The sequence below is a fragment of the Acinetobacter sp. WCHAc060042 genome (assembly GCF_003231195.1).
Classification (GTDB): domain Bacteria; phylum Pseudomonadota; class Gammaproteobacteria; order Pseudomonadales; family Moraxellaceae; genus Acinetobacter.
The window spans coordinates 57,672-106,880 of the sequence record NZ_QKVN01000008.1 but is presented as its reverse complement, the minus strand read 5'-3'; the positions used below and the strand labels follow the sequence as shown (position 1 = coordinate 106,880).

Below are 49,209 nucleotides of genomic sequence, written 5' to 3'. Positions count from 1 at the left end.
CCTAAAGGCTTCTTTTTACAGAAAAAAGATCAAATAAGCAACATCTTACAGCGCTGCAATCTGATCCATATTCGCTTTAATCTTCACTAACTGGTCAGCAAACTCAGCCAGCTTAACTTTCTCACCTTCAACCACAGCCGCAGGTGCTTTAGCAACGAAACCTTCATTGCCCAGTTTAGTAGCAATTTGGTCATGCTGCTTTTGCACTTTGTCTAAGTCTTTCTGCAAACGCCCCAATTCTGCTTTCGGGTCAATTAAACCTTTCATTGGAACAAAGACAGACGCATGGCCTACAACACTCGATGAAGACAATGGCGGTTGCTCACCCTCAGCCAAGAAGGTAATGCTTTCTACTTTAGCCAACGCTTTAAACAACGCTTCAATACGTGTGATCTGTGCTTTCTCAGCTTCCGTCGTGTTTTGTAGAAGCACTGGTAATAAACGTGCATTACCTAAGCCCATTTCACCACGGATGTTACGTACCGCACCAATCAAACCTTGAAGCCATTGCATATCGGCTTCAGCTTGTTCATTTACACGCTCAGGGTTAGCAACAGGGTATTGCGCCAGCATAATAGTTTCAGCAGAAATACCAAGTTTCGGTGCAAGTGTCTGCCAAATTTCTTCAGTCAAATACGGCATGATTGGGTGTGCAAGACGTAAAGATGCTTCCATCACCGCAAGAAGTACACGACGAACTTCAGCTTTACGCTCAACCGACACATTTTCATCATTCAGAACAGGTTTGGTCAGCTCAACATACCAGTCACAGTATTCATTCCAAATGAACTCATAAATGGCTTGTGCAGCCAAGTCTAAACGGTAAGTTGCAAACGCTTGTTGAACCGCAGCTTCGGCTTTTTGCAGACGGCTCACGATCCACTGTTCAGGCAATTCCCAAAGGTCTTGACGAACTTCAGTGCCAATCACTTGCTCTTCACAGTTCATCATCACGAAACGGGTTGCGTTCCAGATTTTGTTGGCAAAATTACGGTAACCTTCAACACGTTTCATATCGAACTTAATGTCGCGACCTGTGTTCGCAAGTGCACAGAAAGTGAAACGAACCGCATCCGTACCATAGGCTTGAATGCCTTCTGGAAATTCTTTACGGGTTGATTTTTCAATCTTCGCTGCTTGTTTCGGGTTCATCAGACCTGTAGTACGTTTTTGTACCAAAGTCTCAAGGTCTACACCGTCAATCAAGTCAAGAGGGTCAAGCACGTTGCCCTTAGATTTCGACATTTTTTGACCTTCGCCATCACGAACTAAACCGTGAACATAGACCGTTTTAAACGGCACTTGTGGCGTACCATCTTCATTCTTCATGAAGTGCATCGTAAACATAATCATACGAGCAACCCAGAAGAAGATGATGTCAAAACCAGTCACTAACACATCAGTTGGGTGGAAAGTATTGAGGAAATAGTTTTCCGCATCTTTCTTGGCATCGCCAGTCCAACCAAGGGTTGAGAACGTCCAAATCGCAGAAGAGAACCAAGTGTCGAGTACGTCTTCATCTTGGCTAAGCGCAACATCAGCAGGGATGTTATTTTTGGCACGGACTTCCGCTTCGTCACGACCCACATAGATGTTGCCTTCAGCATCGTACCAAGCGGGAATACGGTGTCCCCACCAAAGTTGACGAGAGATACACCAGTCTTGGATATTGTTCATCCACGCCATGTACATATTGCTGTACTGTTCAGGAACAAACTTGATACGACCATCTTGAACCGCTTCAATGGCAGGTTGCGCCAATGGTGCAATTTTTACATACCATTGGTCTGTCAATAATGGCTCAACGATTACACCTGAACGGTCACCGCGAGGTGGTTTAAGCGTATAAGGTTGGATTTGATCTAACCAGCCTTCAGCTTCGGCTTGTTCAACCAGTTTTTTACGTGCTGCAAAACGTTCTAAACCAATATAGTCCGCAGGCGCAGCGATGGTTTTCGAGATTTGCTCACCCGCTTTCGCGATGTATTCAAACTCAGCCAATACTTCTGCATTTTTGTTGAAGATATTGATGATTGGTAATTCACAACGCTTACCGACTTCATAGTCGTTAAAGTCATGAGCAGGCGTGATTTTCACACAGCCAGTACCGAATTCTTTATCGACATATTCATCTTTCACGATTGGAACAGCACGACCTGTAATTGGCAGGATAATGTTCTGACCCACAAGGTGCGTATAGCGTTCATCATCCAGTGCCACAGCAACCGCAGTATCTCCGAGCAATGTTTCAGGGCGTGTGGTCGCTACAACGATGTGGTCTTTACCATCATGGGTACGTAGGTTTTTATCTTCAAAAAAATATTTGAAGTGCCACAATGAACCTGCTTCTTCTTTATCTGATTCAACTTCGAGGTCAGAAAGCGCCGTTTGTAATTTTGGATCCCAGTTCACCAAACGTTTGCCACGGTAAATCAAACCGTCTTCGTGCAGTTTAACGAACACTTCTTTGACCGCATTCGATAGACCTTCATCCATGGTAAAGCGTTCACGCGACCAGTCCACTGAAGAACCTAAACGACGGATTTGACGAGTAATCGTGCCGCCTGATTGTTCTTTCCATTCCCAAACTTTTTCAATGAATTTTTCACGACCGAGGTCATGACGGCTGACACCCTGAGCGCCCAATTGACGCTCAACCACCATTTGCGTTGCAATACCCGCATGGTCTGTACCTGGCTGCCATAAGGTATTTTTACCTGACATGCGGTTGTAGCGAGTTAACGCATCCATAATGGCATTGTTAAAACCATGACCCATGTGCAAGCTACCGGTGACGTTTGGTGGCGGAATCATGATACAAAATGACTCACCTTTTTCAGAGGGCTTAAAATAGCCACGCTCTTCCCAAGTTTGGTACCATTTTTTCTCGATCTCGGTCGGATCGTAAGTTGTAGCGATATTTTGCGCTGAATCAGTCATAGTTCAAACAGTTCAAAAGTAGATAAAAAATTGCATCTATTGTAGCAAAGAAATCGTAAATGGGGGCATGTAAAGCAAATGCGTTGATCTAGCAATTGCGACATGAAGCAGAGCGCTTTATGATGTGCTTACACCTAGAGTGCGCATTGTTCGCAGTAAAAATCAAAAAAAAGGGGGGATCACGATGACTTATCAAATTTCTTTAAAATTAAAACCCGAAACTCACCAGCGCTTTACCCATATTCATCAACAGCTCAATGCTGGCGAAAGCCAAAATTTAGCAAAACCACTCGGTGAAGTTCTAGCAGATATTTCGTGTGAAGTAATTGATCAGGTCTTTGGGGATTTAGCCCGACTCTCAACTTCGGGCGATGGAGAGTCGGAAAAAGTCATCAAGCAGATTGTGGATACGATGCGTAAGTACATGCCGTGGTCGGTCTCCTTTTTTTCTAATGATCGCCTAACGCCTATGGTGAATTATTTAGATCGTATGATGTACGATGCTGAAGGAACCCATTTTCTAAGTTATCCTGTCGAAAAGACTTTAGTGAATGAGCTTTTGGGTTGTGCGGAGCAGATGGATAAAGGCAATAATCAATATGTATCACCTGCTTTAAAAGCATTTACTCAAATTGTGGATCAGGGGGTGACCAGTTTGATCCGTGAACCGAAGAAAATGTTGAAATTTAATGTAGTGGTGGATAAAACACTTAATGGGGTGATTAGCTTTACCACTCAATTGGGTTATAAACGCTTTGACAAATTAGGTCGTATTTATGATGCGCAGATGATGAGTCAATATTTTGATCATTTTCTAACTTTTTTAAATGATCAACCTACAAATAAAACTTCGGTATGAGGCAATAAGGACATGGCACAGTTAAACAGTTTAGATGCGAAAGTGGTGTGGATTACAGGAGCATCTTCAGGGTTAGGAGAAGCACTGGCTAAAGAATGTGCCTTACAGGGGGCTGAGGTCGTACTCACGGCACGACGTTTGGATGAACTCGAAAAAGTCCGCGTAGGGCTGCTTAATCCAGATCAACACATTTCTATTTGTGCGGATATTACCGATGAGACGCAGGTCCGTCACGCCTATGAGCAAGTGCTCCAGAAAAAAGGTCGGATTGATTGGCTGATTAATAATGCCGGTTTAAGTCAACGTGCCTTGATTGCCGACACGACCATGCAAACTGAACGCGCGATTATGGAAGTCGATTATTTTTCGCAAGTGTTTTTAACCAAAACAGTTCTGCCGACATTCTTAGCACAAAAATCAGGTCGTATTGCCTTTGTGTCAAGTGTGGCGGGTTTATTGGGGACCCAGTATCGTGCCAGTTATTCAGCGGCCAAGGCTGCTATTCACATGTGGGCAAATAGCCTACGTGCCGAAGTGGCCAATGAAGGTGTAGATGTTTCGGTGATTTTCCCTGGTTTTGTTAAAACCAATGTCTCGTTTAATGCTTTAAATGGCGCAGGTAAACCGCAAGGTCATCAAGATGAAGCGATTGAAAATGGTTTAGAACCAGATATTTTTGCGCAAACCGTAGTAAGTGCTTTGCTTAAAGGTGAAGAATATATCGTAGTCGGTGGACGTAAGGAGAAAATGGGTGTTCTGGTGTCTCGTTTATCACCTAAAACATTGTATAAAATGATTCGTAAGATGAAAGTGAAGTAAAGTGAAACGGGCAGGGAGAAATATGTTCCCTGCCCGTTGAATTGATGTTTTCTTATAGATATAGTTTGGGATCGGACTTTTACTTACTGATTTTATTTAAATAATTTAAAAATAATTCCGCATTTTTCCCACGCACTTGCCAAGACATACAACGCACGCCACCGCCCATATGACAGACATTCGCAGACTGTACTGGAATCACGGTACGTTTGGTTACGCTACGAATTTGCTTTAAAGCGACAGCATCTTCTTTAATCCCAAACTGTGGGAAGTAAATTCGCTCAGGTGTGACCAGCATGTTGGTGTATAAGCCACATGCAGAACCAAACTTTTCATCATAAATCTCACTGCCATCATAAGGAGTGATGATTTCACGAATTTTTACATTGGGAATGCCGCGTTTTAGATCTGCTTTAAGCTGCTTGGCATAGTCGGGATCTTCAGGGTAGGAGTTAATCACCAAGGTGTTTTGGTCGACAAAACTGACCACACCGTCCGCATGTTCCAAGCCACCTTGTTCGTCGGCTTCAATGAATGCAATTTGTTTGGCTCCTGTCAGTGCCATGAGTTTCTTACGCGCTTCGTTTTCGGTTAGCTTGTTATCTGCTAGAAACTTGGTGCTGAGGACGACATTGCCATACCCATCTTCCACCCAATTACCACCATCATTCAACAGTTTGGTCTGAGTAAACTGTAAGCCTGCTTTTTGACTGTAGTATTTAAATTCATCCTGCACTTCATCTGAAATAGCCTGACCTTTTTTAGCCCCACCTTGTCCTGCGGCCGTGTAGCGGAACATGACGGGTTGAGCTGGATTGGCGCTGGTGAAGTCACGCATCCAAATGTCATGCATCGGTGCGATTGCTACATGCTTTTTTCCCAAAGCTTTGACATAGTCGGGGTAGAGCTGTTTGTCTGTCAGAACAACGACATTGTCTCCGTTTTTAATAATTTTTTTTGCATAATCGACGTGGAAATCGAAAATATCATCAATCATTTTTGCATAGTAAGCATCATTACTTTGAGGGGATGCCAGTACAATTAATTCAGCTTTGGCTACAAGTGGGATCATGCTGAGTGCAGCCATACTTATTTTTAGTGCTAAAGATTTCATTATCTGTGACCTATTTACAGTGTAGGTGAAGTCCATTTTTATTTTGTTCAGTGTAGAGAATTATGCTCTAGCTGTACGATAGAAGGTGATCGAGCATGAGCGATTTTGCGCACTCATGCTGTTGAGTTTAGTGAATGGAGGATTAGTTCATAGTCGCTGTTTAAGGAATTTGAATGGCGGTCCCATAAGCAAAGACTTCGACCATACCGCCTTGCATCCCCATTTCTGTAGTCGCCAGTCGAATACAAGCGATGTGTGTTGCGCCGTGTTTTTCTGCTTCAAGCTTAAGTCGGACAATAGCTTCACGACGGGCACGATCTACCACACTTTCATAACTGGTCAGCCGACCGCCCAAAAAGTTTTGCACAGTGGCTAGTACGTATTTGAAGTAATCATGTGAAATCACCACATTGCTACTGATCATGTGTCCAGACTGTGCAAAATTCACTTTGCGCAGATTACCCACAGTGATGTAGGCAAGTCGCTTTTCATTCTGTTCAAGTTCCGCCAAATGTTTGCGTTCGTTATAACGACCAAAGCCAAAACCGACGCTAAAGAGCACCGCAAAGATCAGCAGTTGGAAAACTAAACTTTCCATTGCTTAGGCCTGTGTTGGAAATGGATCGGGGAGATGGTTGTCTAACGGTGTGACACGGACTGCAGTGCCATAAACAAATAACTCAGATGCACCTTGGGCAATATTTGAGGTTGAAAAACGAATACCTACAATGGCATTGGCACCTAAGCCTTGTGCTTTTGCAATCATACGATTCATGGCTTCTTGGCGTGATTCTTCTAAAAGCTCGGTATAGGCAGTGAGTTCACCACCGACAATATTTTTTAACCCTGCCAAAAAGTCGCGCCCGACATGTTTACTTCGAACCGTACTGCCATAGACCACATCCAGTTGTTGAGAAATGGTATGTCCAGGAACAGACTCAAGGTTACTTAAAAGCATAATGTTCAATATTCAAATGATTTGATTATCTTTGAAGATAGGAAAAAGCCCAGCAAAAAGCAATAAAAAAGCCCACCGAAGTGAGCTTTTGATGTTGCAAACCTTAGTTTGCTGTTTTGTTGTATTTCACATCTGAAGAAGAAGGCTGTTTCACCACTTGATCAGCAGTGTTGGCTTTAACGCCGCCACCGAGGGTTTTATACACTTCAACTTGGTTGTTTAAGTTTGCTTGTTCAAGCAATAACAACCCTTGTTCCGCCGAGTACGATGTACGCTGTGCATCAAGTACAGTCAGGTAGTTATCGATACCTGCACGGAAGCGGGCCGTTGAAAGCTTATAGGTGGTGTTGGTTGCATCTACCAGACGACGTTGCGCCGCCAAACGGTCACCAATATTTTCACGTACTGCCAAGGCATCATTCACTTCGCGGAAAGCGGTTTGAATGGTTTTTTCATAATCTGACAACGCAATTTTTTGGTCAGTTTCTGAAATCTTCACATTGGCACGACGTGTACCCCAGTCAAAGATTGGAATATCCAAGCTTGGGCCAAGTGACCAGACAAAGGCACCTGATTTAAACAAATCGCTTAAATCTGTCGATGCATAGCCGGCTGTACCCGTTAAACTGATAGTTGGGTACAACTGTGCTTTTGCCGCACCAATGTTGGCACCCGCAGCAGACAATTGATATTCCGCAGCGCGGACATCAGGACGGTTATTTAACAAGTCGCTTGGCAAGCCCGCTGTCAACGCCGTACTTTGGGTAATGCGTTTCACAGGTTGAGGAGACAATAAGTTTGCAGGAACAGGCTGACCCACCAACAGGTTGAGTAAGTTCTGTGCTTGTGCAAGTTGAGTCTTGTAGTTCGCAACGTCATTACGTGCGGTTTCAACCGAAATTTGCGCTTGACGTACAGGGACTTCGCTATCGATACCGACATCAAAACGTTTTTTGTTCAGATTGTATGATTCAAGCTGTGCTTTTAAGGTTTGGTCTGCCAGTTTTAAGTTGGCATTGGCAAACGAATAGCTCAGCCATGCTTGCGCAACCTGACCAATCAACGAAATTTGTGTTGCATCACGTGCACTTTGAGTTGCCAAATAGCTGTCTAAAGCATTGTCTTTTAAGCTACGAACACGACCCCAAAAGTCTAACTCATAAGCAGTGACACCAAGACCAACATTATAGGTTGTGACTGGCTTGGTCGTACTTAGCGTATCTTGACGAAGCACACTACCACTTGCCCCAATAGTGGGTAGTTGGTTGTTTTCAGTAATTTGATACGCTTGCTGAGCACGTTGAATATTTAAAGTCGCCGTACGGAGGTCACGGTTATTGGCTAATGCTAACTCGATGACTTGGACTAAACGCTGATCAGCAAAAAAGTCTTTATAGCCTTGTTCTGCAACAGATGGACCTGTCGTTGAACCAATATATCCTGTTGGGATATCCGCTTGAGCGACGGGTTCTGGACCACGCATGCTTTGACATGCAGTCAAAGCAAGCGCAAGTGCAGATACCGCAATGCTACGACCTGAAATAGACCATACTTTTTGCATCACGATGTTTGCTCCTGATTGTTTTGTTTCTTAGGTTTGTATTTGAAAATACTACGAATCCAAACAAAGAATACTGGAATGAAGAAAATACCCAACAGTGTAGAACTAATTACACCACCAAGGACACCAAAGCCTACCGAGTGTTGGCTACCTGCACCTGCACCTGTTGAAAGGGCAAGCGGAAGGACACCAAAACCGAAAGCAAGGGTGGTCATGATAATTGGGCGTAAACGCATTTTTGCAGCATGAAGGGTTGCATCAAACAAGTCTTCACCTTGTTCTTGCAACTCTTTTGCAAACTCTACGATCAAGATTGCATTTTTCGCAGAAAGACCAATCACGGCAACAATTGCGACTTGGAAGTAGATGTTAAATGACAGATTTGGATCGCCTTTGATGATCATACCTAACCACGTTAAAGTAAATGCACCAATAATACCAAGTGGTACAACCAGCAATACTGAAACAGGGATAGACCAACTTTCATACAATGCGGCAAGACATAAGAAGACGATAAGCATTGAAAGAACAAGCAGCGGAGCTGTTTGATTGCCCGAATCACGTTCTTCTAAAGATAAACCCGTCCATTCATAGTCGAAACCATCTAAGCCCATAGATGGTAACTTGCCAATGATTTCTTCCATCGCGAGCATTGCATCACCCGAACTAACGCCTGGTGCTGGAGTACCTTGGATGTTAGCCGAAGCAATACCGTTATAGCGCTCTAGACGAGGTGAACCATAAGTCCATTCGCCTGTTGCAAATGCTGAGAAAGGAACCATCGTACCTACGTTGTTACGTACATACCATTTGTTTAGGTCTTCCGGCATCATACGTGTATTTGAGTCGCCTTGAACATAAACTTTTTTCACACGACCACGGTCAACGAAGTCATTGATATAAGAACCGCCCCACGCCATGTTCATGGTTGAATTAATATCGGCAATACTTACACCCATTGCTCCTGCTTGCGCTTGATCAATGTTGATTTGATATTGAGGCGTATCTTCTTGACCATTTGGACGAACACCAGCAAGACGTTTGTCTTGTGCAGCCATGCCTAACACAGCATTACGTGCTGCAATCAGTTTATCGTGACCTTGACCACTCGCATCTTTTAACTGGATGTCAAAACCTGAAGAAACACCTAATTCTGGCATTGCAGGTAATTGCAATGGCATGATGTAAGAGGCGTCTTTCACAATCATATTCAATGCCATACCACGTTGGATGATGGCACCAATTTGCGACTCAGGTGTCGTACGCTCACTCCAGTCTTTTAATTTAATAAAGGCAAGACCCGCGTTTTGACCCACCCCTGTGAATGAGAAACCAGCAACTGTAAAGATTGACTCTACATTTTCTTTTTCCTTATTCAAGAAATAGCCTGTCATGGTATCGATGACTTTGTCGGTTCGTTCCAAGCTCGCGCTCGGTGGTAACTGAACCAGTGTCATCACCACACCTTGGTCTTCTTCTGGTAAGAATGAAGATGGCAAAACTTTATAAATGCCAACCAAAGCGGCAATCACAACAATATAAAGTACCCCAGAGAATAACTTGTGGTGGGTCATACGATTGACACCGCCTTGGTATTTCTCCGAAAGTCTTTCAAAGCTACGGTTAAACCAACGGAAGAAACGCGCGAAAATATTGTTGCTTTCCTGCTTGTTTGGATCGTGCTGTTTTAACAAGGTTGCACATAGGGCAGGGGTAAAGGTAAGTGCTACGATCAATGACAAGATCATCGCAGTAACCAGCGTGATCGAGAATTGACGATAAATTACCCCAGTGGTTCCACTAAAGAACGCCATCGGTACGAATACCGCTGTTAACACACTGGTAATACCGACTAAGGCACCAGAAATCTGTTTCATGGACTTTTCAGTTGCCGCTACAGGGTCAAGATGTTCTTCGACCATGACACGTTCTACGTTTTCCACCACGACAATTGCGTCATCAACCAATAAACCAATCGCTAAGACCATCGCAAACATGGTGAGCGTGTTGATTGAGAAACCGAAGATGTTAATGACAGCAAATGTGCCCAATACAACCACTGGAACAGCCAATGTTGGAATAATTGTGGCACGCCAATTCTGTAAGAACAGGAACATCACAATAAAGACCAAAATGATCGCTTCAATTAAGGTTTTAACAACACTCTTAATCGAAAGTTCAATAAACGGTGTGGTGTCATAAGCCAGTTGATCTTTTAAACCATTTGGGTAGTTTTTACGAAGTTCACTGAGGCGCTTTTCTACAGCCGCTGCTGTATCTAGTGCATTTGCACCAGTTGCCAGTTTAATCGCAACACCGCCAGCAGCCTTACCATTAAATTTAGAGTCGAACTGATAGTTATCTGACCCGAGTTCAACACGCGCAACATCACTCAAACGGACTTGAGCACCAGAAGATGTATTTTTTAGAAATATATTCTTAAATTGTTCAGGTGTTTGCAACATACTTTGCGCATTGACAGTCGCATTCAGCACTTGACCTTGTACAGAAGGTGCACCGCCTAACTGACCTACAGCCACTTGAGCGTTTTGAGCACGAATTGCAGCAGCAATGTCACTTGGTGTCACTTGCAAACTGTTCATTTTCGCTGGATCTAGCCAAATACGCATCGCATATTGACCACCAAAGACTTGAAGTTCACCAACACCTGCAACACGGCTCAGCGGTTCAGAGATGTTTGAGTTTACATAGTCATTAATGTCCGCCCCAGAAAGACTTCCATCTGGAGAGTAAAATGCAAGTACTTGCATAAAACTTGCGCCAGACTTGGTGACTTTTACACCTTGACGTTGTACATCTTCAGGTAAAAGTGCCGTTGCCGATTGTAGTTTGTTCTGTACTTGAACTTGAGCAATATCAGGATCGATGCCTTGTTCAAAGTTTAAGTTAATAGATGCTTGACCGTTACCCGCACTGTTTGAAGAGATATAACGTAGACCATCCAGACCATTCATTTGTTGTTCAATGATCTGAGTGACTGTGTTTTCAACAGTCTGTGCAGAAGCACCTGGATAAGTTGCAGCAATTGTCACCACTGGTGGTGCAATTGTTGGATATTGAGCAACAGGCATTGTAGTTAGCGAAAGAACCCCCGCCAACATAACCACCAGTGCAATCACCCAAGCAAAAATAGGGCGATGAATGAAAAATTGAGCCATATTCGTCTACCCCTTATGTATTTGAAGTAGCTTTTTGTTCAGTTTTTGCACCAGCTTCTGTCTTTTTAGCATCCGTTGTTGGAGCTTGAGGTGCTGCTGCTTTAGGTTGATACGGTTTCGCAACAACTTTCTGTTCAGCTTTAACTTTTGCTATTCCGTCAACAATAACTTTTTCACCTGTTTTAAGGCCTTCAGTCACAATCCAGTCTTGGCCTTGAATACCAACTGTGGTGATTTGACGAGGCTCTACTACGCCTTTGTCATTCACAATCATTGCCATCGCTTGACCTGTTGGTGTGCGAGTCACCGCAATTTGCGGCACTAACATCGCATTCGGGATTACGCCTTGAACGATTTGTGCATTGGCAAACATACCTGGAAGCAGCAAGTGATTCGGGTTCGGGAACACCGCACGAATCGTCACAGTCCCTGTATCTGGATTGACACTGGCATCAGAGAACGCTAAGCGGCCTTCGATTGGATAGTCACTGCCATCTTCAAGTTTCAGCTTCACACGCGTGTTGTTACTGCTGTCTAAGCTACCTTTACTCAATTGTTGACGTAAACGAAGAAGTTCAGAGCTTGATTGGTTGATATCAACATAGATCGGGTCTAAACGTTGAATCGTCACCAATGGCTCTGTTTGGTTTGCAGTCACCAAAGCACCCGCAGTAACTGTAGAGCGGTTGGTTTGACCTGAAATTGGAGAGCGGATGGTTGAGTAACCTAAGTCCACTTCAGCATTTTTAACTTGAGCACGTGCTGCTGCCACTTGTGCTTCAGCGACATTTACTTGACCCACTAAGTCGTCATAGTCTTGCTTCGCAACAGCGTTGCTTGAAACCAGTTGCTGATAACGATTCAATTTGGTTCTGAGTGTGCTTAAATTCGCTTCTTGTTGTAATAATGCTGCTTTGGCATTATCAAATGTTGCGCGGTTAGTACGAGAGTCAAGTTCATAAAGTGCCTGGCCTTCACGTACATAACTGCCTTCCGCAAACAAACGTTTTAGAATGATTCCACTCGTTTGTGGGCGAACTTCAGAGATTTCAAATGCCGTGGTTCTGCCAGATAACTCTACAGATTGTTCTACATTTTGCGGTTGTGCAACAATGACACCGACTTCAGTAGGTGGCATTTGTTGAGAAGCGCCAGCTTGCTGCGCATCCTTTGGGTCTTTGCTACAACCAACAAGTGCAATACTCGTTGCTAATGCGCAAGCGGTAAGGGCTGGGGCCCAAAGCTTTGCCGATATCATTGTTCCACCTCGATTAGATTCTTATCTAAAAATAATGTGTATTTAATTGGGTATATCTGCCACACAAGATGTAAAGCAGTGAAATCCAGATAATACTAATGCTCCAACCTGCGAGAACGTCGGATGGGAAGTGTACTCCAAGATAGACTCTTGAAATTCCCATCATCAGCATCCATAAAATAGCAATGCATACAACATAACGATGTGCAGGAAATGGTCGACTTAAGAAAATGGCAAGACACGCCAAAGTGGCAGCATACATACTGTGCGCACTCGGAAAGGAAGCACCATAGCTCGTCACTAGGTGAAACATTTCTGGTGGGCGTGGTCTTGAAATTAGAAATTTAAGTAGCCAAGCAGAAGCAATACTTCCAACAACGCCTAAACCAATAAAAACAACATCTCTATACTTTTTATACCATGCACGATGGAAACACCATAGAGTGGTTAGAAATAATACAAACGGCATGCCACCGAGTGCCGATAAAAGTATTGCAAGTTTATCTATAGGCTCAGTTCTTAATGTGCTGAAACATTCGACCATCGCCAGATCTAAAGCGGTGAGTGGTTGAATGCTTAGAGCTAATACACTGATTATAAATAAAATAATACCGATAAAAAGCAACAAGTAAGGCATGCTGGAACTCGTGTCATTTCAACCGATTTAAGCGCGGTTATTTACTGGGTTAAAGTGTACTCATCAGTACACTTTAATTCAAGTGTTGATTAATCATGTATAAAATTTTGTTTACAGTGTAACAAGAGCTCAAAATGGGTACAAAATCATTTTGTATGGTGTTTTGTATTGTTCGAACTTTCATCAACTTCAAGAGGTACTTTGGGTGGCCAAAAGAAGTCACTTGGTCGCGTTAGAAAATGGGTTAAAACCAATTTTGCTAACGGTTTCCACTGTTCAAAACGGACCCGACGTGCACGTAAAGCCACAATAATCGTGAGAGTAAAACTAACAAATAAGTTCGTCAGACCAATAGCGAGTACTCCGAGGAAAGATACAATAATCAAGCCAATCTCAGGACTACCATTAATATTCATTAGCCCTTGAATGAAGTTTGCTGAAGCAAAGGCAATATGGCGAATATCTAGGGGTAAACCCAAAATATAACCAATGGTTCCCATACTTCCTAACATAATCCCGAACAGAAAATTACCCGCCAACGCACCTAAGTTACGTTCTATATAACCTGCAAATTTATCGAGCCGTTCTTGTCCCATGATGGTTTTGAGACGAGGGTGTGCTTTTAAACGAGGGCCAACTTTGCGGTAGACGGCCATATTATCGAAATAGCCCGCCAGCAGACCTGACAAAAATAAACACACGCCAGCAATAGCAGCATGGGGAATGGCTAAAGAGGTAAATGGATTCAGGTCGTGTAGTGCTTTGCTGGCTTTTGCATGTGTCATCAGCGGTTCGTGTAGCCCCGTTGCCCAAGCCCATGCAATAAAGGCTGCAACGGGTATGGCAATCGAGATATTACCCAAAATAGCAATGAACTGGGTACGGATAATATTGATAATCAATGCTGCTAATTCAGCAATTTGCGCGGTTTTAGAACCTTTGCGGTGTTGTACTGTTGCTGCAAGGGCTGCAGCAGTCATCGCGGGTTGTTTAGTCGCTACAGTAAAGTGCAAGACATGAATCAGCATAAAACCTAGTGAGTAATTCATACTGTAAATAAAGGCTTGCATGAGTGGTGCCATGACCATACGTGCCGACAAGGTTTTGAGTGTTGCCATGATGGCAATAATAACCCCTGCACCTGCTGCCGATTTGTACATGGCCAAAAAGCCTTGCTTGTCTGTACTTACATAGTGTTCACCTGTTTTACTGGCATTTTCAGTTACCTGTAACGCAATGAGTTCACTGTTGGTAGTGAGTAGAGAACGAACACTGCGTTCGCTATAAATTGCAGCGGTAATATCGACCAGAAGGTTGCTAATGGCTTTATAGTGCGCTTCGCCTTCTTCTACAATCAAATTGAGCAACAGTTCAACGCGGTCTAAGCACTGTTCTAATAAGGATATGAGATAAGTTAGGCTCACACTTACCCCAATGCGTTTGGTTGAGCGACGAATTTTTAGAACTACATCACGACACTGCTCAATCATAACCAATGCCTGAGATGCATCGGGTGGTGCAACCACACTGGAAACATCGGCGTCGTGATGAGCTTTTTTATACTGTTGAATGAATTCGATCATTTCGCGATTCTGAACTAAGAAAGGCGATTCATATTCAGTCAGTTCAGGATGTGCATTAATAAATTCAGGATATAAACCAATACCACTAATCCGATAAGACAGCACCGTGATGGCTTTAATCACTTCACTGCGAATTTTGACTTTTTCTTTTTGATTGGCATGGCCATGATTGAGCAGGTTCAGCAGTTGTAGCCAGTCACTGTCTTTGATGTTATCAAGCCAATATTTATCACTTCGGTTGGGGAAAACACGACGGACTAAATCTTGCAACTGCGTCTCGTCGTTAATCAGCGGTAAAAAATGTGCGCCTAAACGCTGCGACAATTGATTCCAAAAACCATCTAAAGACAAAATGCCAGTATCGGCATACAGACTGGTTTGTTTGTATTGGGAAATCAGGCCTAAGATGAAGCTTTGCAATGTTGAGCCTGCATCAGGCGTAATCAACAAAGCATGAATTAATGCTTGTATTTTTTGATGAATTTCATCAGTTTGATATGAGTCAGTAGGGCGAATACGTTCCACCAACTCAATTAAAAGTTGGTCATTTAAAGCAACTTGAGGATGCTCAAGTTGCTGCTGCATGTGAGAGAAAAGATCATTAAATTGTATATGCATAAGTAAGTTAAAAACGTTCTAAAGCATGATTTGTTATTGAATTCGATGTAAAGCCAGTTGGGTTAGATTAACCAAAGCTTGACGATATTGGCTGTCAGGTAAAGCCTGTAAAGCGTCTAAAGCAGCTTCGGTTTCTTCGTGCGCACGCTGACGACAATAGTCCAGTGCACCAGAATTGTTCACAATTGCAATGACTTGTTCAAGATCTGCCGTTCCACCTGTGGCAATACTTCTACGAACGACATCATGCTCTGCGCCCGTTGTGTTTTTCAATGCTGAGATTAAAGGTAAAGTTGGTTTACCTTCCATCAAATCATCACCAATATTTTTACCTAATGTTTCAGCATCTGAGGTGTAATCTAAAATATCATCAATAATTTGGAAGGCATTGCCGAAGTGACCTGCGAATAAACGCAGTGCTTCTCGATACTGTGGCGTACCTGAAAGAATAGCAGCACCTTCAGTTGCCAGTTCAAATAAACGTGACGTTTTACCGTGAATAATATCTAAATAAGTTTGTTCTGTGGTTTCAGGCTGATGCTGGGCTTGAAGTTGTAGTACTTCACCTTCCGCAATTTCACAGGTTCCTGTAGAAAAATCTTTGAGTAAAGTCATGTCGCCCAAATCGACCAACAGATCAAAGGCACGTGAAATGAGAAAGTCACCAACCAGAACTGCAGTCTGATTGTTCCAAGTCGCGTTCGCTGTTGGTCGACCACGACGTAAACCAGACTCGTCCACCACATCGTCATGAACTAGAGTTGCGGTATGAAGCATTTCAATGATTGCAGCAAGTTTACGTTGACGTTCTAAATCTTCTGCACCACAGGCTTTTGCTGCTAATAAACACATAATTGGACGCATGCGTTTACCACCTGCTTCAACCACATGTTTACTCACTGCCATGACTAGAGCCACTTTAGAGGTAATTCCTTCATTAATAAATGTGTCCATCATGGCAAAGTCTTGAGCTACTGGGGCGAGAATATCTTGCTTAAAATCGACGGTCATTTGAAGAGAAGCCTCATCTATATAAAGTGATAAAAATCAGCAATACAATTATGGTTTAAAATAAGGACACATGTCTAAATCATTCATTTCAATCATAAATAAGGCTAGCATTGTGCGAGGCTATATTTTAGAAAGACAGTTCCTTATTTCCCCGATGTATAAGCGTACCGTATTTGTACGTCTATTTATACCTTCGAATCAATTCCTTCATACTATAGCGAATTGATTTTAAAAATCTATTTCATTGTAAGCAAACTCTAGCCAGAGTTGAACTGTAATTTGTTGATTGAGTTTTTCCCGATTATTAAATAATCGTTAATTTAGTCGAATAAGTTTGGCAAATCTCTTGTTGTTTGATCAAATATCACTTAAAATCCTTGCCCTTGATTAACCCCAGTGGCGTTCGTATTAAGATCGGTATATTCCTTTATCGGCACGACGACACGGGCATGTTTGGAGTACATTATGTACGCAGTAATCCAAAGCGGTGGTAAACAGCACCGTGTTGTAGAGGGTGAAACCCTTAAAGTTGAATTGTTGAAAGCTGAAACTGGCGCAACTATTACGTTTGATGACGTACTAATGCTAGTAAATGGCGACAGCATTCAAATCGGTGCTCCAGTTGTTGCTGGTGCGACTGTAACTGCTGAAGTAGTTAGCCATGGTCGTCACGACAAAATCCGTATTGTAAAAATGCGTCGTCGTAAACACTACCGTAAACAACAAGGTCACCGTCAATGGTTCACTGAGTTGAAAATTACAGCTATTTCAGGCTAATCACGAGGAGTAATGAGACATGGCAACTAAAAAAGCCGGTGGTTCGACTAAGAACGGTCGTGATTCGAACCCTAAAATGCTTGGTGTTAAAGTTTACGGTGGTCAAACTGTAACTGCTGGTAACATCATCGTTCGTCAACGTGGTACAGAATTCCACGCTGGTACAAACGTAGGTATGGGCCGTGACCATACTTTGTTTGCTACTGCTGATGGCGTAGTTAAATTCGAAGTGAAAGGTCAATTTGGCCGTCGCTACGTAACTGTTGAAGCGTAAGTTTTAATAGTAAAAAAGCCCACAATTTAGTGGGCTTTTTTTTGTCTTTTAATAACAAGGATCTGTTTTTTACTTCTGCTTGCCTATAATTTAAGTCTCAAAATCACAGTAAATAGTGATGTGTATCACATAAAATAAGCGTGTAATAGAACTGTAAAACTAGAAGAAAAGGCAGATAGATATGGACAGAATAGATAAAAATGTCTGGCCTGATTCAGGCAGCCATATGGCAGAAACCCTTGGGCATAAGTTCAAACAAGAGCAAAGCCATATCAGTGCCGCAGTAAAAGACATTATTCAGCGACGTTGTTTTTTATTTCATCATGATTTTCATCGAGAAAAATTCACTTTAAAAGCAGTTTTGTTGGGTGCGATGCTCATTACAGCACATGGTGTGTGGGCCGGTGGGAGTGAAAATAATTGCTATTTTAAGAATGACTATTGTGGTGGTCAGGTTGGACCTGCTGGGCCTGCGGGTGCAGATGGTCAAGATGGAGATAGTGCCTATCAAATTGCTTTAAATAATGGATTTGTAGGAACTGAGCAAGAATGGTTATTAAGCTTGCAAGGAGCGGATGGTATAGATGGTCTTAATGGTAAAGATGGTATCAATGGGGCTGACGGTCTTGATGGACAAAATGGTGCAAGCGCTTATCAAGTTGCTGTCAATAATGGATTTGAAGGTAGTGAAACACAATGGCTTGAAAGTCTACAGGGTGATACTGGAGCTACAGGCGCACAAGGTATCCAAGGTGTGAAAGGTGATACTGGGGCAACAGGCGCAACTGGAGCGCAAGGTGAACAGGGTCTCCAAGGCTTACAGGGCGAACAAGGCATCCAAGGTGTGAAAGGTGATACTGGAGCGACAGGTGCAACTGGGATGCAAGGTGAACAAGGCCTCCAAGGCTTACAGGGTGAACAAGGCATCCAAGGTGTGAAAGGTGACACTGGTGCAACAGGTGCGACTGGGATGCAAGGTGAACAGGGTCTTCAGGGCTTACAGGGCGAACAAGGTATCCAAGGTGTGAAAGGTGATACTGGGGCAACAGGCGCGACTGGGATGCAAGGTGAACAGGGTCTTCAAGGCTTACAGGGTGAACAAGGCATCCAAGGTGTGAAAGGTGATACTGGAACGACAGGTGCAACTGGGATGCAAGGTGAACAGGGTCTCCAAGGCTTACAGGGTGAACAAGGCATCCAAGGTGTGAAAGGTGACACTGGTGCAACAGGTGCGACTGGGATGCAAGGTGTGAAAGGAGATACTGGTACAACAGGCGCAATGGGTTACAGTGCTTACCAAGTTGCGCAAGTAAATGGTTTTGATGGCACAATTACCGAGTGGCTTGCCAGCTTAAAAGGTGATACAGGTAACACGGGTATGACTGGTGCTTCGGGGTTTAGTGCCTATCAAGTTGCTGTTGGGGATGGTTTTGATGGAACTGTAACCCAATGGTTGGCTAGCCTTAAAGGTGTAGATGGCACAAATGGCATAACAAAAGAGGTGATGGATGCAGCGGATACCTACATCCTTAATGAAGCAAAAACCTACGTGAACCAAGTAGGGGAGCAAACTCTCAATCAAGCGAATGCATATACTGATAGTCGTGTAAATGCTTTGAATCGAGACATGCGAAAACTTGAGGATCGAACCTATGCAGCAGTTGCATCAAGTATTGCGATAGCATCTTTACCGCAACCGACAGATGCAGGTTACAATATGTTGAGTGCTGGTGTGGGGACTTGGGAAGGTGAACAAGGCTATGCTTTCGGTCTTAGTGGTGTGACCGAAAACAATAAATATGTGTACAAAGTCGCAGTGACAACCAATAGTGAAGGTGACTTCGGCGCAGGTGCTGCAATTGGTTGGCAATGGAAATAACAATGATTGATCTTGATTTAAGCTAAAAAGCCTCTGCTTATTCAGAGGCTTTTTAATGTCTAAAATACAACTAAGTTCTCCATCATGATGGATATTTCACAACACTAAGCACCAATAAATATACAAATCTTCTTATATTCTCAATTATTAGCCATAAAATTTGATTTAAGATAGCTCATCTAACAAATTGCGGCTGCGCAAATTATAAAAGGTGAAATTATGAAAATGCTTCGTAAGACTTTATGTGCGATGACAGTAGGCGTGGTAGCGCTGGGCCCTGTTATGAGCAGTACAGTATTTGCAGCTTCGGTTGCAGCATCGGAGCAACAAGCGACGACGAGTTTAGTCAAGCAGTTGAGTGGTATTCAAAGTATCAGCTCTAATTTTGAGCAAACCACTAAAGTGACGAATGCATCTAAGGCGCCGAAGAAACAAGGTTTATCTGCTCAGCACATGAATCAGACCTTTAAAGGGGTGATGAAAGTTGAGCGTCCTGGGAGATTCTATTGGGAAACCACCAGTCCTGCGAAACAAACGATTGTAACCTCGGGTAAAACGGTTTGGATTTATGATCCAGATTTACAGCAAGCAGTTCGTCAGACTTTAGATGAACAGGTGGCGAATACACCTGCACTATTATTGTCAGGGAATACCGAGCAAATCCGTAAGTCGTATCGTATTACTCAACCAAATAAGAGCAAAACCTACTATACCTTATATCCAAAGAGTGATGATGGTGCATTTCAAAGCTTGACGATCAGTTTTGGTGCAAAAAGCGCACCAACGCTAATGATCTTGGAAGACTCTTTGGGGCAAACGACTTATGTGCGGTTTAATAACACCAAAGTCAATGCCAGCATTCCAGCTTCAACCTTTAATTTTACACCGCCTAAAGGCACCGACATTATTGATCAATAATGTTGAACAGTCCGTGAAAACCACCTTTGGGTGGTTTTTTTATGGGATGTAGTCCAGTTACATAACGTGGTGGGAATTTTTTCCTGTGCTTTGTATAGTCTTTGATAAATGAATATATGACTGAGGAAAAGTAATGACATCACTTCATAACAATAAAATGCGATCAGTCTTTGCTGTGGTGCTATGTGTGGGTTTACTCAGTGCTTGTCAGCCACAAAATGACAGTGCTGCGGCAAAAAGTGAAGAGACCGCTAAGCCAGCTAAAGTTGCACAGAGCTTACCGCTGATTGAGGCAAAAGTTAGACCATTACCATTGGCGCATTCTATTGCTTGTGATGAAGAAGGTTGTACCCAATACCAGTTGTACAGTTTGGAAACCAATGTTCCGTGGATCAATGAGTATTTTGATGAACGGATGAAAAAAGCCAATCCTGTGGCATTTGAAAAAACCAAGCAGTCAGTAAAGCAGCCAGACGAAAGTATGCTTAGTGAAACTTTGTCGGATGTCCGTTATGTGGCACAGCGTGGCAAATATGCAGATTTTGTTTTGATGGATTATTACTATCCAGCACGTGCAGCGCACGGTATGTATCATAACGAATACATTACTTTAGATTTAGCAACTCGAAAACGGGTTGCACTGAGTGATATTGTGGTGGAGAAGACCGAGTCTAAACTATTAGATGCATTGTATAGTGCCAACAGCATGTGGTTGTCCGAGCATAATATTTCACGCGAGCAATTGAAGCTAACGGACAATTATTATATGAGTGCTAAGGGTATTGTCTTTGTTTATCCCTTATATGAATTAGCCTCTTATGCAGAAGGGATGTCTGAATTGGTTTTACCGTATCCACAAGCCAGCGGCTTAATTAAGTCGGAATATTTACCAAGTTTTGTCGATTATGCCGCTGAGCGAGAAAAAGCGGGTAAAGAAAAGCCATGAAAATTGCTGTAATAAGCCACAGCTAGTGATCGCGTGACTGTATTTTTTGGCTTGAAGCGCTTACACTATAGCCAGTTTTTTTCTTTGCAAAAGATTGGCTATGATCGACCCGAAATTACTCAGAAATAATATTGAGGCTGTAAATTTAGCCTTAGCAAAACGTGGTGTACAACTGAATGTTGAAGAATGGGCATCACTAGAAGCTCGCCGTAAAGAGATTCAATCCAAAACTGAATCTCTTCAGGCAGAACGTAATTCGGGTGCAAAACAAGTTGGCCAAATTAAGAAAGCTGGTGGCGATGCATCTGAAATTATGGCGCGCATGTCAGCAATTGGTGATGAAATCAAAGCGGCGGAAGTGGCTTTGTCTGAATTACAAGCTGAACTTGAAGCGAAATCACTTAGCATTCCAAACTTGCCAGATGAGTCTGTTCCAGAAGGAAAAGACGAAAGTGATAACGTGGAAATCCTCACATGGGGTACGCCACGTACGTTTGACTTCGAAATTAAAGATCACACTGACTTAGGTGAGTGGATGGGCGGTCTTGAGTTTGAAACAGCGACCAAATTGACAGGTTCTCGTTTCAGTGTGCTTAAAGGGCCACTTGCACGTCTACAACGTGCGATTACCCAGTTTATGTTGAATACGCATACCTTGGAAAATGGTTATACCGAAGCGTATGTGCCGTATTTAGTCAATGCTGACTCACTCCGTGGTACAGGCCAATTGCCTAAATTTGAAGAAGATTTGTTCAAATTACAAGGTGAAAAAGAGTATTACCTCATTCCAACTGCGGAAGTGCCTGTAACTAACTTCGTGCGTGATGAAATCATTGATGCAGATCGTTTACCACTGAAATATGCAGCACATACCCCATGTTTCCGTAGTGAAGCGGGTTCGTATGGGCGTGATACACGTGGTTTGATTCGTCAGCACCAATTCGACAAAGTAGAAATGGTGCAAATTGTTAAACCTGAAGACTCAATGCAAGCACTTGAAGAGCTTACAGGTCATGCTGAAGGGATCTTGAAAGCACTAGGTTTGCCATACCGTAAGATCATTCTTTGTGGTGGTGATATGGGCTTTGGTGCAACTAAAACTTACGATCTTGAAGTTTGGGTGCCAAGCCAAAATACGTATCGCGAAATTTCTTCATGTTCAAACATGGGTGACTTCCAAGCGCGTCGTATGAAAGCACGCTATCGTGCAGACCAAAAGAAAACTGAGTTTGTCCATACGCTGAATGGTTCAGGTTTGGCTGTGGGTCGTACTTTACTTGCGGTCATGGAAAACTACCAACGTGCTGATGGTTCGATTGAAATTCCGACCGTGCTTCGTCCATATATGGGCGGTGCTGAGTACATTGACTAATAAAGTCGATGTACTGCACCATTTTGTGCACAATAATTGCTTTAAGACAGTCAGATAAAACTCATTGAGGTCGTGTGTGGATATTTTTCCAATCTCTTTAAAGTTGCAGCAGCAACCTTGTCTGATTGTCGGTGGTGGGCATATTGCTTACCGTAAGGCAGTGTTGTTACATAAAGCAGGCGCGGTGATTCATATCATCGCTCCTGCTATTGATGCAAATTTATTGCAACTGGTTGAAGAAAGCCAAGGGCAATATATCCAAGCGCTATATCCTGCGCAGATTCAACTCAATGACTATCGTTTAGTGATTGCTGCAACAGATGATTATGCGGTGAATACTCAAGTCTTTGAGGACTGTGAAGCGCTAAAAATACTGGTCAACAGTGTTGATGATCCACCGCATTGTCGTTTTATGGTTCCAGCCATTGTCGATCGTTCCCCTTTGGTGATTTCAGTTGCCAGCAATGGGACATCTCCTGTTTTATCTCGCCAAATTCGTACCCAGCTTGAAACCAGTATTCCACATGGGATGGGCAAGTTGGCTGAGTTTTCAGGAAAATGGCGTGCAGCGGTGAAAGCGAAAATTTCCAGTCCTGATGAGCGCCGTGTTTTTTGGGAAGACTTATATGCAAGTCCGCTGAAAGAACAGGTTTTTCATGACAACCTTGCTGAAGCAGACCGTTTAATCGAACAAGCGTTGGCAGAGTGGAAAACACCAAAAGGTGAGGTGTATTTGGTGGGTGCAGGTCCTGGCGATCCTGAGCTGCTGACCCTCAAGGCTTTGCGTTTGATGCAACAAGCTGATGTGGTGATCTATGATCGTTTGGTTTCCCCTGCGATTATGGAACTTTGCCGCCGTGATGCAACTAAGATTTATGTGGGTAAAGCGCGATCTAACCATGCTGTGCCACAAGAAGGTATCAATGCCTTGTTGGTGGAATATGCTTCGAAAGGTCAGCGTGTTTGTCGTTTAAAAGGTGGTGATCCATTTATTTTTGGGCGTGGTGGCGAAGAAATTCAAGAACTTTTTGCCTCGGGTGTACCATTTCAAGTGGTTCCAGGGATTACCGCAGCTTCAGGCTGTTCCGCTTATGCAGGCATTCCACTTACCCATCGTGATTATGCACAAAGCGTACGTTTCCTTACGGGGCACTTAAAAGAGGGTTCACCTGAATTACCGTGGGATGAGTTGGTTTATCAAAATCAAACACTTGTATTGTACATGGGCTTGGTTGGTTTAGAAAAAATTTGTGAAAAACTGATTGCGCATGGTCAACGCCCAGACATGCCAGTTGCGTTGATCTCGAAAGGAACAACGCCTGAGCAAAAAGTCGTAGTAGGTACTTTGGCCGATATTGCATCTAAAGTTGAAGAGCATCATATTCAAGCACCTACATTGACCATCATTGGCGATGTAGTGAGTTTGCGTGAACAATTACAATGGCAAGATTAACTTTTGCCAAATTGAAAAAGTAGAGAAAAGCTGTGATCCATGTTGTTTTATACGAGCCTGAAATTCCTGCAAACACAGGAAATATCATTCGTTTATGTGCTAATACTGGAGCGCAGCTACATTTGGTAAAACCATTGGGCTTTGAACTAGATGATAAAAAGCTCAAACGTGCGGGTTTGGACTATCACGAGTGGGCACGCATGCAAATTTGGGAAACATTCGATGAGTGTTTAGCAGATTTAGCAAAAAGAGGGGTTGATATCAATGCGATTTATCCTTTAACCACGAAAGGAACAGAAACGCCACATACTTCGGATTTGAATCGACCCGTGGCTTTACTCATGGGGCCTGAGACACGTGGTCTGCCTGAACAGGTTCGTATGTTATTTCCACGAGAGCATTGGATTCGTCTACCTATGGCTGAAAACTCGCGTAGTTTGAATTTATCCAATGCGACCGCCGTGATTGTGTATGAAGCATGGCGTCAGCAGGGTTTCAAGCCTTTAGCCTAATCAAATTGCTGTGACAGAGCCTGCTTAAGCAGGCTCTGTTTTTTCTAGCTTTTGATCGAATCCCGCTCTGGATTTTAAAACTTTAAGCATATTAGCTTCGACCCAATCTTTCATTTGATAGGCATTTTGAGCAAAGTCTTTGCCAATCTCAGTTAAGGCATACTCCACTCGTATCACGTTATCTTCATGAATGGTTCGCGTCAGAAAACCATCGCGCTCTAATATCTTCAATTTTTGCGAAAGCACTTTAGGTGAAATACCTAAAACGTTTTTCTTGAGCTCATTAAAGTGCTGCGATTCTTGATCCAACGTATATACAATCAATAAAATCCACTTGTCTGCAAATTTTTCAAAAAAAAGACGAGCAGGGCAGTCTGGATGAAAAATATTAAATTTCATGGGTTTATTCATCTGTAAATATGTTCCTTTTACGTTCTATCTTCATCTGAAACAGTGAATTTGACCAGTTACCAAGTGGTAACTAATTGATACTAGGTTTCATAAGTGTATCATGAATACAGACTTAATGCAGCGTTGTCATTAGACGATGCTTTCGCAAGATACTGGCTAATTGGATGGATCATAGGATGAATGTTTCAGAGGCGGTTGTTTTTATTACGGGTGGAAATCGTGGCTTGGGACTAGCCATCGCTCGGGGAGCTCGTCATCAGGGCGCTAAAAAAATTTATGTAGGGATGCGTCAGATCGGTAGTTTTCACGAAGAAGGGTTAATCCCGATTCAACTCGATGTGAATGATGAGGGATCTATACAGCAGGCTGCCGAACAATGTGCAGATACCACGATTCTTGTGAATAATGCAGGCATTGCACTTTTGAATGAGCATCCTGTTGACGCCAATATCATTACAACTACGCAAAAGATTTTGGAAACTAATTTATTGGGTTTGATGCGAGTGACCCAAATTTTTGCTCCAATCTTGCAAAAGAGCCAACAGGCTTATGTGGTCAACATTCTCTCAGATGTGTCATGGGAGCCAAGCACTGTTTTGACTAGTTATGCTATTTCCAAAGCAGCAGCATGGTCCTATACCAACTCAAGTCGCCAGTGGTTGTCTCAATTTAATATTCAGGTGATGGGCGTACATGTGGGTTTTATTGATACCGATCTGACTCGTTCATTACCTATTCCGAAGATTGCACCGGAAACAGTGGCTCAAGAAATTTTCCACGGCATCCAGCAAAATGCTTATGAGGTGTTGGTTGGGGAAAAGACTCAACAGCTTAAACAAGGTTTAAGTGCTGAAGTGGCAAGTTATGTGAAACTTAAGCCTGATCAGGCAAGCGTTTAAAATATTACATATGATTTATTTTTAATGGTTTACATGGTGCGATGTCACAATTGATTGGCCCATGCAAATGATGTGGTTTAAAAGAGGAAACTAAAATGTCGAAAATTTCTGTTGTTTATTTTTCAGGTTATGGTCATACCAAAGTGATTGCTCAAACGTTTGCGCAAGAAATTGGTGCAAATCTGGTAGAGATTGATCCAAATGGAGACATTCAGGAGCAAGATTGGCTGACACTGGATCAATCTGATGCAATTGTATTTGGTGCACCGACTTATATGGGCACTGCACCGTGGCAGTTTAAAAAGTTTGCTGATGCATCTTCAAAGAAATGGTTTACCCGCGCATGGCAAGATAAGATTTTTGGTGGATTTACCAATAGTGCAAGCCTCAATGGGGATAAGCAAGTGACCTTAATCCAATTGCAAACACTTGCGTCGCAGCATGGTGGTATTTGGGTGAGCTTGGGTTTATTGCCAGCCAACAGCAAAGCTGCAACCCGTCAAGATGTGAATAACTTGGGTGGTTCTGTCGGCTTATTGGTGCAAACGCCTTCAGATGCAAGTGTGGATGAGATCCCAGCAGGGGATTTAGAGACTGCAAAAGTTTATGCACAACGCATTGCCAAAATTACTCAACAATTTAAGGGTTAGTTTTTTAGCTATATCCTTAAAAAGAAAAAGACGCACTTGGCGTCTTTTTCTTTTCTGAATGAGAGATTATGGATGATCATCAAATTCATTATGTTGTGGTGCTGGTTGCTTAAAGCCTTTGGTTTTATAACCTAAGTATAAAATACCAAACATTGCCCACCACAAACCGAATTTCAATGCAGTTTCTTCAATCTCTAACCACATGGCAAAGATACTGAGGAATCCACACATTGGAATGACCACAAAGCTCAAGATATCTTTAATATTCTTTGTGCGACCATCACGCAGAGCATAACGCGAAATCACGGATAAGTTTACAAAGGTAAATGCCGTTAAAGCCCCGAAACTGATCATCGAAATGACGATGTCCAAGTCCATGAAGCCCGCGGTTAATGCCACAGCACCTACAATGAGAATGTTATAAGATGGTGTGAAGCTTTTCGGACTAATATGACCAAAAATCTTCTTGTTAATCACGCCATCACGGCCCATTACATACATTAAACGTGAAACGCCTGCATGTGCCGAAATACCTGATGCCATAACAGTCACAATTGCGAAGTACAACACCACCGTTTTAAACGCCACGCCACCAACGGCTTGTAAAATGTCAGGCTGTGTTGCAGCAACATCTTCAAAGTACGTCTTAGGATCGTTCGGGAAGTAAATCTGCATGAAGTAGGTGCTGATAATAAAGATCACACCTGCAAAGAGTGCTGTTAAGAAAATCGCTTTAGGTAGAGTTTTCTCGGTATCTTTTGTTTCTTCTGCAAGTGAGCTAAGTGAGTCGAAACCAGTGAATGAGAAGCACAGTAAAGTCGCACCAGTAATTAGAGGACCCAGTGTAGTAAGTTCATTCCAAAATGGCTCTAAGCTCCATAACTGATATTTCGCATTGACCAAAGTACCATCAGCATTGACGCCACTTGCAAGTAAGCTGTAAACCATCCAGGTAAAGTATGCGATAACGGCTAACTGTACCAAAACGATTAAGCCATTAAAGTTTGCAACGAAGCGTGCACCGCGTAAGTTGACCGCCGTCATAAATGCAGTTAAGCCTACTACCCAAACCCAATGGTTTACATCAGGGAATAAGGCTTCTAGGTAAATCACAGCAAGAATGATGTTGACCATTGGAGACAATAAATAGTCTAACCATGATGACCAACCCACCATAAATCCAACATTTGGATGGATGGACTTTTGTGCATAGGTGTAGGCTGAACCCGAGGAAGGGTAGCGACGAATCATGTGACCATAACTGATCGACGTGAATAAAATTGCGATTAAAGCAATGATGTATGACGTCGGCACATGATAATGACTTTCTTCTGATACTAAACCGAAAGTATCAAATAATGTCATTGGTTGAATATAAGCTAAACCAATAATAATGATGTGCCAGAGACCTAGCGTTTTTTGCAGTTTAGCTGCCGATTGAGTCCCAGAAATATTAGTCAACGGCGTTATCCTCTTTATCGTTGATCAAGGATCAGTCATGTTTATAAGGATCGTTTGAGACGAACGATCCCCCCTATGTTTAATTTCAAAAGTGCGCCAATCTACATTAATTTGGCATCTTTTGTCAGTAACTTTTTCAGATTTTTTAGCAGTTTTTATGCCAATAAGTCTATGCATAGCATTATTCCTTATGGCAAATAAAAGCCCGATGTTTAAAAAAGCATCAGGCTAAGATTGTCGCTATATTGGCTGATTTTATGCCAATTACCAAGCTTTTTCTAAAATTGCTTTTAAATCTTTTAAGCTGGCTTCTTTCGGGTTGTAAATAATTGAACCATCGTTGAGGGCTTTTTCTGCGACCTCATCGAGTTGTTCTAAGGTCACTTTTCCTGTTTCACTCAACGTACGCGGTAATTTGGTTAATGTGAATAAGCGATCACGCATCGTGAGTAATGTACTAATGGCTTTGTCTGCACGTAAGTGAGCAGGAGTCTGCGCATAGATATCTGGCCCTGCAAGCGGTAATAGGAGGTCTGCAATCTTGTCTCCATTCACTTCTTTATTAAACTCAAGCACATAAGGAAGGAACAGGTTCATACATAGTCCATGCGGTAAGTGGGCAACTGCACCTAAAGCATGGCCTAGAGAGTGAACGAGACCGACCATTGAGTTTGAAAATGCAATACCTGCCATGGTCGAGGCTTGAGCTAATTCTAAGCGGCCATTAGCATCGCTTGGATTATCCAGCACATTAAATAAGTGATTGCTGACTTTCTTAATTGCAGCCGTAGCATAGGCATCTGAAATTGGATTATGTGCCATACATGTATAGGCTTCGACAGCATGGGTCATGGCATCCATTGCGGTCATCGCGGTTAGGTGTGGTGGCAAGGTTTGGGTCATGCGTGGATCAAGAATCGCAGCATGTGGCATTAAATAGTACGATGCGAAAGGTAGTTTGACATTTTTCTCTGGATCAGACACCACCGCGACCATGGTAACTTCAGAACCTGTGCCTGACGTGGTTGGAATCACAAAAAAGGGTTTAAGTGGCTTAGGTAAGTTGTGTGCCCCAGAGTATTTGAGTAAATCATCGCCACCTTCAGACACCAAAATATTGGTGGCTTTAGAGGTATCAATCACTGAACCCCCACCTACAGCAATAATGGCATCACACTGGTGTTCACGGTATAAATTGGCCGCTTTACGTACTGTCTCTAAGCTTGAATCGGGTGGAACATCATCAAAAATTGCGCCAATCACTGCATCGGTAGATTCAAAAGCTGCTTCAATCGGTGCCAGTAAATTGTTGGCACGTACGCCTTTGTCAGTAATGATTAAAGGTCGGGTTGCCCCTAATGTTGCCAGTTCAAACGGAATGTGTTCCAAAGCAGCATGACCAGCGATCACTTTTACAGGACAAAAAAATTCGTAATAAGGCTTCGCCATGTTATGCACTCCGTTTTAAATATGATTGGGCTACTTTGAGGTAAATATTTGCAGCGCCTGTGAGTTTTTCTTTTAAGCTCAGTTCTGTTGGGTATTCTTTGACTGCAAGTTCTGCAACCATTTTTGGCAAAATCAAGGATTCCATTTTATTTAGACAGCGGACGAGGCGAATTGCATAAGAAATATCGCCATCTGCGATCATACGATCATGGGCAAATGCTTGTGCTGTACTTTCTTGAAATGAAAATACTAAAAAGGCATGACTTAAATGTTTAAACGTAATCGTTAAATCTGCTTTTAGACTGCCAGGTGTCAGCAGTTCAAGTTGATGGTCTTCGGTCACTTTGGCTAAAAAAGCAGGCCCATTTGGAAAAACATTCATAGATAGAGTGAAATTGGCTGGAAATTTTGCAACTTCTTGCTGAATTTCACTATCGACTTGGCTGGCCATGACCAATCCTCGGCCAATCACATCCATCATAAGTTTGACATAGGTTAATTGCAGAGCGGGTTTCACTGAATTGAGGTTAATCACTCGCTGTCCTTTCTAAAAATAATTATTAGTTTAGAGTAAATACTCTAATTTATTTTTCCATGAAAAGCAAAGCCTTTATACATGCTGTACTTGAATATCTTTAAAGTAACCGCTGTGCTTTAAAGTTTCAATAATATCGGCACATAAGTTTTCAAAACGTGGGTAGTCGGTTTTGAGATCTGAGATACGCACCATTTCCAAACCTGCATAACCACATGGATTGATGGTCTGAAATCCGAACAAATCGCAGTCAATATTTAAGGATAAACCGTGATAACTACGGCCTTTACGTATTTTAAAACCTAGTGAGCCAATTTTACGTCCATCAACGTAGACGCCAGGTGCATCAGCTTTGGCGTAGGCTTCAATCTCATATTTTTTGAGTAACTCAATCATTAAGTTTTCAGCATAAGATACTAAAGTACGGACGTTCCAGCCAAGACGGTTGAGGTCAAACATAAAATAGGCAACCAATTGACCGGGGCCATGCCATGTCACTTGACCACCACGGTCGGATTGAACAACAGGGATGTTGCTGTTCATCAAAATATGTTCAGGTTTTCCTGCTTGACCTTGGGTGAGAACATCATGATGTTGCAGTATCCAAAGTTCATCAGGCGTATCCACATCACGTTGTTCAGTCAATGTCTTCATTTCAATAAAGCGGTCAGCATAGGGAGTTAGGCCATCAAACTGACGAATAATGAGTTGTGGTTTGAGAACGACATCTGACGACACGGCACTTGCGTCCTTATAAAACAAAAAGTATGGGTTAAATTATAAAGAAAAGATCAATAGTGTAGGGGGATTTCTTTAGTGAATAAGTTGAATTCTTGAGATTAAAATATAGGCACAAAAAAAACACGCTCGTAAGCGTGTCTCATTGATACATCATTTGAATTACAGTGCAGTCTTAATTAACGGACAAGCTGCAAGATCTGCATATAACTGATGCACTTGTTCTAACTCTTCAAAACGCAATTGTGCAGTCAAAGAGTGATATTTACCAGTACGTGATGGCTGAGTTTGAACCGATTCAGCATCAAACTCTGGAAAATGTTTTACTAAAATTTCAACTACAGCAACACGTAAGTCATCGCCAGCAAGGCCAATGAGTTTAATTGGGTAGTCCATAGGAAATACCCAAAGATGTTCTTGTAATTCACGAGATGGTGTGCGGTCTAACATAGTCATGAGCGTCAGTCCCCCCTTTATTTCAAACGCCTGCGAAAGTGCAGGCGTTAGGTGTTGCGCTTAAAGACTTAATGGAGACAATTGATAAAATTTCAAGTCTCCATCGCGTCCATATAAATTAGTCGTTTTCCAAGAATGAACGTAAGTGTTCTGAGCGAGAAGGGTGGCGAAGCTTACGTAATGCTTTCGCTTCAATCTGACGGATACGCTCACGCGTTACATCAAACTGTTTACCTACTTCTTCTAAAGTATGGTCGGTTGGCATGTCGATACCAAAACGCATTTTTAGAACTTTCGCTTCACGTTCAGTCAAGTTTTCAAGTACTTCACGTGTCGCTTCTTTTAAGCCTTCAGACGTTGCAGCATCGACAGGTGAAGTGATGTTTGAGTCCTCAATGAAGTCACCCAAATGCGAATCTTCATCATCGCCAATCGGTGTTTCCATTGAAATCGGTTCTTTGGCAATTTTCAGCACTTTACGCACTTTAACTTCGTCCATTTCCAGACGTTCACCGAGTTCTTCAGGTGTTGGTTCACGGCCCATTTCTTGTAGAAGTTGGCGTGATACACGGTTGATCTTGTTAATGGTTTCGATCATGTGTACTGGAATACGAATGGTACGCGCTTGGTCGGCAATCGAACGAGTAATGGCCTGACGAATCCACCACGTTGCATAAGTCGAGAACTTATAACCACGACGGTATTCAAACTTGTCTACCGCTTTCATCAAACCGATGTTACCTTCTTGGATCAAGTCCAAGAATTGTAAGCCACGGTTGGTATATTTTTTCGCAATCGAAATTACCAAACGTAAGTTCGCTTCTACCATTTCTTTTTTCGCGCGGCGTGCTTTTGCTTCGCCTACAGCCATACGTTTTGAAATGTCTTTGATGCCTTTAACATCAAGGCCCAAATCTTTTTCAATGTCTGCAATTTTTTGTTGGAACGCTAAAACATCTGGACGTACTTTTTCAAGATAGCCTTTTTGATCTGGCGACGCTTTCGCAATTTGTTCATCCAACCAAGCAAAGTTTGATTCTTGACCTGGGAAAGATGTGCGGAATTGCGTGCGATCCATACGACCACGGCGAACTGCATAGCGCATTACTTCACGTTCAGAGGTACGAATTTGTTCATGCGTACCACGAATCATTTCTGAAATGATGTCAAATAAACGAGGTGTAAATTTGAACATCATAAACACAGTTGCTAGTGCTTCTAATGCATCTTCAGCTGGTTTGCTTGAACGACCGTGCTTTTCGATTACCGCTTGGGTATTTTTCCAAGCGGCTGCCAATTCGTCAAAACGAACTTTTGCAATTTCAGGATCTGGGCCAGACTCGCCTTCAGAATCATCATCACCTTCAGACTCTTCTTCTTCCTCGTCATCATCCAGTTTCACATCTTTGGTTGATTTGCTCGAAGACTCTTCTTCGTCATCAATCTCAGACTCTTCTTCGAGGACTTCTGGAATGTCTTCATCTGTTTCTGGATCTAAATAACCAGAAAGGATGTCTGCAAGGCGACGTTCGCCTGCTTCATAATCTTTGTATTCTTGTAATACCACTTCAACCGCATTCGGCCAGTAAGCAATCGAATGAAGAACGTCGCGAATGCCTTCTTCAATACGTTTAGCAATGCTGATTTCGCCTTCACGCGTTAACAGTTCAACTGTACCCATTTCACGCATATACATGCGGACTGGATCTGTAGTACGACCAGGTTCATTTTCTACAGAAGCGAGAACAGCTGCGGCTTCTTCTTCAGCAACTTCATCGGCAGCTTCATTACCACCTTCAAACATTGCATCGTCAGATTCAGGTGCACGCTCATGCACAGGAATACCCACGTCTTGAAGCATTTGAATAATGTCTTCAATCTGTTCGCTTTCAGTAATCGAGTCTGGGAGATGATCGTTAACCTCAGCGTAAGTTAGGTAACCTTGCTCTTTGCCTCGGCTAATCAGAGCCGCTACTTGCGAAGTAGGGGAAGTCATATCGCTCATCTTTGCTTACTCTTTGTTGAATCTGTGGCAGTGGAAAACCGTGCATTTTAGCACAATTTGCTTCATAAATTTAGCTGTCAATAGCTGTCTATTTCATCAGGATAATTCAGCAAAAGTGCGACCTGATAAAATATTAAAATATAAATTCAGTAATTTAGATGGGGGTGAAATTGTTGTTTTCAAGTTCATCCCTCACGCGCTTAAGTTTAAAACCCAAATATGAAATAAAGGATATTTGGCGTTTATTCGGCACAAACAAGCCGTAAAACTAAACAGACGCAAGGTGGATTATATCATGCCATAAAAATTGCTTAAAAATAAAGAGCAAAAATCGAATTAATTGCTCTAAATGCAAATAAAACTTGACAAGGTTCTGTAACCCATATAAATAGCGCCTAAGACCCTTCACATTTTTTCACTATGAGGTAGTTTTAGTGTCTTCTACAGATTTTGAACTAGATGATAACTACGCTGATGATGATGTTAATTTTGATGAGTCATCAAGTAAAATTAGTGCGAAAGAATCATTAGAAAAACGTCGCCTGATTGATGACCTTCTTGCACAGCGCCGTTTGGAACGTGAGCTTAAAGATTTTGATTACGACATCGACGATGACGACGATTTTGACGACGAAGAAGACTAAAATCAGATGTAGCATCGTGTCTGAAAATGCTATGCTAATGCCCTAATCAGTTTCTGAATTTGGATTTGAAATGAGTGCTTTAGATTTAGACTTATTGAGTGAATATCTAGATGGTGACCAAAATGAGTATGGTCTAGATTTTGCAGCGACTCATGGTTTTTTGTGTGCAATTGCAGTTGGTCCTACTTTTGCAAAATGGTTGGATGAACTTTTTGATAATAATCAAAAGAAAGTGCCTGCCGAGATCATCGTGCAAGTGAAAGCTTGGCTTGAGTCTATTCGTCAAAACCTTGCCAATGAAGAGGGAATTGAGTTTCCTTTTGAAATTGAAGAAGCAGATGTAGAATCAAGCTTGGGCGACTGGAGCGTTGGTTTTGTTGATGCAATGTTTTTAAACGAAGATGCTTGGTTCACGCCTGAGTTTGAAGAACAGCTGGTCGATCTTACCTTACCAATTATGGTGTTTAGTGGGATTGATGAAGAAGACCCGCAGATGGAAACCTTCCGTCGTAACGGTCAGTTAATGGATGAACTTGCAGAAGAAATTCCAGAGAACTTAAATGAACTTTATTTGATGTATCACACACCAAATTAAGCTAAACATTTATTTTATATTTAACTCGGGTAGCGAGCGCTTTGTTGTGCTATCCGAGATTCGCCATGTATGCAACCAAGTCCTCCACAACCACGCGAACACGCGTTGGTAGTAATTTTTGTGATGGCCATATTGCATAAATATCACGAACAGGTGTTTGCCACTCAGGTAACACTTTTATCAAGCGTCCTGACACTATTTCCGCTTTACACACATTTTCTGGTAAATAGCACAAGCCTAAGCCATGTAAGGCTAATTCTGTACAAATCTGCATTTCATTTGTAATCTGCGCTCTAAAATTTTCTAATTTGAACTCTATTTGTTCATGATTACGTTGTAATTTTATAATGGATAATGGTTGCGCGATGATCCAGTTGTGAATTTTTAAATCGTTCGGATGATAAATATTTGGGGCTTGAGCAAGATATTGCGGTGAGGCCACAATCATCGTTTGAAGACTACAAATATATTTTTGAATATACGAAGTATCTTGCTGTTGACCGATTCGTAAAGCTAAATCTGCCCCCGTACTTAAAAGATGATCTTTTTTGTTGTCTAAACAAATTTCTAAGCGGATATCTGGGTATTTATGTAAAAAACTCGCCCAGAAAGCTTTAAGAATTGTATTGGCGAGATTGATTGGTGCTAATAATTTTACTTGACCAATAGGGTCTAAAATATGATGGCTTAGTTCTTGAGTCGCTTGCTGCAAACTAGAAATAAGGGGTTGGCATCTTTCGTAATAGCTTTGTCCCTCATGGGTAAGTTGAATACCTCGTGTTGTGCGGTGCAGTAGTTTACATCCTAATGTTTTTTCGAGCTGTTGTAGGCGTCGGGTTAATGTTGCTGTTGGAATAGACTGATTTTTAGCGGCTTGACTCAAGCTGCCTGCTGCAACGATAGCAATAAAGAGTGAAAGATCATCAAGCATTTCATTTTTGGAATTAATGTTTTAATTTATAGCAATTCTATCAAATATGAAATTAAGTCACAATTTCTCAGTCGTTGATTGAGGAAAAAAATATGACACTCAGATTTCGCTTGCTTAATACAGCTTTAATGTCAATGCTATTGTCTTTCTTGATGACATTATGGGTGACTTGGCTAAATTTAGGCTTCATTACCGACTTTATCCAACATTGGTTACATGCATGGTTAATGGCTTGGCCTGCTGCTTTCATTTGTGTAATGCTTTTAGCACGGCCTGTATTGTTAATCAGCCAAAAGGTTTTGGGTGTACAAAAGTAGTCTAAAAATGGACATGCTCAAGTTTTATTTCGATAGGTTATGTCCATTATTCAGCCTAATGGTTATGTTTTTGATCATAAAATGTTGCATACCATCCATAAGCAATATGGAAAATAGCACCATGAATCGCGACCATACACAACATCACTACTGCTGTGAGTCCGATGCCAGCATTATCGACAGATTTCATAATGGCTTCAGCATTGGGATTCATCACAACTAAGAATAGGACAAAAAAACTGCCAATGATAATGGCAACAGCACTTGAGCCCCACACCAGCTGAATCTTTTCATGATTACTTGGAACGCGTTTTTCTTTTTTAACGAAGTGTCCCACAGTGATCAAAGCACAGGCTACTAAGGTTGGAATTAAGGTAAAACCACCAAGGTTTAAACCAAAGATGAGTACTGTGATTAAGAGTACTAAAGCAATGCTATATACTGCGGCGAAGTGCAGTAAGTAGTGTTTCATGTATTTCCCCAAAAATAAAAAATTAACTGCGAGTTTTGCGTAAATGTTTGCGGTATAGAATCCATGAAATAAGCACAGCAACAATGGTAATAATCACATAACCGACTTTACTAAAAATTTGATGCATCAATGCTTGGTTTTCACCAAAGTAATAACCGACTGTTGCTAAAAATGTTGTCCAGATAATCGTACCGAGTCCACTATAAAACATGAACTTCCAAAAGGGCATACGGCTCATCCCTGCGGGTATACTGATCAGTGAACGTAACGCAGGAATCATCCGACCAAAGAACACAATACGGTGTCCATATTGTTCAAACCAGTCTAAAGATTTTTTGACATCGCTGGATTTAATAAATAAGTATTTTCCATAGCGGTCAACCCATCTAAAGATGCTGTCTTGTTTAAACTGATAACCAACCCAATACAGTAGAGCTGCTGCAAGCAATGAACCGATACATCCTGCAATAATGACCCCAGTTAAAATGAGCTGCCCCTGAGATGCTGAGTAACCTGCAGAGGGTATAATGATCTCGGATGGGATGGGCGGGAAGACATTATCAAGGAACATGAGTAGGGCAATTCCGACATAGCCCAATTGTTCCATGATAGCGATGATCCACTCGGTGAGATTCATAAAATGTGTGAAAAATAAATGCGATAAGTTATCTTAAGGACTTATCGCATGTGGGTAAAGATTTGCAATGTATTGTTTTGCTATTCATCAAAACGCGTATGTGTCAGGGTGTGAATATATACTTTGCGTAAAGTGTAAGCGAATACAATCGGAATAAGAATGAGTAGTCCATAATTGAAGATCGTTGAGTCTAAGTGATAGCCAATCCCAAGTGAGATACTTGAACCAATCAACATGCCCAAAACCACAATAAACAAATGTGTACGTTGTTCAAGCTTGGCTTTAATCTGATTGAAACTGGTATGGTGATATTGTTCAATACGGTTGGCTGCAGCATTACGAATTAGATCGCGATGGCGCGAAAGGATCATTTTATGCATAGCAATTATCCTATGTTTCGTCGTTTAGGAACGTCATTTTTATTGTTATGTGGAGACTTTTAGTACACCACTTTAGGTTATTATTTGTACAGTATGAATTAGATTTATCAGAACGCCATGACAAAATTGTTAAATAATTTTAAAAACGTGAACTATATAAAAAAATAAGCCCTCAAACGAGGGCTTATTTGGATAAAGCGAGCAAATGATCAAAGGCGTTTACGTTTTGCTGCTGCAATTTGTGACTGGCGCATACGGAAGCCTTCTTTTTGTTTTTCGGTGGTTTTATCAATGCAGTATTTGCATGATACGCCGTGTTCATAACTGGTTTCTTCAGCTTCTACTGGAAGAAGTGGCCAACCACAAGCATGGCATTTAATGTTTAAACCTTCTTCGACACCATGTGTGACAGCTGTACGACCATCAAATACGAAACATTCACCTTCCCACATGCTTTCCTCAGCAGGGGTTTCTTCTAAGTACTTTAAGATCCCGCCTTTAAGATGGTAAACCTTGTTGAAACCTTCTTGAAGAAGTAATGATGTAGATTTTTCACAGCGGATACCGCCTGTACAGAACATCGCAATTTTTTTATCTTTATGCTGTTCTAAGTTTTGTTTTACATAATCAGGGAATTCGCGGAAGGTTTCCGTTTTCGGGTCAATGGCACCTTTGAACGTTCCTGCTTTATATTCATAGTCATTACGGGTATCGACCAAAATGACATCATCGCGTGCAATCAGTTCATTCCACTCTTTCGGATCAAGGTAGTGACCGACTAAATCGCGTGGTTTAACTTCCACACCTAAAGTGACGATTTCTTTTTTAAGTTTGATTTTCATCTTACGAAATGGTTTGTCTGCACTGTCAGACTCTTTGTATTCCATATCGTTGAAACCTTCATTTAGAAGGAATTGATGAATAGTGTTAATCGAAGCGCGATCACCAGCAACCGTACCGTTAATACCTTCGCCAGCAACAATTAGAGTACCACATAGGTTGATGGTTTTTACCAAGTCTAAAAGACGTTGTTGCAGATCAGCAGGATCTTGAACTTCTTTGAATTGATAAAGTGCGGCAACAACCCAACCAGTCGTCGCTTGCTGTTCTACAGGTGCAAGCTGTTCTACAGTAGCGTTCATGGAGTACTCCAATGTATTTTGATAGATAATTTTAAGGCCCACATTTTACATGGAATTCAATCAAGATGCGAGATAAGTAAACATTTTAAATGGCTTCTCAAGTTGTAGGTGAGCGTGTATATTCAGTTGCCGAAGACAAAATCTATTTTGTTTTGGTAGATTGCTTATTAGGAGTATGTTTTGAGTACAGATCGTCGAATTGCCTCTTTGACCCCATGTGCAGGGCGTTGTTCAACGGTATTTGGTGATTCTGTGTGTCGTGGCTGCCGTCGTTTTAATCATGAGGTAATTCAGTGGAATACCTACACTTCGGAGCAGCATAGTTCAGTTTGGCAACGCTTAGATGCACAACTAGATCAAATTTTAGTACCGATGTTGCCATTTGCAGATGTACAGCAGGTCGAAGCTTTTGTTTTATCCAAACGTGTTCGTTTGCGTCCCGATGCATCAAAAGGACGTAAGCTTTATCATGCTTTGAAAGTGTGTGAAAAGAATAAGAGTTTTACAGAAGAGAGTGGTTTAGGTATTCAGGCACAGCAAGTGAAACCACTTTGGCAAGAATTTGAACGCCGTGTTCTTGCCCTTGCGACAGCCAGTTATGATTTGGCTTTTTTACGCGCTGATGCCATTCGGCAACATCTCATCCATACCGAAGAGGACGAATAAGTCCTCTTTGTTTTTGTATAAAAAAGAATACTCATGTCACTGAAATAGAGTATGTGAGCGTGGGCTGGGGGAAAGGGTTTTTAGATGGTAAATGTATTTGAACTCATGCTGTACTGTATGGCTGTGGTGGTCATGATTGCAACACCTGGCCCAGTGATGTTACTGGTTGCCAGTGCGGGTCTAAAAGGTGGATATAAACAAGCCTTAAAAACCATTTTTGGGACGAACTTAGCCTCTTTAGTCCTTATTGTTTTGTCAGTGCTGATTTTAAAAGGCTTTTTAAATATTGCAGAGCATTGGCTAAATGCCATTAAAGTTTTAGGCTGCTTATATATTGCCTATTTAGGCTTTCAAATTTTAAAAGAAGCTGTTGCGCAAGAACCTGATACTACACCTGTGCAGTTAACTGCGGTACAGGGAGGTTTTAAGCAAGGTTTCTTGGTGGGTATTTCCAATCCGAAAGATATTATTTTCTTTGCTTCATTTTTCCCACAGTTCATCGGGGTTACCAGCGATGTCGATGTCAGCCTTGTACTATTGACCATTCTCTGGATTATTCTAGACTTCAGCACCTTGTCTTTGGTTTATTTGGGTTTTAATAAACTCTCGCAGTCCGCTTTGTACAATAAGCTGTTAGGTGTTTGTGGCGCGATATTGGTCAGCATTGCGCTCTATGGTATTTATACTGTCTTTGCTTGATATTGATGGCACTGTATCAAAAAGCCTCCAATATGGAGGCTTTTTGATTGTGAGCTTAAAAATTAGACTCCGTGTTTAATGCGATACTGCACCAATTCTTCAATGGTAATTATGGTCAACTTATGCGTTTGTGCATAAGCCAACACTTGAATGCCTGAGGCCATAGTTCCATCGGCATTGGTCAGTTCACACAAGACACCTGCTGGCTTCAAGCCTGCTAAACGTGCTAAATCAATTGTCCCTTCGGTATGACCACGACGGGTGAGCACACCGCCTTGGCGTGCACGAAGTGGGAATACATGACCGGGGCGGTTTAAGTCGCTGGCAATAGCCCCGTCCTTAATCGCGGCTTTGACTGTGGTAGTGCGGTCTTGTGCAGACACACCAGTAGTCACGCCAGTTGCAGCTTCAATGGTTACAGTGAATGCTGTTTTAAACTGACTCGAGTTATCTGACACCATAGGCACAAGCTCTAAGTGATCGGCCAATTCATCGGTCAGACATAAACAGACAATGCCAGAACCATCACGAATCATACGTGCCATTGTTTCGACGGTGAGAGTTTCGGCAGCCACAATGAGGTCGGCTTCGTTTTCACGGTCAAAGTCATCCATCACCAAAACAGGTTTACCTTGGCGGATATCTTCTAAAGCTTGTTGGATACGTTGTTCAGCTGGAGAAAGGGCTGAAAAGAAAATTTCGGGTTGAATCAAACTAGACATTGAAACGCTCGCGTAAAATTAAAGTACGGTTGAACATTTCAGGACTTTGAAAAATTGGCGTAGCAATAAATCCTCACAGGTTTGCACCTGAGATTCTATTGGTCACGTCGTCTTCTTTCATCCGGACTATACCGTCGGCTTTGGAATTGAACCAAATCTGCGAGCCAAACAGATGATTTCTGCTTGGCTGGCTCGTGGGCTGATTCAGTCTGAGTCATTCAACTGAACTTACCACCGGTGGGGAATTGCACCCCGCCCTGAAGCGATGTAACTCTATTATAGTGCTAAATATTTATAAAAACAGGGGGAGTTTTAGAATGATCAGTTTTATACATAGAACAATTTTTGCTATAGGGTTGTTTATGTTATTGGTTTGCTAAAGACCAACACTCTCTGTGTATGATTTCACTTAGTATGAGTTTAATGTTTAAAAATGAATACTTGAGAAGAACCATAAACATGAATAAAACGTTTTCTACAGATTGAATGATTTGAAATGATTAAGATAAAAATAAGAGAGGGGGTGGGAGTGATTAAAATTCAACAATACGATTATCCTTGGAATGCTGAGTCCTTCATCAAGCATCTTCAAGTTTTTGGTTTTACACTCATTGCGGTCAGTATGTTGTATTTGGTTGCTGCCAATTGGTTTATGTTGCCAAAGAATATTCAACTGGCTATTCCTCAGTTGTTGTTATTCCTCAGTGCAGTTTTTAGCCTGTGGCTGAAAAAACATGATTTTCTAGTGCAGTGTTTACATAGTATCTGTGGTTTGATGATTGGTTTAAGTCTGGCTGTGATTGGTCAAATTTATCAAACGGGTGCTGACAGCTATTTATTATTTCTACTTTGGTCTGTGCTGCTTTTACCGTGGTTATATCGTCCGAATATCGGGATGTTTTTCCTTTTATGTATTACCAGCCAATTGGCATTGTTTCTGTTTTTTATTCAAACTTTTTGGGGAGATCAATATCCAGATCTTTTCTTAATCAGTATTCATGTATTTGCACTGATTCAATTCTATCTCTGCAATAAATATTATTCGAAACTCCGTTATTTATTCTTGCTGTGGTTTGCCATTCTCTCGGTTTGGCATATGGCGATGTATCTCTATGCGGATAAAAACATTCTTTATTTCATCGTGTCTTTTGTCTTGTTGGGCATTTCACTGGCTTACTATTATCAAAATAAAGATCAGCTATGTAGCGCACTTTCAGCCGTTGGCTTGGGCATTAGCTTTACCTTGGTCATTGTGAAAGCGGTGACGGAGTGGTTTGGTCAGAATGAAATTTTTGAATTATTTTTTATCGCACTGATTATTTTTGCGTGGTTTGCTTTTATCACTTATCTGTTGATTAAATTTATTCCACATAGTCGCTTCAATGCTATTCCACTTGCGGTAGGAGCTTGGATTGCGGGCATCGTCTTTGCTACGTTGATGCTGACCTTTTGGGGGAATTTCTCTTTAATTATGGGTATTGTCTTTGTAGCTTTGGCAGCTTACTTGTTGAAAGCTAAACAAAGTTTGTTTTTAAGACAATTTGCTTATTGTCTCTGGGTTGCAGGGCAAATTGCGGTGATTTTTCACACCGTTGATTTGATGAATCAAATTATACCTATTCTATTTTTACAATTGGTGATGCTTGCACTCGCCTATTTTATGCGTACACATTGGTTCTTTGTTTTTGTTCAAATTTTGGGTTTATATGCAGCAGGTGTGGCGTGTATTTGGGATATTAATGCACATCTCAGTTGGCGTAATATTGTTGAGAATTTTGTCTATTTAGCGCTTTGGAATTATGTTTTTTATCTGGGAATTCTGGCTATAAAATTTATACAGCCAACTGAATATCAACGTAGTGTATTGCTAGCAGCACTTGGAGTTATTCTATTTTCCATGGGCTTTTATACTTTATTTGGGAAATATGAATTAGCGAAAATTGAGCACATTCCGATATTGGCTTTTGGTCTGCCGATTTTATGGTTTGTACTTTTTGTCTTTTTACATATTCAAAAGCAGTTTCATTTATTTGCGCACTTCATTTTGGTTGCTTTCGCAGCAGGACTGATTTTTTATGGCTATTTCGATATTTTTATTTGTTTGGCCATCATTTCATGGGCATTAAAAACACAAGATAAAGTGATCTATGGATTTGCACTGGCAACTTTCGCTGTAATTTTAGGGTTTTTATATTATTCCCTTGATGTGACCTTTCTGATTAAAAGTTTAAGCATGTTTTTATCAGGGCTGATGTTGCTCTTACTGACATTGAGCTTGACTATATTTAAGCAAAAAGAGGAGTTTGGGGTATGAAAAAAATGATTCCTCTTGTTTTGGCACTACTTAGCATCGCAGTATTTTTAGGCTTAATCTTTAAAAATGAATGGCACATAAACCATAGTCAAAGCATATATGTGCGTTTGCAACCTGTAGACCCCCGTTCGATTATTCAGGGTGATTATATGGCACTAAATTATCAACTTTATTTTGCGCCACAGCATTCAAACCTAGAAAGTAACAACCAAGCCAACATCAATCAGCAAGATCAGATTTTTTCAGGTCATTATTTTGATGAAATGATTAACAACAAGTCTTCGGTGCTCACTTATGTTGAACTTGATGCACATAGGCGCGTGATCCATAGCTATTTTGAGTCGCCTAAAAATGTTCGGACAGCTCGACTGATTTTACAAAACCCAAATAATCGTTATAACCAGCTTTATCCTGCATCGAGAAGTTTTTTATTTGCAGAAGGTTTAGCCGATTGTTATCAGCAGGCAGAATATGCTGAGTTTAAAGTCGATGAGCAGGGCAATGCGATACTTACGGCATTGAAAGGTAATCAGCTACAAGATTTAGGCTGTGAGAGTAAACGGGATTGGCTGAGCGGGTTTCGTCCTGATTCAACTTGATACAATAGTATGATTCTGCTGATAAAAAAATCCGCACGCAGCGGATTTTTTTAATCTATTGGGTTTAAGCCACTTGTACTGGAATACAGTTTGCCATGTGACTTACAGTGTTATCTGGATTTGCATAAACCAAGCGTGGTTTATGTGCATTTGCTTCAGCTTCTGTAAAATCACCAAAGGTCGCGATAATCATTAGGTCGCCTACATCAGCTTGATGTGCTGCGCCACCATTGACTGAAATGATGCCAGAACCTTCTTCACCACGAATTGCATAGGTACTGAAACGCTTACCATTTGTCACGTTCCACATGTGAATTTCTTCATATTCGCGGATACCGGCTAAATCCAATAAAAGACCGTCAATTGCACATGAACCTTCATAATGGAGTTCAGCTTGAGTAACAACACAACGGTGGATTTTTGCTTTTAATAAACGAGATAGCATGACGAGCGTCTCCTGAGTGGACCTAAGATCGTTATCTTATGGTTAAATCAAACTGAACTTGCTGGATAAGCAATCAGGCAAGCGCATTTTGCCTTTAAAAAGACACTATGGCAAGCAGTAGCGTTCAACAAATTTTTGACTTATCAGTTCGGTTTGTAAGCATTGATTTGATTCATGGCTGGCTGAATCTCACCATTCACTAGCATTTTAGTGCGAGCTAATGCGTGATGGATTGCGTCATCCATTAAATTTTGTTCATTGCTTGGTGCTTTGCTCAGGACATGTCCTGAAACACGTTCTTTTGAGCCTGGATGGCCAATTCCAATGCGTAAGCGATGGAAGTTTGGGCCGATATGAGGAACTATGTCACGTAAACCATTATGTCCACCATGACCACCACCTGTTTTTAGGCGAATGACACCAGGGTTCATATCGAGTTCATCGTGAGCAATCAGTATTGCTTCTGGAGCAATATTGTAGAATTTTGCGAAGGGAACAACACTTTTACCAACAAGGTTCATAAAGGTTGTGGGTAATAACAGACGGACGTCTTGACCTTCGATATTACCACGCCCACTCATTCCATTGAATTTTGGGTCTTTTTTAAGGGTAATGCCATATTGTTCTGCAAGGCGTTCAACAAACCAAAAGCCTGCATTATGGCGGGTTTGGGCATACTCAGAACCTGGGTTGCCCAAACCAACAATCAGTGAAATATTTGACACTAATTACACCAATAACACTTATGCGCGAACGAAGTCAGCGTGCATAGGTGTGTTTTTAGCTGGGTGACGTTGTAACGCTTTGATTTTAACGCTTTCAACTTTGTCGCCAACTTTGATTTCAACAACTTCTTCGAAGAAAGCATTGCTTTCTAAAGCTTTAACAAGCTCACGAAGTTCTAAAGTAACAGCTACAGGTTCAGCAGCACCACCGTAGATGATTGCTGGAACTTGAGCAGCATGACGAAGGCGGCGGCTCGCACCTTTCCCTTGGTTAGCTGCTTCACGCGCTTGAGCGTTTAATACGAAGTTTGCCATGATAGACATCCTTAATTTAAGTTTTAAATAAACTAGATCTGCGACCGACCTAGTGAGACAAAGCCCTGCACAGAGCAGGGCTTTTAAAATTCAGCGCTATATTATAGATAAGAATCAAACATTGCGCTAATAGATTCTTCGTTGTTGATACGACGAATTGTTTCAGCAACCATACTCGCAACTGAAACTTGGCGAATCTTACCAAGAGCTTGAGCTTCTTCAGAAAGAGGAATGGTGTCTGTAACAACCAATTCATCAATCACAGAATTTTTCAAGTTTTCGATAGCCTTACCTGATAAAACAGGGTGAGTTGCATAAGCAACCACTTTGCGCGCACCAAATGTTTTCAATGCATCAGCAGCTTTACATAACGTACCAGCAGTATCCACCATGTCATCTACGATGACGCAGTCACGGCCTTTAACATCACCAATCAAGTGCATGACTTGTGATTCATTTGCCTTTTGACGACGTTTGTCGATGATAGCAAGGTCAATATCGCCCATTTGTTTAGCAACAGCACGGGCACGAACGACACCACCAACGTCTGGAGAAACCACCATGAGGTTATCATGTGATTGTTGACGAAGGTCAGCTAAAAGCGCTGGTGTACCGTAGATGTTGTCTACAGGGATATCGAAGAAACCTTGGATTTGGTCAGCGTGAAGGTCGATCATTACCACACGGTCAATTCCTACAGTTGTCAGCATATCTGCGACAACTTTTGCAGTAATTGGAACACGTGATGAACGAGGACGACGGTCTTGACGCGCATAACCGAAATAAGGAATTACTGCGGTAATACGACCAGCACTTGCACGACGCAAAGCATCGGCCATGACGAGGATTTCCATGAGGTTATCATTCGTTGGGGCGCAAGTAGGCTGTACGATAAATACGTCTTTACCACGAACATTTTCAGTAATTTCGACAGCAATTTCACCGTCAGAAAATTGACCTACAGATGCAGCACCTAGAGGGATGTGCAGGTGGCTTACGACTTTTTGGGCGAATTGTGGATGTGCAGATCCACTAAAAACGACAAGATTGGGCATGAAGCACCCTTGGCGGTTGGCAATTTGGAAATTAGATGGCAGGGGTAGCTGGATTCGAACCAACGGATGCCGATATCAAAAACCGGTGCCTTACCACTTGGCGATACCCCTAATGCGGCAGAACTTTAATATTTTTGCGTCTTTTTGTCAAGGTAAATTAACAGTCAAACAGCAAAGTGATGCTCTGTCTTTTTTAGAAAATGGCAGGGGTAGCTGGATTCGAACCAACGGATGCCGATATCAAAAACCGGTGCCTTACCACTTGGCGATACCCCTAAATTTGATCACTGTAAAATGGCAGGGGTAGCTGGATTCGAACCAACGGATGCCGATATCAAAAACCGGTGCCTTACCACTTGGCGATACCCCTAGTACAGTCATCTACAGGTGAAATAAAATGGCAGGGGTAGCTGGATTCGAACCAACGGATGCCGATATCAAAAACCGGTGCCTTACCACTTGGCGATACCCCTATCAGGTAACGTTGAAATGTCGCATTGGTGACACGTTCAAACTATTGACCAAGTAAGCTTTACATGGTGCATTTGCCAGAACATCATCAATGTTTATATCATTCGTTACTTCAGTAAAAACACAAGCACCTGTACCTGTAAGTTTTGCAACACCGAACTGGTCGAGATATTGCATCGCTTCATCTACTTCTGGATATAAACTTCTTGCCAAAGGCTCAAAATTATTTCCAAAATCAGACGGCTTTAACTGATAGGCGCAAAATGTAGAGCTCTTCGTGTTTCTTGTCAACGTTTTTTGTGAAAAAAGCAGTTGAGTGCTGATAAAACAGTCAGGTTTTAACACAATGTATTGTTTTTGATCTAAGTCTATGAATGTTAAGTGTTCACCGATGCCTTCAGCCCATGCATTTAAGCCATGTACAAAGATGGGAACGTCCGCACCCAACTGAACGGCTAAGTCTGCTAATTGTTCAGTATTGAGTCCGCACTGCCACAGTTGATTGACCACGATTAATGTCGTTGCAGCATCCGATGAACCTCCACCTAAGCCTGCACCCATTGGAATATTTTTTTCAAGATGAATAGATAAACCCGTAGGTGTTTGTGCATACGGTTTAAGTATCTGCGTCGCTTTATAAATCAAATTTTGATTCAAATCGACACTGTTTAAGCCTTCAATATAAATCTGTTGATCCGGACGAGACTCAAATTCTAACCAATCACATAAATCGACCAGTTGGAAAATACTTTGCAACTCGTGGTAGCCGTTTTCACGTCGACCTGTAATGTGCAAAAACAAATTCAGTTTTGATGGAGCTGGGACACGGATCATAACGAAGCAAATTAACGGTTTTGAATGACCATTGTAATACGGTTTTCTGCACCATTTTCAAGTGCTTGTTTTAAAATCAACCGATTTGGCATTTTAGCTTGCTCGTTATAGCTCAGTTCCACGTTCCAGCCATCTTCAACAATTTGAGTTGCACGTTTTTCAGCATCTCTTTTTATTTGAGCCTGAACTGTCGCAGGTTTGGCTTGAACCCAATTGACCAAATGGGTGATCGGTGCTTGCCAACCTGTGGCTATTTTTAAGAGTTCTTCGGGTGTTTCTGCTTGAATCAACCCAGTTTTAGCACTATTGAGGCTGACTTCACCCGGACGGCCTGTAATTTGTGTTTTACCCACACCTAAAATGCCACTCAGTTCAATATCAAACTCTTGTTGCTGTTGTACCCAGGTAAAAAAAGCACTACCTGTTTGTTCAGGTGTACGTACCCCAATTTTACCTTGTAAGCTAAATTGTTGATCTGTTTCGGTTTGTATGGTGTTTGGATCAAGCTGCGGTTTGGTAAATTGTTGACAGCCTGTTAGTGCCAAGCTACTTGCAGCAAGTAGGCTTAAACTCAGATTTGAGAAAATACGCATAAAAACTATGAGCTCTTTTTCAGTTGTTGGGGTAACAATAAAGTATTGAGTTGATCTAATTGAGGATCATTTGGATGTTTTTGTTTGAGTTGTTGTAACACCGTAGAGAATTTTTGCAGATCACCTAACATATATACAGAACGTGCATAACGCACTCCAATATTGACACTGCCACTGAGAATGTAGGCTTTTTCTAAGACTCTGGCTGAGGTGCTAAAGTCATTTTGTAAATAACAAATAAAGCCTAGAGTATCTAAGATGGAAGCTTGCTCAGGTGCATACTCTAAAGCGTGTTCAACAAATCTTCGAGCATCATCTAAGCGTCTGTTTTGTAATGCTAAAGTGTAAGCGTATGCATTTAAGTATGTCGGACTATTGGGCTCAATGCTTAACAGTTGATTGAGTAGTTTTTCAAGTTTTTCCTTGTCTGTATGTGCATCTAGCATCAGCACTTCAGAATAGACCAGCTCAGGGTCATCTGGTATGTTTTTAATCGCTTCATCCAATAGACGCATAGCAGCAGCTTTGTTATTCATACGCTTTAATATATCGGCTTGTGCTTGATACAAAAAACTTGCATGTTGCGGATAATTGACCCGTTCTTGGGTTAAAAAACGCAGTGCGTCATTGAGTTTATTTTGTTCACTATAAATGCTGATGAGTCTACGACGTGACACCGTATACAAGCTACCATCGACTAAACGATAGTAGGCCTTTGCTGTTTCAAAGTGTTGCTTTCGTTCAGCATTTACAGCAAGGTAGTAGTAGGCTTCATTTTGATATTCGGCTGAATTCCGTAGTTCAACCAAATATTTTTCTGCTTTTTCGTACTGTTTTAGGTCAATACTGGTTAAACCGGCAATAAATAAGGCATCTTCATTATCAGGCCACTTTTTAATAAGACTTTCAAGTTTGCCTAAGGCTTCATTGGAAGCATTTACTTTAATTAAGTATTTAGCTTCTGCTAAGCGAACTTCGACATTGTCACGATGCTTACGACTCGATTTTGCATACCAATTACGCGTTTCTTCCTCTAGACCCAGAGCACTGAGTAAATTGGCTTTCATAAGAATATAGCCTGTAACACGACCACGCTTTTTTAGGGCTTTATTGATCGTGATTAGTGCTTGTTCAAGCTGCCCATTTTGCGCTTCTAAACCTGCAATCAGAGCTAAAATAGAGGGATTGTTGCGCTCTTTACTTGAACGCAAGGCTTGAATTAAGACTTCTTGATCTTCAGGTTCTTCTGGGGCAATTCCTGCAAAAATTTGTTCCAAATCGGCATTTGCGTCGATATTGAGAATTTTGTCTAATGTTTCAGCAGCAAGCTCATATTCATGCGCTTTTAGTGCAATGTGGGATAGATAAAATAATGCAGGAA

Annotated in this window: 49 protein-coding genes, 4 tRNA genes and 1 riboswitch (1 of these 54 cut by a window edge); of the genes, 19 read left to right on the top strand and 34 right to left on the bottom strand. The window is 41.8% G+C overall.

Annotated features, from left to right (window positions below; all coding sequences use genetic code 11):
• Window positions 1–45 precede the first annotated feature (45 nt).
• Window positions 46–2,940, bottom strand: a complete 2,895-nt coding sequence (locus tag DPG01_RS05395) for a valine--tRNA ligase (RefSeq protein WP_110974401.1) — start codon at window positions 2,938–2,940, stop codon at window positions 46–48.
• A 184-nt stretch (window positions 2,941–3,124) separates the two neighbouring features.
• Between DPG01_RS05395 and DPG01_RS05390 the strand changes: the two genes are divergently transcribed.
• Window positions 3,125–3,799, top strand: a complete 675-nt coding sequence (locus DPG01_RS05390) for a hypothetical protein (RefSeq protein ID WP_110974404.1) — start codon at window positions 3,125–3,127, stop codon at window positions 3,797–3,799.
• Window positions 3,800–3,811: 12 nt separating this feature from the next.
• Window positions 3,812–4,618 (top strand): SDR family NAD(P)-dependent oxidoreductase, encoded by an 807-nt coding sequence (locus DPG01_RS05385; protein WP_110974400.1) that lies wholly within the window; start codon window positions 3,812–3,814, stop codon window positions 4,616–4,618.
• 79 nt (window positions 4,619–4,697) lie between these two features.
• On the opposite strand, the gene DPG01_RS05380 is transcribed toward DPG01_RS05385, so the two are convergent.
• The 9 genes from DPG01_RS05380 to sdsA form a co-directional block, all read right to left on the bottom strand.
• Complete coding sequence (locus tag DPG01_RS05380) at window positions 4,698–5,732, bottom strand: agmatine deiminase family protein (RefSeq protein WP_110974399.1); 1,035 nt, start codon at window positions 5,730–5,732, stop codon at window positions 4,698–4,700.
• A 160-nt stretch (window positions 5,733–5,892) separates the two neighbouring features.
• The gene (locus DPG01_RS05375) at window positions 5,893–6,330 is read right to left on the bottom strand and encodes a YbjQ family protein (RefSeq protein WP_110974398.1); all 438 of its coding nucleotides are present in this window, start codon (window positions 6,328–6,330) and stop codon (window positions 5,893–5,895) included.
• 3 nt (window positions 6,331–6,333) lie between these two features.
• Window positions 6,334–6,690 (bottom strand): YbjQ family protein, encoded by a 357-nt coding sequence (locus DPG01_RS05370; RefSeq protein WP_010327337.1) that lies wholly within the window; start codon window positions 6,688–6,690, stop codon window positions 6,334–6,336.
• Between the two features lie 103 nt (window positions 6,691–6,793).
• Window positions 6,794–8,251, bottom strand: a complete 1,458-nt coding sequence (gene adeK / locus DPG01_RS05365) for a multidrug efflux RND transporter AdeIJK outer membrane channel subunit AdeK (protein ID WP_110974397.1) — start codon at window positions 8,249–8,251, stop codon at window positions 6,794–6,796.
• On the bottom strand, window positions 8,251–11,430 hold the full coding sequence (locus tag DPG01_RS05360; protein ID WP_110974396.1) for an efflux RND transporter permease subunit: 3,180 nt from the start codon (window positions 11,428–11,430) through the stop codon (window positions 8,251–8,253). Before DPG01_RS05360 ends, adeK begins: the two co-directional genes overlap by 1 nt.
• Before the next feature lie 13 nt (window positions 11,431–11,443).
• Window positions 11,444–12,688, bottom strand: a complete 1,245-nt coding sequence (locus tag DPG01_RS05355; RefSeq protein ID WP_005400363.1) for an efflux RND transporter periplasmic adaptor subunit — start codon at window positions 12,686–12,688, stop codon at window positions 11,444–11,446.
• A 25-nt stretch (window positions 12,689–12,713) separates the two neighbouring features.
• A complete protein-coding gene (locus tag DPG01_RS05350; RefSeq protein ID WP_005400364.1) occupies window positions 12,714–13,325 on the bottom strand; it encodes a phosphatase PAP2 family protein in 612 nt (203 codons plus the stop codon).
• Between the two features lie 146 nt (window positions 13,326–13,471).
• Complete coding sequence (locus DPG01_RS05345) at window positions 13,472–15,526, bottom strand: site-specific recombinase (RefSeq protein ID WP_110974395.1); 2,055 nt, start codon at window positions 15,524–15,526, stop codon at window positions 13,472–13,474.
• A 33-nt stretch (window positions 15,527–15,559) separates the two neighbouring features.
• Window positions 15,560–16,537 (bottom strand): All-trans-nonaprenyl-diphosphate synthase, encoded by a 978-nt coding sequence (gene sdsA, locus DPG01_RS05340; protein WP_110974394.1) that lies wholly within the window; start codon window positions 16,535–16,537, stop codon window positions 15,560–15,562.
• Window positions 16,538–17,002: 465 nt separating this feature from the next.
• On the opposite strand from sdsA, the gene rplU reads away from it, so the two are divergent.
• From rplU to DPG01_RS05300, 8 genes are all read left to right on the top strand, one after another.
• Complete coding sequence (gene rplU / locus DPG01_RS05335) at window positions 17,003–17,314, top strand: 50S ribosomal protein L21 (protein WP_004695441.1); 312 nt, start codon at window positions 17,003–17,005, stop codon at window positions 17,312–17,314.
• A 19-nt stretch (window positions 17,315–17,333) separates the two neighbouring features.
• A complete protein-coding gene (rpmA, locus tag DPG01_RS05330; protein ID WP_086208124.1) occupies window positions 17,334–17,588 on the top strand; it encodes a 50S ribosomal protein L27 in 255 nt (84 codons plus the stop codon).
• Window positions 17,589–17,769: 181 nt separating this feature from the next.
• Complete coding sequence (locus tag DPG01_RS18880) at window positions 17,770–19,467, top strand: YadA-like family protein (protein WP_162622324.1); 1,698 nt, start codon at window positions 17,770–17,772, stop codon at window positions 19,465–19,467.
• A gap of 219 nt (window positions 19,468–19,686) precedes the next feature.
• Complete coding sequence (gene lolA, locus DPG01_RS05320) at window positions 19,687–20,385, top strand: outer membrane lipoprotein chaperone LolA (protein ID WP_110974393.1); 699 nt, start codon at window positions 19,687–19,689, stop codon at window positions 20,383–20,385.
• 133 nt (window positions 20,386–20,518) lie between these two features.
• The gene (locus DPG01_RS05315) at window positions 20,519–21,331 is read left to right on the top strand and encodes an RsiV family protein (RefSeq protein WP_110974392.1); all 813 of its coding nucleotides are present in this window, start codon (window positions 20,519–20,521) and stop codon (window positions 21,329–21,331) included.
• A 100-nt stretch (window positions 21,332–21,431) separates the two neighbouring features.
• The gene (gene serS / locus DPG01_RS05310) at window positions 21,432–22,703 is read left to right on the top strand and encodes a serine--tRNA ligase (protein ID WP_110974391.1); all 1,272 of its coding nucleotides are present in this window, start codon (window positions 21,432–21,434) and stop codon (window positions 22,701–22,703) included.
• Between the two features lie 76 nt (window positions 22,704–22,779).
• Window positions 22,780–24,156 (top strand): siroheme synthase CysG, encoded by a 1,377-nt coding sequence (gene cysG, locus DPG01_RS05305; RefSeq protein ID WP_110974390.1) that lies wholly within the window; start codon window positions 22,780–22,782, stop codon window positions 24,154–24,156.
• Between the two features lie 32 nt (window positions 24,157–24,188).
• Window positions 24,189–24,668 carry a tRNA (cytidine(34)-2'-O)-methyltransferase gene (locus DPG01_RS05300; RefSeq protein WP_110974389.1) on the top strand — a complete coding sequence of 160 codons (480 nt, stop codon included), beginning with the start codon at window positions 24,189–24,191 and terminating at the stop codon, window positions 24,666–24,668.
• 24 nt (window positions 24,669–24,692) lie between these two features.
• On the opposite strand, the gene DPG01_RS05295 is transcribed toward DPG01_RS05300, so the two are convergent.
• Window positions 24,693–25,079 (bottom strand): winged helix-turn-helix transcriptional regulator, encoded by a 387-nt coding sequence (locus DPG01_RS05295; RefSeq protein ID WP_004695464.1) that lies wholly within the window; start codon window positions 25,077–25,079, stop codon window positions 24,693–24,695.
• A 176-nt stretch (window positions 25,080–25,255) separates the two neighbouring features.
• Here DPG01_RS05295 and DPG01_RS05290 point away from each other — a divergent pair, with 176 nt between their 5' ends.
• Together DPG01_RS05290 and DPG01_RS05285 are read left to right on the top strand one after the other, a co-directional pair.
• Window positions 25,256–25,978 (top strand): SDR family NAD(P)-dependent oxidoreductase, encoded by a 723-nt coding sequence (locus DPG01_RS05290; RefSeq protein WP_228156963.1) that lies wholly within the window; start codon window positions 25,256–25,258, stop codon window positions 25,976–25,978.
• A gap of 95 nt (window positions 25,979–26,073) precedes the next feature.
• Window positions 26,074–26,628, top strand: a complete 555-nt coding sequence (locus tag DPG01_RS05285; RefSeq protein WP_110974387.1) for a flavodoxin family protein — start codon at window positions 26,074–26,076, stop codon at window positions 26,626–26,628.
• Window positions 26,629–26,694: 66 nt separating this feature from the next.
• Here DPG01_RS05285 and DPG01_RS05280 read toward each other — a convergent pair whose 3' ends face one another.
• From DPG01_RS05280 to rpoD, 6 genes are all read right to left on the bottom strand, one after another.
• Window positions 26,695–28,089 carry an APC family permease gene (locus DPG01_RS05280; protein WP_110974386.1) on the bottom strand — a complete coding sequence of 465 codons (1,395 nt, stop codon included), beginning with the start codon at window positions 28,087–28,089 and terminating at the stop codon, window positions 26,695–26,697.
• Between the two features lie 264 nt (window positions 28,090–28,353).
• Window positions 28,354–29,538: an iron-containing alcohol dehydrogenase gene (locus DPG01_RS05275; RefSeq protein WP_087526362.1), complete on the bottom strand. Its 1,185-nt coding sequence runs from the start codon at window positions 29,536–29,538 to the stop codon at window positions 28,354–28,356.
• A gap of 1 nt (window position 29,539) precedes the next feature.
• The gene (locus DPG01_RS05270) at window positions 29,540–30,019 is read right to left on the bottom strand and encodes a hypothetical protein (RefSeq protein WP_395579804.1); all 480 of its coding nucleotides are present in this window, start codon (window positions 30,017–30,019) and stop codon (window positions 29,540–29,542) included.
• A gap of 129 nt (window positions 30,020–30,148) precedes the next feature.
• Entirely contained in the window at window positions 30,149–30,811 is a 663-nt protein-coding gene (gene lipB / locus DPG01_RS05265; RefSeq protein ID WP_110974385.1) for a lipoyl(octanoyl) transferase LipB, read from the bottom strand.
• 162 nt (window positions 30,812–30,973) lie between these two features.
• A complete protein-coding gene (locus DPG01_RS05260; protein WP_086208112.1) occupies window positions 30,974–31,261 on the bottom strand; it encodes a YbeD family protein in 288 nt (95 codons plus the stop codon).
• A 124-nt stretch (window positions 31,262–31,385) separates the two neighbouring features.
• Complete coding sequence (gene rpoD, locus DPG01_RS05255) at window positions 31,386–33,272, bottom strand: RNA polymerase sigma factor RpoD (protein ID WP_086208111.1); 1,887 nt, start codon at window positions 33,270–33,272, stop codon at window positions 31,386–31,388.
• 434 nt (window positions 33,273–33,706) lie between these two features.
• Here rpoD and DPG01_RS05250 point away from each other — a divergent pair, with 434 nt between their 5' ends.
• Both DPG01_RS05250 and DPG01_RS05245 read left to right on the top strand, forming a co-directional pair.
• Window positions 33,707–33,916 carry a PA3496 family putative envelope integrity protein gene (locus DPG01_RS05250; RefSeq protein WP_004982817.1) on the top strand — a complete coding sequence of 70 codons (210 nt, stop codon included), beginning with the start codon at window positions 33,707–33,709 and terminating at the stop codon, window positions 33,914–33,916.
• A 70-nt stretch (window positions 33,917–33,986) separates the two neighbouring features.
• A complete protein-coding gene (locus DPG01_RS05245; RefSeq protein WP_086208110.1) occupies window positions 33,987–34,511 on the top strand; it encodes a YecA family protein in 525 nt (174 codons plus the stop codon).
• Window positions 34,512–34,560: 49 nt separating this feature from the next.
• Here the strand turns inward: DPG01_RS05245 and DPG01_RS05240 are convergent, their stop codons facing one another.
• Window positions 34,561–35,442 carry a LysR family transcriptional regulator gene (locus DPG01_RS05240; RefSeq protein ID WP_110974384.1) on the bottom strand — a complete coding sequence of 294 codons (882 nt, stop codon included), beginning with the start codon at window positions 35,440–35,442 and terminating at the stop codon, window positions 34,561–34,563.
• Between the two features lie 92 nt (window positions 35,443–35,534).
• On the opposite strand from DPG01_RS05240, the gene DPG01_RS05235 reads away from it, so the two are divergent.
• Window positions 35,535–35,759: a DUF2798 domain-containing protein gene (locus tag DPG01_RS05235; RefSeq protein WP_086208108.1), complete on the top strand. Its 225-nt coding sequence runs from the start codon at window positions 35,535–35,537 to the stop codon at window positions 35,757–35,759.
• A 55-nt stretch (window positions 35,760–35,814) separates the two neighbouring features.
• Here the strand turns inward: DPG01_RS05235 and DPG01_RS05230 are convergent, their stop codons facing one another.
• The 4 genes from DPG01_RS05230 to DPG01_RS05215 all read right to left on the bottom strand — a co-directional run bounded on the left by DPG01_RS05230 (window position 35,815) and on the right by DPG01_RS05215 (window position 38,390).
• Window positions 35,815–36,231, bottom strand: coding sequence for an ABZJ_00895 family protein (locus DPG01_RS05230; RefSeq protein WP_086208107.1), 417 nt, complete (start codon window positions 36,229–36,231; stop codon window positions 35,815–35,817).
• A gap of 22 nt (window positions 36,232–36,253) precedes the next feature.
• Window positions 36,254–36,868 (bottom strand): DedA family protein, encoded by a 615-nt coding sequence (locus DPG01_RS05225; protein ID WP_110974383.1) that lies wholly within the window; start codon window positions 36,866–36,868, stop codon window positions 36,254–36,256.
• Between the two features lie 80 nt (window positions 36,869–36,948).
• The gene (locus DPG01_RS05220; protein ID WP_086208105.1) at window positions 36,949–37,248 is read right to left on the bottom strand and encodes a hypothetical protein; all 300 of its coding nucleotides are present in this window, start codon (window positions 37,246–37,248) and stop codon (window positions 36,949–36,951) included.
• Window positions 37,249–37,457: 209 nt separating this feature from the next.
• Window positions 37,458–38,390, bottom strand: a complete 933-nt coding sequence (locus DPG01_RS05215) for a rhodanese-related sulfurtransferase (protein ID WP_110974382.1) — start codon at window positions 38,388–38,390, stop codon at window positions 37,458–37,460.
• Between the two features lie 180 nt (window positions 38,391–38,570).
• Here DPG01_RS05215 and DPG01_RS05210 point away from each other — a divergent pair, with 180 nt between their 5' ends.
• Together DPG01_RS05210 and DPG01_RS05205 are read left to right on the top strand one after the other, a co-directional pair.
• Window positions 38,571–39,056 carry a DUF1289 domain-containing protein gene (locus DPG01_RS05210; protein ID WP_086208103.1) on the top strand — a complete coding sequence of 162 codons (486 nt, stop codon included), beginning with the start codon at window positions 38,571–38,573 and terminating at the stop codon, window positions 39,054–39,056.
• Between the two features lie 84 nt (window positions 39,057–39,140).
• Window positions 39,141–39,755 carry a LysE family translocator gene (locus DPG01_RS05205; protein WP_110974381.1) on the top strand — a complete coding sequence of 205 codons (615 nt, stop codon included), beginning with the start codon at window positions 39,141–39,143 and terminating at the stop codon, window positions 39,753–39,755.
• Between the two features lie 62 nt (window positions 39,756–39,817).
• Here the strand turns inward: DPG01_RS05205 and ribB are convergent, their stop codons facing one another.
• Complete coding sequence (ribB, locus tag DPG01_RS05200; protein WP_110974380.1) at window positions 39,818–40,477, bottom strand: 3,4-dihydroxy-2-butanone-4-phosphate synthase; 660 nt, start codon at window positions 40,475–40,477, stop codon at window positions 39,818–39,820.
• A 105-nt stretch (window positions 40,478–40,582) separates the two neighbouring features.
• Window positions 40,583–40,745: riboswitch (FMN riboswitch) on the bottom strand.
• A 261-nt stretch (window positions 40,746–41,006) separates the two neighbouring features.
• Between ribB and DPG01_RS05195 the strand changes: the two genes are divergently transcribed.
• Window positions 41,007–42,791: a DUF2157 domain-containing protein gene (locus tag DPG01_RS05195; protein WP_110974379.1), complete on the top strand. Its 1,785-nt coding sequence runs from the start codon at window positions 41,007–41,009 to the stop codon at window positions 42,789–42,791.
• A complete protein-coding gene (locus DPG01_RS05190) occupies window positions 42,788–43,390 on the top strand; it encodes a GDYXXLXY domain-containing protein (RefSeq protein WP_110974378.1) in 603 nt (200 codons plus the stop codon). Before DPG01_RS05195 ends, DPG01_RS05190 begins: the two co-directional genes overlap by 4 nt.
• A 64-nt stretch (window positions 43,391–43,454) precedes the next feature.
• Here DPG01_RS05190 and panD read toward each other — a convergent pair whose 3' ends face one another.
• The 11 genes from panD to DPG01_RS05135 all read right to left on the bottom strand — a co-directional run.
• The gene (panD, locus tag DPG01_RS05185; protein ID WP_004695506.1) at window positions 43,455–43,835 is read right to left on the bottom strand and encodes an aspartate 1-decarboxylase; all 381 of its coding nucleotides are present in this window, start codon (window positions 43,833–43,835) and stop codon (window positions 43,455–43,457) included.
• Window positions 43,836–43,978: 143 nt separating this feature from the next.
• On the bottom strand, window positions 43,979–44,560 hold the full coding sequence (gene pth, locus DPG01_RS05180) for an aminoacyl-tRNA hydrolase (protein WP_004695508.1): 582 nt from the start codon (window positions 44,558–44,560) through the stop codon (window positions 43,979–43,981).
• 18 nt (window positions 44,561–44,578) lie between these two features.
• Entirely contained in the window at window positions 44,579–44,875 is a 297-nt protein-coding gene (rplY, locus tag DPG01_RS05175; protein ID WP_058870099.1) for a 50S ribosomal protein L25, read from the bottom strand.
• A 101-nt stretch (window positions 44,876–44,976) separates the two neighbouring features.
• Window positions 44,977–45,930, bottom strand: a complete 954-nt coding sequence (locus DPG01_RS05170; RefSeq protein WP_086208099.1) for a ribose-phosphate pyrophosphokinase — start codon at window positions 45,928–45,930, stop codon at window positions 44,977–44,979.
• A gap of 36 nt (window positions 45,931–45,966) precedes the next feature.
• Window positions 45,967–46,041 (bottom strand) — tRNA-Gln (locus tag DPG01_RS05165).
• 90 nt (window positions 46,042–46,131) lie between these two features.
• Window positions 46,132–46,206 (bottom strand) — tRNA-Gln (locus DPG01_RS05160).
• 19 nt (window positions 46,207–46,225) lie between these two features.
• A tRNA-Gln gene (locus tag DPG01_RS05155) sits at window positions 46,226–46,300 on the bottom strand.
• Between the two features lie 28 nt (window positions 46,301–46,328).
• Window positions 46,329–46,403, bottom strand: a tRNA-Gln gene (locus tag DPG01_RS05150).
• Between the two features lies 1 nt (window position 46,404).
• Window positions 46,405–47,235 (bottom strand): 4-(cytidine 5'-diphospho)-2-C-methyl-D-erythritol kinase, encoded by an 831-nt coding sequence (gene ispE / locus DPG01_RS05145; protein WP_110974377.1) that lies wholly within the window; start codon window positions 47,233–47,235, stop codon window positions 46,405–46,407.
• An 11-nt stretch (window positions 47,236–47,246) separates the two neighbouring features.
• Complete coding sequence (gene lolB, locus DPG01_RS05140; protein ID WP_086208097.1) at window positions 47,247–47,828, bottom strand: lipoprotein insertase outer membrane protein LolB; 582 nt, start codon at window positions 47,826–47,828, stop codon at window positions 47,247–47,249.
• 5 nt (window positions 47,829–47,833) lie between these two features.
• On the bottom strand, window positions 47,834–49,209 hold the 3' portion of the coding sequence (locus tag DPG01_RS05135) for a tetratricopeptide repeat protein (protein ID WP_110974403.1). 334 nt of this gene lie beyond the right edge of the window; only the last 1,376 of its 1,710 coding nucleotides appear in the window; its start codon lies beyond the right edge, outside the window — the gene reads right to left on this strand; it ends in the stop codon at window positions 47,834–47,836.

Bases quoted from the DNA above. Each gene is read 5' to 3' on its own strand.
- DPG01_RS05395 (WP_110974401.1), bottom strand. From the start codon at position 2,940: ATGACTGATTCAGCGCAAAATATCGCTACAACTTACGATCCGACCGAG.
- DPG01_RS05390 (WP_110974404.1), top strand. From the start codon at position 3,125: ATGACTTATCAAATTTCTTTAAAATTAAAACCCGAAACTCACCAGCGC.
- DPG01_RS05385 (WP_110974400.1), top strand. From the start codon at position 3,812: ATGGCACAGTTAAACAGTTTAGATGCGAAAGTGGTGTGGATTACAGGA.
- DPG01_RS05380 (WP_110974399.1), bottom strand. From the start codon at position 5,732: ATGAAATCTTTAGCACTAAAAATAAGTATGGCTGCACTCAGCATGATC.
- DPG01_RS05375 (WP_110974398.1), bottom strand. From the start codon at position 6,330: ATGGAAAGTTTAGTTTTCCAACTGCTGATCTTTGCGGTGCTCTTTAGC.
- DPG01_RS05370 (WP_010327337.1), bottom strand. From the start codon at position 6,690: ATGCTTTTAAGTAACCTTGAGTCTGTTCCTGGACATACCATTTCTCAA.
- adeK (WP_110974397.1), bottom strand. From the start codon at position 8,251: ATGCAAAAAGTATGGTCTATTTCAGGTCGTAGCATTGCGGTATCTGCA.
- DPG01_RS05360 (WP_110974396.1), bottom strand. From the start codon at position 11,430: ATGGCTCAATTTTTCATTCATCGCCCTATTTTTGCTTGGGTGATTGCA.
- DPG01_RS05355 (WP_005400363.1), bottom strand. From the start codon at position 12,688: ATGATATCGGCAAAGCTTTGGGCCCCAGCCCTTACCGCTTGCGCATTA.
- DPG01_RS05350 (WP_005400364.1), bottom strand. From the start codon at position 13,325: ATGCCTTACTTGTTGCTTTTTATCGGTATTATTTTATTTATAATCAGT.
- DPG01_RS05345 (WP_110974395.1), bottom strand. From the start codon at position 15,526: ATGCATATACAATTTAATGATCTTTTCTCTCACATGCAGCAGCAACTT.
- sdsA (WP_110974394.1), bottom strand. From the start codon at position 16,537: ATGACCGTCGATTTTAAGCAAGATATTCTCGCCCCAGTAGCTCAAGAC.
- rplU (WP_004695441.1), top strand. From the start codon at position 17,003: ATGTACGCAGTAATCCAAAGCGGTGGTAAACAGCACCGTGTTGTAGAG.
- rpmA (WP_086208124.1), top strand. From the start codon at position 17,334: ATGGCAACTAAAAAAGCCGGTGGTTCGACTAAGAACGGTCGTGATTCG.
- DPG01_RS18880 (WP_162622324.1), top strand. From the start codon at position 17,770: ATGGACAGAATAGATAAAAATGTCTGGCCTGATTCAGGCAGCCATATG.
- lolA (WP_110974393.1), top strand. From the start codon at position 19,687: ATGAAAATGCTTCGTAAGACTTTATGTGCGATGACAGTAGGCGTGGTA.
- DPG01_RS05315 (WP_110974392.1), top strand. From the start codon at position 20,519: ATGACATCACTTCATAACAATAAAATGCGATCAGTCTTTGCTGTGGTG.
- serS (WP_110974391.1), top strand. From the start codon at position 21,432: ATGATCGACCCGAAATTACTCAGAAATAATATTGAGGCTGTAAATTTA.
- DPG01_RS05295 (WP_004695464.1), bottom strand. From the start codon at position 25,079: ATGAATAAACCCATGAAATTTAATATTTTTCATCCAGACTGCCCTGCT.
- DPG01_RS05290 (WP_228156963.1), top strand. From the start codon at position 25,256: ATGAATGTTTCAGAGGCGGTTGTTTTTATTACGGGTGGAAATCGTGGC.
- DPG01_RS05285 (WP_110974387.1), top strand. From the start codon at position 26,074: ATGTCGAAAATTTCTGTTGTTTATTTTTCAGGTTATGGTCATACCAAA.
- DPG01_RS05275 (WP_087526362.1), bottom strand. From the start codon at position 29,538: ATGGCGAAGCCTTATTACGAATTTTTTTGTCCTGTAAAAGTGATCGCT.
- DPG01_RS05270 (WP_395579804.1), bottom strand. From the start codon at position 30,019: ATGATGGATGTGATTGGCCGAGGATTGGTCATGGCCAGCCAAGTCGAT.
- DPG01_RS05260 (WP_086208112.1), bottom strand. From the start codon at position 31,261: ATGTTAGACCGCACACCATCTCGTGAATTACAAGAACATCTTTGGGTA.
- rpoD (WP_086208111.1), bottom strand. From the start codon at position 33,272: ATGAGCGATATGACTTCCCCTACTTCGCAAGTAGCGGCTCTGATTAGC.
- DPG01_RS05245 (WP_086208110.1), top strand. From the start codon at position 33,987: ATGAGTGCTTTAGATTTAGACTTATTGAGTGAATATCTAGATGGTGAC.
- DPG01_RS05240 (WP_110974384.1), bottom strand. From the start codon at position 35,442: ATGCTTGATGATCTTTCACTCTTTATTGCTATCGTTGCAGCAGGCAGC.
- DPG01_RS05235 (WP_086208108.1), top strand. From the start codon at position 35,535: ATGACACTCAGATTTCGCTTGCTTAATACAGCTTTAATGTCAATGCTA.
- DPG01_RS05230 (WP_086208107.1), bottom strand. From the start codon at position 36,231: ATGAAACACTACTTACTGCACTTCGCCGCAGTATATAGCATTGCTTTA.
- DPG01_RS05225 (WP_110974383.1), bottom strand. From the start codon at position 36,868: ATGAATCTCACCGAGTGGATCATCGCTATCATGGAACAATTGGGCTAT.
- DPG01_RS05220 (WP_086208105.1), bottom strand. From the start codon at position 37,248: ATGCATAAAATGATCCTTTCGCGCCATCGCGATCTAATTCGTAATGCT.
- DPG01_RS05215 (WP_110974382.1), bottom strand. From the start codon at position 38,390: ATGAACGCTACTGTAGAACAGCTTGCACCTGTAGAACAGCAAGCGACG.
- DPG01_RS05205 (WP_110974381.1), top strand. From the start codon at position 39,141: ATGGTAAATGTATTTGAACTCATGCTGTACTGTATGGCTGTGGTGGTC.
- ribB (WP_110974380.1), bottom strand. From the start codon at position 40,477: ATGTCTAGTTTGATTCAACCCGAAATTTTCTTTTCAGCCCTTTCTCCA.
- DPG01_RS05190 (WP_110974378.1), top strand. From the start codon at position 42,788: ATGAAAAAAATGATTCCTCTTGTTTTGGCACTACTTAGCATCGCAGTA.
- panD (WP_004695506.1), bottom strand. From the start codon at position 43,835: ATGCTATCTCGTTTATTAAAAGCAAAAATCCACCGTTGTGTTGTTACT.
- rplY (WP_058870099.1), bottom strand. From the start codon at position 44,875: ATGGCAAACTTCGTATTAAACGCTCAAGCGCGTGAAGCAGCTAACCAA.
- DPG01_RS05170 (WP_086208099.1), bottom strand. From the start codon at position 45,930: ATGCCCAATCTTGTCGTTTTTAGTGGATCTGCACATCCACAATTCGCC.
- ispE (WP_110974377.1), bottom strand. From the start codon at position 47,235: ATGATCCGTGTCCCAGCTCCATCAAAACTGAATTTGTTTTTGCACATT.
- lolB (WP_086208097.1), bottom strand. From the start codon at position 47,828: ATGCGTATTTTCTCAAATCTGAGTTTAAGCCTACTTGCTGCAAGTAGC.